Source organism: Flammeovirga agarivorans, assembly GCF_012641475.1.
In the GTDB taxonomy this organism is placed as follows: Bacteria; Bacteroidota; Bacteroidia; order Cytophagales; family Flammeovirgaceae; genus Flammeovirga; species Flammeovirga agarivorans.
This window is the reverse complement of sequence record NZ_JABAIL010000004.1, coordinates 230,686-288,356: the sequence shown is the minus strand read 5'-3', so window position 1 is coordinate 288,356 and position 57,671 is coordinate 230,686. Positions and strand designations below refer to the sequence as shown.

The 57,671-nt window shown below is 33.2% G+C and carries 48 protein-coding genes and 3 tRNA genes (2 of these 51 only partly in view); 23 read left to right on the top strand and 28 right to left on the bottom strand.

The window, feature by feature from the left end:
- Positions 1 to 647, bottom strand: partial view of a magnesium transporter gene (mgtE, locus tag HGP29_RS14145; RefSeq protein ID WP_168883069.1) — the start only. Its footprint begins 700 nt before the window's first position; 647 of the gene's 1,347 nt are visible here — the first part of the coding sequence; the start codon lies at positions 645 to 647; its stop codon lies off the left edge, out of view.
- A gap of 15 nt (positions 648 to 662) precedes the next feature.
- Positions 663 to 1,055, bottom strand: coding sequence for an START-like domain-containing protein (locus HGP29_RS14140; protein ID WP_168883068.1), 393 nt, complete (start codon positions 1,053 to 1,055; stop codon positions 663 to 665).
- Positions 1,056 to 1,428: 373 nt separating this feature from the next.
- Here HGP29_RS14140 and HGP29_RS14135 point away from each other — a divergent pair.
- From HGP29_RS14135 to HGP29_RS14125, 3 genes are all read left to right on the top strand, one after another.
- Positions 1,429 to 1,502, top strand: a tRNA-Met gene (locus HGP29_RS14135).
- Between the two features lie 35 nt (positions 1,503 to 1,537).
- Positions 1,538 to 1,611 (top strand) — tRNA-Met (locus HGP29_RS14130).
- Positions 1,612 to 1,646: 35 nt separating this feature from the next.
- Positions 1,647 to 1,720: transfer RNA gene (locus HGP29_RS14125), tRNA-Met, on the top strand.
- A gap of 120 nt (positions 1,721 to 1,840) precedes the next feature.
- Here the strand turns inward: HGP29_RS14125 and HGP29_RS14120 are convergent.
- The gene (locus tag HGP29_RS14120; RefSeq protein WP_168883067.1) at positions 1,841 to 3,967 is read right to left on the bottom strand and encodes a carboxy terminal-processing peptidase; all 2,127 of its coding nucleotides are present in this window, start codon (positions 3,965 to 3,967) and stop codon (positions 1,841 to 1,843) included.
- Between the two features lie 66 nt (positions 3,968 to 4,033).
- The gene (locus tag HGP29_RS14115; protein ID WP_168883066.1) at positions 4,034 to 4,471 is read right to left on the bottom strand and encodes a thioredoxin family protein; all 438 of its coding nucleotides are present in this window, start codon (positions 4,469 to 4,471) and stop codon (positions 4,034 to 4,036) included.
- Positions 4,472 to 4,896: 425 nt separating this feature from the next.
- Here HGP29_RS14115 and HGP29_RS14110 point away from each other — a divergent pair, with 425 nt between their 5' ends.
- Entirely contained in the window at positions 4,897 to 5,829 is a 933-nt protein-coding gene (locus HGP29_RS14110; protein ID WP_168883065.1) for a DUF3078 domain-containing protein, read from the top strand.
- A gap of 37 nt (positions 5,830 to 5,866) precedes the next feature.
- Here the strand turns inward: HGP29_RS14110 and HGP29_RS14105 are convergent, their stop codons facing one another.
- The gene (locus HGP29_RS14105; protein ID WP_168883064.1) at positions 5,867 to 6,037 is read right to left on the bottom strand and encodes a hypothetical protein; all 171 of its coding nucleotides are present in this window, start codon (positions 6,035 to 6,037) and stop codon (positions 5,867 to 5,869) included.
- 70 nt (positions 6,038 to 6,107) lie between these two features.
- Entirely contained in the window at positions 6,108 to 7,037 is a 930-nt protein-coding gene (locus tag HGP29_RS14100; RefSeq protein WP_168883063.1) for a hypothetical protein, read from the bottom strand.
- Between the two features lie 402 nt (positions 7,038 to 7,439).
- Between HGP29_RS14100 and HGP29_RS14095 the strand changes: the two genes are divergently transcribed.
- Positions 7,440 to 7,787, top strand: coding sequence for a 4Fe-4S dicluster domain-containing protein (locus HGP29_RS14095; RefSeq protein ID WP_168883062.1), 348 nt, complete (start codon positions 7,440 to 7,442; stop codon positions 7,785 to 7,787).
- Between the two features lie 61 nt (positions 7,788 to 7,848).
- On the opposite strand, the gene HGP29_RS14090 is transcribed toward HGP29_RS14095, so the two are convergent.
- Entirely contained in the window at positions 7,849 to 8,373 is a 525-nt protein-coding gene (locus HGP29_RS14090) for a gamma carbonic anhydrase family protein (RefSeq protein WP_168883061.1), read from the bottom strand.
- Positions 8,374 to 8,583: 210 nt separating this feature from the next.
- Here HGP29_RS14090 and trpS point away from each other — a divergent pair, with 210 nt between their 5' ends.
- Together trpS and dnaN are read left to right on the top strand one after the other, a co-directional pair.
- On the top strand, positions 8,584 to 9,558 hold the full coding sequence (gene trpS, locus HGP29_RS14085; protein WP_168883060.1) for a tryptophan--tRNA ligase: 975 nt from the start codon (positions 8,584 to 8,586) through the stop codon (positions 9,556 to 9,558).
- A gap of 12 nt (positions 9,559 to 9,570) precedes the next feature.
- Positions 9,571 to 10,701: a DNA polymerase III subunit beta gene (gene dnaN, locus HGP29_RS14080; protein WP_168883059.1), complete on the top strand. Its 1,131-nt coding sequence runs from the start codon at positions 9,571 to 9,573 to the stop codon at positions 10,699 to 10,701.
- 71 nt (positions 10,702 to 10,772) lie between these two features.
- Here the strand turns inward: dnaN and HGP29_RS14075 are convergent, their stop codons facing one another.
- The 3 genes from HGP29_RS14075 to HGP29_RS14065 all read right to left on the bottom strand — a co-directional run bounded on the left by HGP29_RS14075 (position 10,773) and on the right by HGP29_RS14065 (position 15,638).
- Entirely contained in the window at positions 10,773 to 13,451 is a 2,679-nt protein-coding gene (locus HGP29_RS14075) for a GAF domain-containing SpoIIE family protein phosphatase (protein ID WP_168883058.1), read from the bottom strand.
- 106 nt (positions 13,452 to 13,557) lie between these two features.
- On the bottom strand, positions 13,558 to 14,607 hold the full coding sequence (locus HGP29_RS14070; protein ID WP_168883057.1) for an ABC transporter ATP-binding protein: 1,050 nt from the start codon (positions 14,605 to 14,607) through the stop codon (positions 13,558 to 13,560).
- On the bottom strand, positions 14,607 to 15,638 hold the full coding sequence (locus HGP29_RS14065) for a FecCD family ABC transporter permease (RefSeq protein WP_168883056.1): 1,032 nt from the start codon (positions 15,636 to 15,638) through the stop codon (positions 14,607 to 14,609). The genes HGP29_RS14070 and HGP29_RS14065 overlap by 1 nt, the downstream gene beginning before the upstream one ends.
- Before the next feature lie 27 nt (positions 15,639 to 15,665).
- Here HGP29_RS14065 and HGP29_RS14060 point away from each other — a divergent pair, with 27 nt between their 5' ends.
- The 4 genes from HGP29_RS14060 (at position 15,666) to purB (ending at position 20,680) form a co-directional block, all read left to right on the top strand.
- Positions 15,666 to 16,319 (top strand): HAD hydrolase-like protein, encoded by a 654-nt coding sequence (locus tag HGP29_RS14060; protein WP_168883055.1) that lies wholly within the window; start codon positions 15,666 to 15,668, stop codon positions 16,317 to 16,319.
- A gap of 33 nt (positions 16,320 to 16,352) precedes the next feature.
- Positions 16,353 to 18,791, top strand: a complete 2,439-nt coding sequence (locus HGP29_RS14055; RefSeq protein WP_168883054.1) for a penicillin acylase family protein — start codon at positions 16,353 to 16,355, stop codon at positions 18,789 to 18,791.
- Positions 18,791 to 19,186, top strand: coding sequence for a hypothetical protein (locus HGP29_RS14050; RefSeq protein ID WP_168883053.1), 396 nt, complete (start codon positions 18,791 to 18,793; stop codon positions 19,184 to 19,186). The genes HGP29_RS14055 and HGP29_RS14050 overlap by 1 nt, the downstream gene beginning before the upstream one ends.
- Before the next feature lie 150 nt (positions 19,187 to 19,336).
- A complete protein-coding gene (purB, locus tag HGP29_RS14045; protein WP_168883052.1) occupies positions 19,337 to 20,680 on the top strand; it encodes an adenylosuccinate lyase in 1,344 nt (447 codons plus the stop codon).
- A 59-nt stretch (positions 20,681 to 20,739) separates the two neighbouring features.
- Here the strand turns inward: purB and HGP29_RS14040 are convergent, their stop codons facing one another.
- The 11 genes from HGP29_RS14040 to tilS form a co-directional block, all read right to left on the bottom strand.
- Positions 20,740 to 24,474: an ATP-binding protein gene (locus tag HGP29_RS14040; protein WP_168883051.1), complete on the bottom strand. Its 3,735-nt coding sequence runs from the start codon at positions 24,472 to 24,474 to the stop codon at positions 20,740 to 20,742.
- A 108-nt stretch (positions 24,475 to 24,582) separates the two neighbouring features.
- Entirely contained in the window at positions 24,583 to 24,822 is a 240-nt protein-coding gene (locus HGP29_RS14035) for a hypothetical protein (protein WP_168883050.1), read from the bottom strand.
- A gap of 11 nt (positions 24,823 to 24,833) precedes the next feature.
- Positions 24,834 to 25,421: a DUF420 domain-containing protein gene (locus HGP29_RS14030; protein WP_168883049.1), complete on the bottom strand. Its 588-nt coding sequence runs from the start codon at positions 25,419 to 25,421 to the stop codon at positions 24,834 to 24,836.
- A gap of 25 nt (positions 25,422 to 25,446) precedes the next feature.
- Positions 25,447 to 26,124, bottom strand: a complete 678-nt coding sequence (locus HGP29_RS14025; protein ID WP_168883048.1) for an SCO family protein — start codon at positions 26,122 to 26,124, stop codon at positions 25,447 to 25,449.
- An 86-nt stretch (positions 26,125 to 26,210) separates the two neighbouring features.
- Positions 26,211 to 26,549, bottom strand: a complete 339-nt coding sequence (locus HGP29_RS14020; RefSeq protein WP_168883047.1) for a cytochrome C oxidase subunit IV family protein — start codon at positions 26,547 to 26,549, stop codon at positions 26,211 to 26,213.
- 36 nt (positions 26,550 to 26,585) lie between these two features.
- Positions 26,586 to 27,341, bottom strand: coding sequence for a cytochrome c oxidase subunit 3 (locus HGP29_RS14015; protein WP_168883046.1), 756 nt, complete (start codon positions 27,339 to 27,341; stop codon positions 26,586 to 26,588).
- A gap of 128 nt (positions 27,342 to 27,469) precedes the next feature.
- A complete protein-coding gene (locus HGP29_RS14010) occupies positions 27,470 to 28,051 on the bottom strand; it encodes a cytochrome c oxidase subunit 3 (RefSeq protein WP_168883045.1) in 582 nt (193 codons plus the stop codon).
- Positions 28,051 to 28,992, bottom strand: a complete 942-nt coding sequence (cyoE, locus tag HGP29_RS14005) for a heme o synthase (RefSeq protein ID WP_235958301.1) — start codon at positions 28,990 to 28,992, stop codon at positions 28,051 to 28,053. Before cyoE ends, HGP29_RS14010 begins: the two co-directional genes overlap by 1 nt.
- A complete protein-coding gene (locus tag HGP29_RS14000) occupies positions 28,958 to 29,977 on the bottom strand; it encodes a COX15/CtaA family protein (protein WP_168883044.1) in 1,020 nt (339 codons plus the stop codon). Before HGP29_RS14000 ends, cyoE begins: the two co-directional genes overlap by 35 nt.
- Positions 29,978 to 30,118: 141 nt before the next feature.
- The gene (locus HGP29_RS13995) at positions 30,119 to 30,640 is read right to left on the bottom strand and encodes a Crp/Fnr family transcriptional regulator (protein WP_168883043.1); all 522 of its coding nucleotides are present in this window, start codon (positions 30,638 to 30,640) and stop codon (positions 30,119 to 30,121) included.
- A gap of 8 nt (positions 30,641 to 30,648) precedes the next feature.
- Positions 30,649 to 31,992, bottom strand: a complete 1,344-nt coding sequence (gene tilS / locus HGP29_RS13990) for a tRNA lysidine(34) synthetase TilS (RefSeq protein ID WP_168883042.1) — start codon at positions 31,990 to 31,992, stop codon at positions 30,649 to 30,651.
- Between the two features lie 168 nt (positions 31,993 to 32,160).
- Here tilS and HGP29_RS13985 point away from each other — a divergent pair, with 168 nt between their 5' ends.
- Entirely contained in the window at positions 32,161 to 33,855 is a 1,695-nt protein-coding gene (locus HGP29_RS13985; RefSeq protein WP_168883041.1) for an OstA-like protein, read from the top strand.
- 77 nt (positions 33,856 to 33,932) lie between these two features.
- Here the strand turns inward: HGP29_RS13985 and HGP29_RS13980 are convergent, their stop codons facing one another.
- From HGP29_RS13980 to HGP29_RS13965, 4 genes are all read right to left on the bottom strand, one after another.
- Positions 33,933 to 35,507, bottom strand: coding sequence for a M28 family peptidase (locus HGP29_RS13980; protein ID WP_168883040.1), 1,575 nt, complete (start codon positions 35,505 to 35,507; stop codon positions 33,933 to 33,935).
- Positions 35,508 to 35,617: 110 nt separating this feature from the next.
- Entirely contained in the window at positions 35,618 to 36,094 is a 477-nt protein-coding gene (locus HGP29_RS13975; protein WP_168883039.1) for an Lrp/AsnC family transcriptional regulator, read from the bottom strand.
- Positions 36,095 to 36,309: 215 nt separating this feature from the next.
- A complete protein-coding gene (locus HGP29_RS13970) occupies positions 36,310 to 37,635 on the bottom strand; it encodes an N-acetylmuramoyl-L-alanine amidase (RefSeq protein WP_168883038.1) in 1,326 nt (441 codons plus the stop codon).
- Positions 37,636 to 37,839: 204 nt separating this feature from the next.
- Positions 37,840 to 39,165, bottom strand: coding sequence for an aspartate kinase (locus HGP29_RS13965; protein ID WP_168883037.1), 1,326 nt, complete (start codon positions 39,163 to 39,165; stop codon positions 37,840 to 37,842).
- Positions 39,166 to 39,461: 296 nt separating this feature from the next.
- Between HGP29_RS13965 and HGP29_RS13960 the strand changes: the two genes are divergently transcribed.
- The 6 genes from HGP29_RS13960 to HGP29_RS13935 all read left to right on the top strand — a co-directional run bounded on the left by HGP29_RS13960 (position 39,462) and on the right by HGP29_RS13935 (position 46,031).
- Positions 39,462 to 40,250 (top strand): carbonic anhydrase family protein, encoded by a 789-nt coding sequence (locus HGP29_RS13960; RefSeq protein ID WP_168883036.1) that lies wholly within the window; start codon positions 39,462 to 39,464, stop codon positions 40,248 to 40,250.
- Between the two features lie 132 nt (positions 40,251 to 40,382).
- The gene (locus HGP29_RS13955; protein ID WP_168883035.1) at positions 40,383 to 41,690 is read left to right on the top strand and encodes a sigma 54-interacting transcriptional regulator; all 1,308 of its coding nucleotides are present in this window, start codon (positions 40,383 to 40,385) and stop codon (positions 41,688 to 41,690) included.
- Positions 41,691 to 41,711: 21 nt separating this feature from the next.
- Positions 41,712 to 42,074 (top strand): hypothetical protein, encoded by a 363-nt coding sequence (locus HGP29_RS13950; RefSeq protein ID WP_168883034.1) that lies wholly within the window; start codon positions 41,712 to 41,714, stop codon positions 42,072 to 42,074.
- A gap of 81 nt (positions 42,075 to 42,155) precedes the next feature.
- Positions 42,156 to 42,536 carry a RidA family protein gene (locus HGP29_RS13945; protein ID WP_168883033.1) on the top strand — a complete coding sequence of 127 codons (381 nt, stop codon included), beginning with the start codon at positions 42,156 to 42,158 and terminating at the stop codon, positions 42,534 to 42,536.
- Positions 42,537 to 42,592: 56 nt separating this feature from the next.
- Positions 42,593 to 44,686 (top strand): phosphate acetyltransferase, encoded by a 2,094-nt coding sequence (gene pta, locus HGP29_RS13940; RefSeq protein ID WP_168883032.1) that lies wholly within the window; start codon positions 42,593 to 42,595, stop codon positions 44,684 to 44,686.
- 136 nt (positions 44,687 to 44,822) lie between these two features.
- Positions 44,823 to 46,031, top strand: coding sequence for an acetate/propionate family kinase (locus HGP29_RS13935; RefSeq protein ID WP_168883031.1), 1,209 nt, complete (start codon positions 44,823 to 44,825; stop codon positions 46,029 to 46,031).
- 58 nt (positions 46,032 to 46,089) lie between these two features.
- Here the strand turns inward: HGP29_RS13935 and HGP29_RS13930 are convergent, their stop codons facing one another.
- Positions 46,090 to 46,506, bottom strand: a complete 417-nt coding sequence (locus HGP29_RS13930; protein WP_168883030.1) for a hypothetical protein — start codon at positions 46,504 to 46,506, stop codon at positions 46,090 to 46,092.
- 216 nt (positions 46,507 to 46,722) lie between these two features.
- Between HGP29_RS13930 and HGP29_RS13925 the strand changes: the two genes are divergently transcribed.
- Genes HGP29_RS13925 through HGP29_RS28730 form a run of 3 tightly spaced genes read left to right on the top strand, consistent with a single transcriptional unit; the run spans position 46,723 to position 49,990 of the window.
- Positions 46,723 to 47,010 (top strand): TIGR03643 family protein, encoded by a 288-nt coding sequence (locus HGP29_RS13925; RefSeq protein WP_168883029.1) that lies wholly within the window; start codon positions 46,723 to 46,725, stop codon positions 47,008 to 47,010.
- A 1-nt stretch (position 47,011) separates the two neighbouring features.
- Entirely contained in the window at positions 47,012 to 48,481 is a 1,470-nt protein-coding gene (locus HGP29_RS28735; protein ID WP_211093295.1) for a cryptochrome/deoxyribodipyrimidine photo-lyase family protein, read from the top strand.
- Positions 48,482 to 49,990, top strand: coding sequence for a cryptochrome/photolyase family protein (locus tag HGP29_RS28730; protein ID WP_211093294.1), 1,509 nt, complete (start codon positions 48,482 to 48,484; stop codon positions 49,988 to 49,990). It abuts the gene before it with no gap.
- Between the two features lie 83 nt (positions 49,991 to 50,073).
- Here HGP29_RS28730 and HGP29_RS13915 read toward each other — a convergent pair whose 3' ends face one another.
- Both HGP29_RS13915 and HGP29_RS13910 read right to left on the bottom strand, forming a co-directional pair.
- Positions 50,074 to 52,407 (bottom strand): TonB-dependent receptor, encoded by a 2,334-nt coding sequence (locus HGP29_RS13915; RefSeq protein ID WP_168883028.1) that lies wholly within the window; start codon positions 52,405 to 52,407, stop codon positions 50,074 to 50,076.
- A 177-nt stretch (positions 52,408 to 52,584) separates the two neighbouring features.
- Positions 52,585 to 54,648, bottom strand: coding sequence for a DEAD/DEAH box helicase (locus tag HGP29_RS13910; RefSeq protein ID WP_317169945.1), 2,064 nt, complete (start codon positions 54,646 to 54,648; stop codon positions 52,585 to 52,587).
- A gap of 233 nt (positions 54,649 to 54,881) precedes the next feature.
- On the opposite strand from HGP29_RS13910, the gene HGP29_RS13905 reads away from it, so the two are divergent.
- Both HGP29_RS13905 and HGP29_RS13900 read left to right on the top strand, forming a co-directional pair.
- The gene (locus tag HGP29_RS13905; RefSeq protein WP_168883027.1) at positions 54,882 to 56,843 is read left to right on the top strand and encodes an OmpA family protein; all 1,962 of its coding nucleotides are present in this window, start codon (positions 54,882 to 54,884) and stop codon (positions 56,841 to 56,843) included.
- Positions 56,844 to 56,920: 77 nt separating this feature from the next.
- Positions 56,921 to 57,671 carry the 5' end (the start) of a CHAT domain-containing protein gene (locus tag HGP29_RS13900; protein ID WP_168883026.1) on the top strand. 2,708 nt of this gene lie beyond the right edge of the window, so the window shows 751 of its 3,459 coding nt (coding positions 1-751); it begins with the start codon at positions 56,921 to 56,923; its stop codon lies off the right edge, out of view.

Here is a 57,671-nt window from a genome sequence, read left to right as displayed (position 1 = left end):
TCTTGATAAGAGTATACTTTTGCAATCTGAGGCTCATATAAGTCTGATACTTTTATATCATCAGTAGCCATAAGAAGCTTCTTCATGGATATTCTACCCAACAAAACATTGTAATCGTCTACTACATAAACCGTATACAATTTATCGACATCTCTCCCTTGCCTTCTTACCTCGTCTATACATTGTTTAACATTCCAATTGATATTGGCTTTCACCAATTCTTTGGCCATTAAACCACCTGCACAGTCCTCTTCATAATGAAGTAGATCAATAATGTATTGAACTTTCTCATGATTGTTCATACTCGCCAGGACTTCCTCTTTGCTTTTCACAGGGAATTCATTTAGAATATCTGCGGCATCATCAGAATCAGTCTGGTCCATATATTTAGCCAACTCTTGAGGAGTGAATAACTCTAGAAAATTCTTTCTAGTATCTTCATCAATCTCACTGATTACATTGGCTCCCACCTCAGGGTTTAACAGTTCCAGTATGTATTTACATTCTTCAGCATTTAACCCTTCCATTACAGATGAGATATCCGCCGAGTGCATACCATCAAATTCGTTGATTAAGTATGTATCCTCTTGCTGTTCGACAGCACGAGATAGTTGTTTTATATATTTTGCTGAATATTCGAATGACATACTTTCTATTTTATACTAGCCGCCAATTATTTCATGTAAACGGCCAAAAAATTCGTCCCACAATTCCTTTAACTCATCGATATCGTCCATATCTGAATAGTCAGTAACAGTTACGAAAGAAGATTGAGCTAATTCACTGAAATCAAATTTGAAATCTAAATAAGCTGACTTCTCTTCATTTAATTCCTTATCAAAAACATATTTTACATGTTGGTTCTGACGTTTAACAGAAACATTTCCTGTTTTCACATCATTGCCCCATGCAAATGTAATTTTTTTATGTTCAACATCCTCTTTTACTGTATCAGCAAACCAATCTTTTAATAAATTGGGCATGATAAAATAAGGATATAGCTTTTGTAATGGTACCCTAAACTCGTATTCTGCTTCAAATTTAAATCTACTCATGACATTTGTATTATTAGTGCTTATATATTTTCATATTCTGTGGTACACAATAATCCGAAATTACTCTATAAGTGACAATAAAATAAATTTAAATAATCATTATTTTTTTAGTTTGATCTGCTCATACGCTCATAAAAACCTATGTTTAAGTACCCTAATCATAACTTTTAACAAAAAAATAAATTGTGTATGCTGATCTAAAAAACATCCCACAAAGTCATCTACTGGTAGATGTAAGAAATTTTGTAATGCATGAGTAATTTTATTTCATTCAATTTAAATGACTTATAATGGGCTTCACATTAATTTAAAAATATATAAGTTTAAAATATTGGATTTTTAGATATTACCCCCCATATTTGCACACCGAAATGGCGAGGTAGCTCAGTTGGTTAGAGCGTCGGATTCATAACCCGGAGGTCACGAGTTCAACTCTCGTTCTCGCTACAACGACTTAATTCAGTGCATTTGTCCGCACACATGGCGAGGTAGCTCAGTTGGTTAGAGCGTCGGATTCATAACCCGGAGGTCACGAGTTCAACTCTCGTTCTCGCTACAACGACTTAATTCAGTGCATTTGTCCGCACATATGGCGAGGTAGCTCAGTTGGTTAGAGCGTCGGATTCATAACCCGGAGGTCACGAGTTCAACTCTCGTTCTCGCTACAAACAAGACCATTATTCTATTGGGTAATGGTCTTTTTATTTTAAATGAAAAAATAATCCAATAAAAAAAGCACTACAAAACTGAATTTGTAGTGCTTTTTTATGACGAAGGAAAGCTAATTATTGAACCATCATATCTGAGATAATCATAGTCGCTTCCTTAATATATTCATCTTTCTTGATCGCTTCTGACCACTTCTCAGCTGATTTCTCTATTACTGAATCAGGTTTCGAAGTAGGATAGTGATCTTTCATTACTGTAATATCGAACTCGTCATGAGTTTTTTCAGCTTCGCGTAATTTCTTAGACTCTTCATCTAATTTTTTCTGCTCTGCTCTAAATTCATCTAAGTTTAAAGTATAATACTTCTTATCCTCCTGTTTTTTCAAACGTAAAGCATTATCCTCTACGATATTGAAGACTTGGTTTGTTGCAACTCTATTTTCAGATTTTGCTTTTAAGTCTGCGATTGGCAATTGCTCATGCCACATAGCATATTTTGCTGGTTGGATCTTATCATAAGGCAATACAAAAGGAAGATCTTCTTCACCTACTTCTAAGTAAGCATAAGTATCAGGAAGTTTAATATCTGGTGTAACACCCTCAACTTGCGTCGCTCCACCATTAATTCTGTAGAATTTCTGAATGGTTAATTTCAATGAACCTAATGGTTTAAACTCATTACTTCTAGACATTCTATCAAGATCAATAAATCTTTGAACTGTACCTTTACCAAATGACTTAGAACCCAAGATAATAGCACGACCATGATCTTGTAAAGCTGCCGATACAATCTCTGATGCTGATGCACTCATTCTGTTGATCATTACTACTAAAGGACCATCATATTGTCTATTGTTAGTTTCTGGTTTTAAAGTCTTAGAACCTGCACCTTTACTTTTCACCTGAACTACTGGGCTTCTACCAACAAAATGACCCACGATTTCTACAGCATCACCAAGTGATCCACCGCCATTGTTTCTTAAGTCAAGAACAATACCGTCTACCCCTTGACCTTTAAGTTTAATGATTTCTTGCTTAATGTCATCACCACAACTTCTACCATTTCTGTCTTGGAAATCTACGTAGAAACTTGGCAAATCAATCAAACCAATCTTCTTTCCAGAATTTTTATCTTCAATAACAGCTGATTTTGCATATGATTCTTCAATCACTACAACATCTCTGATAATAGGAATAACAACGATTCTTCCATCGGGCTTTCTTACTGTTAATCGAACTTCAGTACCTTTTGGCCCTTTGATCAATTTGATAGCATTTTTTAATGACATACCACCAATATCAACTGGATCTTCTTCAGCTTGGGCTACTTTTAAAATAATATCATTTGCTTCTAAGTCACCTTGCTTCCATGAAGCAGAACCTGTAATAATGCTTACTACTTTTACTTCTCCACCTGTTTGTTGTAGACGAGCACCGATACCTTCAAAATGACCTGAAATCTCTGTGTCAAATTGTTCTTTTTTCTCTGGTGGGAAATATTCAGTATGCGGACCATAAATTGAGATCAATGAATTTAAGTACAAAGCATAGTGATCTTCTTCATCTTGCTTCTTGATGAAATCAAAAACGTCTTTGTAGTTAGTTTGAACTTTTTCTCTAACATCTGCCTCCATCTCTTCATATGAAATGGGTTCGAAGGACTCTCCCTTTTCTTCAGCTGCTTTCTTCTTATTTTCTTGGTCTTTTAGCTTAGTGTTCATTCTAAGCAATGCCGCATATTTAAGTGTCTTTCTCCAACGGTCGTAACGATCTTTCTCATTTTTAGGAAATTTCATTTCATCACGATCGAATAGAATTGTCTCTTTCTTAGTAAAGTCAAAAGGTTTAGAAAGAATTTCCTCAGTAATTGCTTCTACTTCACCTCTTCTTTGCTCAAAAATCTTTACAGATAATTCATACAAATCAGTACTTACAGTATTCTTTACTTCATCATCTAATTTATCTTCAGACTTATTGAATTTACTGATATCTGATTTTAAAAAATATCTTTTATTTGGGTCTAAATTTTTAAGGTATTGATGATATGCATTTTCACTAAATTCATCATCAATTTCTACTGTATTATAATGTATTTGTTTTAGAGCAGTAAAGATTAAACTTCTCTTGATAATATTTTTATTGCTATTCTCTGGGGCCTCAATTTTTGCTAAAATTGAAAATCCGAATAACCCTAACCCCACTAACAACACCGGTAAAAAAAGTGCTTTTTTTCTTTTAGACATATTCTAATATTGTGATTTTGAGCTTAATACTATTTTTGTACTTATTTGATCTTTCTAAAATACAAATTAATTAACTTGACGCTTGTATTTTTTTAAAATTTCAAGGAAACTTTTAGTGTCTTTATACCCCATAAAAACTTTCTCTTTCCCATTAGGATGTAATACGATAATTGCGGGATAACTGTTTATTTCATGTTGGTCCGTATACGATTCGTTCGTAAATGTCTTTCCCTTAAAAGTAAAACTTCCATCTTTCTCTGGGTTCAATTTCACTGCATGATAATTCTCTTTTACATATTGAACGACTTCATCATCTTGGAATGTTTTCTTATCTAATATTTTACACCATCCACACCAATCGGTATAAACATCTACAAAAATTGGTTTATCATCTGATGTAGAAGCTTCGATGGCACTTTCCATAGACTTCCATTCTATTTCTCCTTTACCAGAAAAGTTATATGAAGTAGAAAATAATAGTAAAAGTAAGAGAATGCTTTTCATTGTATTTCAGAAAAAGGTGAATGTATATCACACATAAACAACATACAGGCTTATTGATATATTAGGTAGATAATTTTTTCTTTACAAACAGTAGAAATCTGATCTATCTATTTACAAAATGGACTATATAAAATGATTAAAAGTTCTGAGTGATAAACTTTAACGTGTTATCAAAAATAGTAAAATAACCATACAGTTTACATTAGAAAACCCTAATTCTTATAGTTTTTAGCATCTTTTTTATAAAAACCTCAGATTATAGACACGACTTTTATATAAATACTAACAATGCACTGTTTTTTATTCATCTTATTCCGTTTCACTTCGAAATAATAGTAAAATTAAGTTTAAACAAAATTTAATATTTGAAACTAATTTTACATTTTTGTAGCTACAATTTTTAATTTTTTTAATCCTAAGCTAAAATGAAATTCTATAAGAATTTAACCTTCTGTCTGCTTTTTGCTGTTTTCACTCCTCTATTTACAGCTAATGCTCAAACAACGACCGCCGACTCAACAAAAAATTGGAGTTCTGAAGGTCAAGTTGGTCTTAATTTTTCAAACGTTGGTCTTGTCAATTGGTCAGGTGGTGGTACCAGTTCATATTCTTTTGGTGCAGTATTAAATTATAAAGCCAAAAGAGAAACTGAAAAAGCAATCACAAGGTTATACACTGAGATGGCTTACGGAATGATCTACCAAGATGGCACTGCTTTCCCTTTAAAGAAAACAGATGACCAGTTAGTAATTGGAGGTGATTATAGTTATAAAATAAGTCCTAAATTTTTAGCTACAATATCAGGAGATTTCAGATCTCAATTTGACGACGGTTATGAATACACTGTAGATGATGCGACGAAAATTGAGACAAAAAATCAAATTTCTGCTTTCTTTGCTCCAGCCTACTTAAATGTAAATGCCGGTCTTACTTACACTCCTTTTGATTGGATGTATGGAACATTATCTCCTGTAGGTAATCGTATGACTTTCGTTACTGACACAGTTTTTTCTGAAAAATATGGTCTTGAACCTGGTGAAACTTTTAGAAATCAAAATGGTGTTAATTTCAAATTGGGAATCAAAAAAGAAATCGTAAAAAATGTCACTTTACAAAGTACTTACAATATGTTTGCTGAATACTCAAGACTTGGCGAATGGGTTGTAAACTGGGACTTTTTATTAGATATGAAAGTAAACGACTGGTTAAGCTGTAACTTTGCTACACAATTAATTTATGATCCTGATGTAGCTGTAGAAAAATCAGATGGAACAGTTGGTCAAGCTATTCAGTTTAAACACGCATTAAATATAGGTATTGTCTATCGCCTTCATCAAAAGAAAGATAAAAGCGAATAAAAAGACGAACTTCTAAAACAGAAAAAAACGATTGCAATTATCCTGCAATCGTTTTTTTTATTTCAAATTGTTGCTCTTTATCAACGTCTTTTTTCTCCACTTTAAGCACTTCTTTTTGAGGCTTTGGACCAGACATCATAAATGCTAACAATCCCATAGCAAATAATATTGGCATTGCTATTAACACAATACCGATGAGTAATTCCATAAAAGCGTATAGTTTAAGTGTATTTGTAAATATAACACTTAAACTATACGTTTACAAGCATTAACTATAACTACTGACAATTCGTGTATCCGAACGTCTCACTGATCGCTACTGAAGTACCTTCACTGATATTGTAATTATAAACACCACTTGTTGGGTAATTATTTTCATTTTTATCATAATCCATGTCTTCGCTATAATCACCTTCAATGTAAGATGATCTTTCGTAAGCTTCAGAGTTGATATTATAGATACTTACTCTATAGAATTTAGTAATACTTGAGCTAAATCTTGATGCATCACCAAAGAAAAATCCATCATTTTGGAAAGAAGTTTCGAAAATAGAAATGATATAAAAAACCAGACCTTGCATTGGGTTTCTCATTGTATTTTCATATTGGTAGTCGTTAATTAAAACGGCTAATCCATCTTCGATATAGCTAAATTCTAATACATCACTATCACCATTGTAAGAGAATTCATAGTGATCTACTTCTTCAATGTCAGAATTTTCGTCTTCTCTGTTATAGATGTATTTGATTCTATTTTGTTCATCATAACCAAATACAAATTCAAGAACACTACCATCAACTGCTTCAGCTGAAAGCATATGAGGCTTACCATCAAGATAAGTAACAGACAAAATTTCGTCACTCCCAATAAGTACCCTAGTTAACTCATTACCAGAATACTCAAACGAATACTCTACTTCTTGCTCAATACTTTGTGTGTTACCTGTTGTATCAAGGAAACTGTAGTTAATTTGGTCAGAGTAAGAGACAAGTTGCTCTTCTTGGTAAGTATAAGTTTTACGATTTACAAAATCCTGAAAGTTTACATCAGAACTATCTACAGAAGCCGAATAAACATAAGATGAAAGTTTACAATCTGCAGCTACTGGCGAAGTGTTGTAATTTGGTCCCGAATCTTCATCGTCAGAACAAGAGAACACAAATACTGCGATGAATAGAATAAATAAGGTGTTTTTCAGTTTAAGCATACAACAAAGGTTTGAATAGGTTTTTTGAATAGTTCAACTAATTAATATTAGTTAATAATTTTAACTTTTCATAAATAAGTTTTAATAAAAAGTTCCCAAATGAGCATATTTCACAAATTGATCCCTAAAAAGTACTAACGCAAATTGTATTTCGCCAAGACGAACAGTTATAACTAAAAGTTATGAATCTATAATAAATGATAATATAATGGTTCTAAACTGCACTTTTTTACCCCTTAAATTTAGTAGACTATTGCATTTGAAAATTTGAGTTAGCAACTTTGTGTAACAGTAAGCTAAACAATTGGCTTATTTTTAAGTTGTGTATCAAACAAGACGTCAACAAGAAATGTTAGCGAACCACTAACCGAACTGACGCTTTTTAAACATAGAATATAGGATATGGCGATTATTATCACCGACGAATGTATCAACTGTGGGGCATGTGAACCAGAATGCCCAAACACTGCAATCTATGAAGGCGGTGTTGAATGGACTTGGGGTGGAGGAACTGAATTACAATCAGTTGAATTAGAGGATGGATCTTCTATTCCAGGCGATGAAGAGCAAGAACCTGTTTCTGATGAGTTCTACTATATCGTCCCTGATAAATGTACTGAATGTATTGGTTTCCATGAAGAGCCACAATGTGCTGCTGTATGTCCAGTTGATTGTTGTGTAGACGATCCGGATTACAGAGAAACTGAAGAAGAACTTACTGCCAAGAAAGAATGGCTACATGACGAATAAGAAATTATTCTCAGATATATTAAAACGGTAAGTAGTTTCCCCTACTTACCGTTTTTTTATATTATTTAGTTTCTTCTTCATCAAACCAGCTACTATACATCACATAATTGTTGGCAGTTCTTTCAAATACAGCTTTCAATTTATCATCTAGTGGTTTAATTTTTTTTGCTGGGATACCTGCATATAAATAACCAGATTCTAATCTAGCGTTTTGTAAAACAACTGCTCCTGCTGCTATTAACACATTTTCTTCAACGACAGCATCATCCATTACAATCGCTCCCATTCCAACTAATACATTGTCATGTATTGTACAACCATGTACCAAGGCATTATGTCCAATAGAAACATTATTACCTAAAATAGTAGCAGAGGTCTGATAGGTACAATGAATTACTGCACCATCTTGAATATTACATTTATCTCCAATTGTAATTTTATTTACATCACCTCTTACAACCGCACTAAACCAAACGCTACAATCTTTACCCATTGTTACGTCCCCTACTACAGTTGCATTGTCAGCTAAAAAACAATTCTCTCCAATTATTGGTGAAACACCCTTTACTGGTTTTATAAGTGCCATAATATTAATGTCTTATGTTTTGATATATTTCCCCTTTATTTCCTAGTCCGAATTTAGCTGAATTCTACATTGTTGAACAATGCTTAATATCACCATTTTTTTGTATTTCTTGCATTTTAATATCATCAAATAAGTGTCTTTAGATACAATTTTTTACTATTTTTGAAGCTTGATTATTAATCTTAAAAGATACGTCACTAATATTAGAGAATGGCAAGAATTTTAACAGGAGTACAAAGCTCAGGAAGACAACATTTAGGAAATGTTTTGGGTGCAATCCAACCTGCTATTGAAATGGGTAATGCTGACGAAAAAGAATCTTTCTTATTTATAGCAGACCTACATTCAATGACTACAATCAAGGATGGAGATGAAAGAAGAAATAATGTGTATGCTACTGCTGCTGTATGGCTTGCCCTAGGTCTAGACACAGATAAAAATATCTTCTACAGACAGTCAAGAATTCCAGAAGTTTGTGAGTTAACTTGGTACTTAAGCTGTTTAACTCCATATCCAATGTTGGCGAATGCTCACTCTTTTAAGGATAAAGCAGACAAATTGAGTGATGTCAATGCTGGTTTATTTACTTACCCTGTACTTATGGCCTGTGATATCATTTTATATGATGCAGAAAAGGTACCTGTAGGAAAAGACCAAAAACAGCATTTGGAAATCACAAGAGATATTTGTGCAGCATTTAACAGACAATATGGCGATACATTTGTAATGCCTGAAGCTGTTATTAACGAACAATTGATGACAATTCCTGGTACAGACGGATCAAAAATGAGTAAGTCATACGGTAATGTCATCGATATTTTCTTACCAAAAAAGCAATTAAAGAAACAAGTAATGGGAATTCAGACAGACTCTACTCCACTAGAAGAGCCTAAAAACCCTGATACTTGTAACGTATTTGCTCTTTACAAGCTATTAGCTACAGAAGAACAAATCGCTGAGATGAGAGGAAATTATGAAGGTGGAAATTATGGTTATGGCCATGCAAAAACTGCCTTATTAAACTTAATCTTAGAAAAATATGCTACTGCAAGAGAAAAGTTTGATTTCTACATGGAAAACACCGACGAAATCGAAAAAGAACTTGTAAAAGGTGAAGAAAAAGTAAAAGAATTGGCCAAAGCAAAAATGGCAATTGTTAGACAAAAATTAGGATTCTCTAAATAAAGAAATAATAGAATGAAATTCACTGCATCAACGTCAACTATTCTGAAACAGATTCAGATGTTAAATGGCGTAATTCCAAATAATCCAACAATGCCAATCTTGGAGAATTTCTTATTTGAAATCCAAGGTGGCCTTTTAAGAATCACAGCTTCAGATATGCATACAACCATTATATCTGAAGTAAATGTTGAAGCTGATTCCGATGGAAACGTAGCAATCCCAGCAAAAATGCTAACGGATACGCTTAAAAATTTACCAGAACAACCTGTTACTTTTTCAATTGATTTTGATACATATACAATTGAAATTGCATCAGATAATGGTAGATATAAATTAGCGGGTGAAAATGCAGAAGACTACCCTGCAAACCCTAACTTAAATATGTCAAATGCCTTAACAATGAGTAGTGATGCTCTTGTTGATGCAATCGGATATACTCTATTCGCTACTAGTAATGATGACATGAAGCCAAACATGAATGGTGTTTTCTTCAACCTTACTGAAGACCATTCTGACTTTGTCGCTACAGACTCACACAGACTTGTACGTTATAGAAGAAACGATATTCAAGTTGAGGGTATGATGGAACCAATCATCATGGGTAAGAAAGCACTTACTCAGTTGAAGAACATCCTTCCTTCTGACGAAAAAACGGTATCATTAGAGTTTAACGACCAATATGCTGTATTCACATTTGAATCTATGCGTTTGATCTCTCGTTTAATTGATGAACGTTTCCCAGATTATGAGAACGTAATTCCATTAAACAACTCTAACCTTGTTACTCTTGACAGACAAGCTTTATTAGGTTGCTTGAAGCGTATCGTTATCTATGCTAACAAAACAACTAACCAAGTTCGTTTCAAGATTCAAGACAATGAATTGTTTGTTTCTGCTGAGGATTTAGACTTCTCAAACGAAGCAAAAGAACGTTTATTCTGTGAGCATGATGGTGAAGATTTAGAGATTGGATTCAATGCTAAGTTTCTAATCGAGATCTTAAATAACATCTCATCAGACAGAATCACTTTACGTCTTTCTGAGCCAGGTATGGCAGGTCTGATCGTTCCAGAAGATCAACCAGAAAACGAGGATGTTTTGATGCTAGTAATGCCAATTATGTTGCATAACTTCTCTTACTAAATACTAAACCAAGTCTGTAAGAGACTATATATAAAAAAGGCCTTTCCATTTATTTGGAAAGGCCTTTTTATTTATACTTTAATACCCATTATGGTAATATCATCTCTTTGTTCAATACCTCCTTTTCTGTGATCTTTCAGGAAGTTTAATAGATATTCTTTCTGCTCTGTCATTGCCATAGTAGCATTTTGCTCTAGAATCTCTTTTAGTTTAATTGAACCAATCTTTCTTCTTGATAAGTTATTTTGATCAACGTAACCATCTGAAGTCAGATAAATAATATCATTCTTATTTAATGAAATCTGATGGTTAGAGAAGTTCTTTTCTTTTCTAGTAGAATAACCTATAGACTTAGAATCACCATTAACTACATTAAGTTTTTTCTCTAGGTGATCAAAGATCATAATTGGTCTTTTTGCACCAGTAAATTGAATATTTACTTTATCTTCTGTTTCAGATTCGATACAGATTAAAGCGATATCCATACCATCATCATTTAATGATTCTTCTTGACGTAATGATTCTTTCACACCTTCATTTAGCATGTTCAAGATTTCATCAGTTTGTGTAACGGTTTTGGTAGAGACAATATCATTTAACAATGCACTACCAATCATTGACATGAATGCACCCGGAACACCATGACCAGTACAGTCAACAACGGCAATATATTTTCTTAATTTACCGTCAATCATTTTTTCTTTATACCAGTAGAAATCACCTGATACGATCTCTTTAGATCTATAAAGCAAGAAATAATCTTTAAATGATTCTGATAATAATTTTCTTGATGGTAAGATCGCACTCTGAATAGTCTTTGCATAACGCATACTATCAGTGATACTCTTATTCTTTTCTTTCAACTCCTTGTATGCAGTATAATTTGAAACCGCAATTGAAGCATAAGAAGCTAATGATTTTAATATCGAAATATTTAATTCTTGATATTGATTTACCTCTGGAGCTTGAATAGTGATAACACCAACAACACTCATATCAATCATTAATGGCATATAGATTAATGATTTATTTGGAGATACTACATTCGTCTTCTTTTGAGGAATATATAATGTATTTTCCTTATCGTAGTCGTTTATGATCAACTCGATCTCATTGTTAAAACACCATGCCGCTAAGCTGTATGCATTATCAATTGATTCTGTATAATAAGGATCTGTACCATTATCAGAAATTTGATTTCTGAATTCCAATCTTCTTTGAAGTTTATTAAAGACACCAATACCAAAGGTAGGTGCAGGAACTAGTTCATTGACACTTTCTTGAAGTTCAATCATGTGGTTTTCAAAATCCAATGTAGATGTAAACTTCTGACCAATATCTTTTACAGAAAGCATCTCTTCATGTGATTTAACTACCTCATCATTAGCTTTTGCTAAACGTTCAGAAATCTCTTTTAAATCATCTCTTTGCTCCTTCATCTTTTGAAGGTTCTTATAGAAAATGAAAATTAAGATTAAAGAAATTGCTGCAATGATGAAATATAACATACGTTCTGTTTCCACCTCTTCCTTCTCTCCTTCGATTTGCTCGATGGTAGAAGTTTGTTGGCTAATCTGAGAACGCATTCTCTCCATCATTTGATTTGTCTTATATTGAGCATCCTCATAGGCCAATTCGTTTTCAATTAATGAATTCTGAAGTCTCATTAAATAAGACTCTAACGCCTTTTGGCTCTTTACATCATGGTCTTTCTCTAATTTGGCAGCAATTTTTTGAATTTCTTTTCTTAAAGAGACACCTGTTTCTTGAAGGATTTGTTTTTCTGCTTCAAGCGTATTGAAAACAGTTTGGAAGTTTTCAGAATACTCAATATTTGTTTCTCCTTGGCTTTCTAAACCTTCGTCACTTGATATATAAACAAACATATAATTATCCTCATAATCATATTTTGTTTTTACGATATCATAATCGTTAATCAATAAACTATTCTCATTCAAAGAATCGGCGTAGACTTCAAATTCACCATTCTGATCTGTAAGAAATTCTTGTTCATTGATGTTGACCAATAGACTATCTGCAGGAGAAATATCTTCATCATATACCACTACAACCAAGATTGGAGAAATCTCTATATCTTCTACAACAACTGTAGAATTAGGGTCCGGAGTAGGCTCATCCTTTTGAACATTTGTCTTTTCATTCTTAGCTAATGCTGGCTTTTCCTTAATCTTACCAGGAAGATTAATTGTTACAATATTTAACTGCTTAGAATAATGGTATTGATTTGACTTTACAGGATCTCCATCAACTAAGAATACTGTTGATGTTTTCACCTTAAAGTCTTTGTTTACTCTTAGTTGGAACTTACCACTTTTATTCGTTTTAACGGCTGGAAATGGTTGCCCACCAATCTTAATTAATTTCTCTCCAATTGGAATACCACCTTGTTTTACTGTACCATTAATAAAAACAGGAGCATTAGAAAGTAATACTTGAATTTTACCCGGACCATTTGTTGCCCAAGTTTGCATCTTGTATCCTCTCTTAATCACATTAAGAGTATTGATTTTTTTATTTTTATCTATGGCAAAAGAAAATTGCCCTTTAGCATTTGTAGTGGCTACTTTTTCACCATCAACATAAACAACAGCAGCGGAAACGAAAGTATGTTCTTCATTAAGAACAACCCCTTGAATTTCTACATTCTGTGCAAATATTAAAGGTTGTACTATTAAAAGTAGTAGTACACAAATCAATGAAATCTGTTGAAGTCTTTTTAGAATCCCCATTATGAGATCTTGGTTATAATTAAAAAAATTGATGTTTAACCCAAGTAGTTAAGCAAATATAAGTATATAGAAGAGAAATATTAAAAAAAATTCAAAATATCCTTAGTTAAATTATAAAATTGGAAACTACTTCTTTATAAAGGTCTGTTTTGTTATGGTCGTGAATCTTTATTACTTTACCAAACCCTTCAATTTCCCACTCTAATATGTCGTTTTTATAACTGAGTGATATCTTTATTTCTGGAGTTTCATTGGTTAGAAAACAACCTTCTGATTGGAACTTTCTTTTCAACCATAAAACTCTATTTTCTATATTAAGATCACCGTTGTAATCATTAATACTAGGCTCTAATTCTATGCCAAAAGAGAAACTTTTGTGAGTAGCACAAAAATTAAAAACTCCATTTTGAGTATCAAAACCAACGGTCTCAGTATTGAAAACATTCCCAATATCATTTTTGGAAATGATCATATCTGGCGTCCCCACTATGCATTTATTTTCTGACAAAATCCATAATTTATCAGCGACTTGAAGAGACATTTCAACTTCATGCGTAGATAGTAATATTGCTTTATTTCGTGTTCTAGCAATCTTTTTCAATAATTGGAATATTTCAATTCTATTGATTAAGTCAAGATGTGCCGTTGATTCATCTAAAAGTATTAATGATGTATCTTGAGCTATTGCTCTAGCAATCATCACTTTTTGTCGTTCGCCATCTGATAATGTATTTACATCTCTATCAATAAAATCTATCGCTCCTACATCTTCTAACGCTTGTAAAACAATATCATTATCAGATTTAGAGAGCTTCCCCCACCAATTCACATAAGGGTATCTTCCTAGAGTCACCACATCTTTAACGGACAACTTTCCAGTAAAATGTACCTGAGATAAAACAAAACTAATTTGCTTGGACTTATCTAAAGAGGATAATTCATCTACCTTTTTATTCAAAATCTTTACTTCACCTTTTAATGGTGATATATCACCTGATAGTGTTTTTAGTAATGTTGATTTACCTACCCCGTTCTTTCCAATTAACGCTACAAAATCTCCTTTCTCTAACTGTAATGAAGGATATTGTCCAATAACTTTATCTCCATTTTTAGAAGAATAACCAGTAGTTAAATCTTGAACCTCTACGATATTCATTATTTACGTCCTTTAATCATGGCAATTATTACAATAGGAGCTCCAATCAATGATGTGATTGAATTAATAGGTAGTACTACTCCTGATTGACTAATGTGAGAGAAAACATCACAGATCAACATTCCTCCTGCTCCAATAAAAGCACTTATGGGTAAGAGTTTAAAATGATCAGAAGATTTGATAAAAACTCGGGCAAGATGTGGTGCAGCTATACCAATAAAACCTATGGGCCCGCAAAAACCCGTAACACTTCCTGCTAAAAGGCTTGCTGCGACTATACTTAGAATTCTATATTTCTGAATAGACAACCCCATACTTACTGCATAGGTCTCTCCCAATAACATCAAATTCATTGATTTACAAAGATATAAACTAACCAAAACACCCAATAACACTATGATCGAAAGAACAAAAATTTGTTCATAAACAATCCCCCCTAAACTACCAAAAGTCCAAAGTAAGTACTCTTGCAATTGATCCGGATGACTAAAATACTGAGCCACTCCAACTAAGGCAGAAGCTAATGCTCCAACCATAATTCCAACAATCAAAAGGGCTACATTATCTTTCACTTTATGAGCAATAACTAATATAACCAACATTACAAGTGACGCTCCTAATGATGAAGCAAAAATTGTCATCCAAGCACCAAACCCACTCATATATTTTACAGTATCGATACCGACACCCATTCCAGATGCTAAAGAAATAAATGCAACACCCAAAGATGCACCAGAATTAATTCCTAATACAGATGGTCCTGCCATTGGGTTTCTAAACAAAGCTTGCATCAATAATCCAGCAATGCTTAAAGCAACTCCTGATAAAATTGCTACAATTGCCTTCGGAATTCTAATTAAAGAAAGTATGTTCTCTATACCCTTAGATGTTTCATTACCTATTAAATAATTAATGATATGATGTAATGAAATATCGGATGACCCTACACTTATATTGATAAAAAAAAGAGGAATCAAAAACGTCCCAAGCAACCCAATCTTAATATGAATTGGCAAATTTATTTTGATCATATTGCGAACTTAAATTATTTTATCAACATGAGGAATAAAATTACAATAGTTTTTGATTTTGATGGAACAATCGCAGATTCGTTGACTTTAGTTACTAAAATTGTCACTCAATTATCATCAAAATATCGACTAAAAAATGATCAATTAGAACTTAGTGATTTTCAAAACCTACCTGCTAAAGAAATCATCAAACTTCTTGGATTAAAATGGTGGAACCTTCCCTTATTTATTTTTGAGGTAAAACAAAAAATGAATAAAGATTTAAATGAAGTAAAACTATTTGATCAAATAGAAGAAACTGTACAAACTCTAAACAATATTGATGTAGAATTAAATATTATGAGTTCAAACTCTAAGAAAAATATTAATTCCTTTCTTAAACAGAAAAACCTCTCTCATTACTTTTCAAAGATTTATACTTCTTCTAAGCTATTCAATAAAGATAAATCAATCTTAAAAATAAAAAATGCTTACCCTAACAGTACACTTATATATGTAGGTGATGAGATCAGAGACATAGAAGCTTGTCAAAAAATAAACATTCCAGTCATAGCAGTTAGCTGGGGATATAATTCATATCAAGCCTTAAAGAAATCAACTCCTAATTATTTAGTAAAAAAACCTTCTGAAATAGTAGACATTGTCAAGAATCATATTGATTACAACCCTAAGGTTAACTAATTTGCAGTACTTTTTAATATTCAATATAAATATATGAGGTCATCAATTGCTGGAATAATCTGTGCTTTTACTTTCTTTTGTATTGTAGCTTTAGATTCCAACATAAATAACTTTCCCCCTTTAGGACGATTTCTTGATCCTTTTCAAGGTTTTTGGCAAAATGAGGTAAAGAATACTAATATACCCGAAGTTATCCAGCTAACAGGAATGACTGCTGAAGGGAAAATATATTATGATTCTATGCTGATCCCTCATATTTATGCCACTAATGAACATGACTTATACTTACTTCAAGGATATATTACGGCAAGACATCGCTTGTGGCAAATGGACTTTCAGTCTTTAGCTGCTTCAGGTCGATTATCTGAAATATTTGGAGAAATCACTGTCAAATATGATAAAAACATGAGACGACAGGGTTTACAATTTGGTGCCGAAAAGTTTGTCAAAGAACTTAAGCATGATAAAAAAGTATTTGGGTTAATTGAAGCCTATACTGAAGGTGTCAATGCATATATTCAACAACTAGAATTTAAAGAATTACCCGTAGAATATAAGTTCTTCAATTATAAGCCTGAAAATTGGACTCCACTTAAAACAGCATTGTTGTTTAAATTTATCCAATACTCTTTAAGTGGTCCTGATTATGATTTTGAAAACTCTAATGCACTTCAACTGTTAGGAAAAAAGAATTTTGATTTACTCTTCCCTGATTATCTAGATATACAAAAACCTATTGCAGATCATGATAGCATTTGGAAAGACTTTGATTACACACTACCCAAAAGACCAAAAAATTACCATGCACTTTCTGGTTTAAGAAAGCATGCAGTTGAAAAAGAAGACCCAGATAATGGAAGTAATAACTGGGCTGTTTCTGGTAAAATGACAAAAAGTGGCAATCCTATTTTATGTAATGATCCACACTTAAACCTTACTCTTCCTTCTATTTGGTTCTCTTGTCAGTTAACAACCCCTCAGATGAATGTTATGGGTATGTCTATCCCAGGTATTCCAACAATTGTTTCAGGTTTCAATGAAAATATTGCCTGGGGTGTAACTAGTGCTAGAAGAGATGACCGAGATTGGTATAAGATTTTATTTCAAGATAAATCTCAAACGCATTATCTAATAGATAACTATTGGGATAAAGCCGATTTAAGAATTGAGGAAATCAAGGTAAGAGATAAAGAAACCATTATCGATACTGTTCGATATACTATCTGGGGACCTGTAGTTTATGACAAAACCTTTGGAAAATCTTCTGAAAAAGCTGGTTATGCATTAAGATGGACTGCTCATGACCCTTCCAAAGAACTAAAGACTTTATATCAAATCAATAAAGCTTCCAATTACACTGAATTTAATGATGCTTTAAAATACTTCGATGGGCCAGCATTGAATTTTGCCTTCATCTCAAAAGATGATGACATTGCTATGAATATCCAAGGTAAATTTCCAAAACACTGGGAGGAACAAGGAAAGTTTGTGATGGACGGCACACGATCTGACACAAGATGGACGGGATATATCCCACAGGAACATAACATCAGAATTGTCAATCCAAAAAGAGGTTATGTAAGCTCAGCAAATGAACACCCTGTAAATCCTAATTATCCTTATTATACTTACGGCCAATATTATGAGTATTACAGGAATAGAAGAATCCATACTTTATTAGACTCAGCAAAAGATCTAACAATAAAAGACATGGAGAAAATGTTAAATGACAATTACAGTCTTTTTGCAGAAGAAAACCTTCATTTTTTATTGTCGCATTTAAATCAGATTAACCTTACTTCTGAAGAAAAAGAGATCTATTTATTACTAAAAGCCTGGAACTTTGAATATAACGCTACAGAGACTGCATCAATTTACTTAGAAGAATGGGTAGAAGCATTAATGAATGACATATGGGATGAAATCAACGTTCATCCAAATAAAGCTTATAGAATGCCGACGAGAGCAAATACATTCTATTTACTAAAGCATAAACCTGATTTTATTTTCGCTGATGAATTAGAAACAAAGAAGCTTGAAAATATTGATGATGTCATCAATCAAGCTTATCATGAAGCCATTGCGAAAGTAAAAAAATGGCAGACAGAGCATCCAGAAGAATCTCTTTCTTGGACCAATTTCAAGAAAACTAAAATTATGCATATGGGTAGGTTGCCAGGCTTTCATGTGGATCATTTAAAAAATGGTGGCCATAAAGGCATCCTTAATGCAACAAAAAAGCAACATGGACCTAGTTATAGGATGATAGTCGAAATGACTCAAGATGGACCAATTGCCTATCAAGTAATCCCAGGCGGACAATCAGGAAACCCGGGCAGTCCATATTATGATAATATGGTTCCCTATTTTGAAGCCGGTGATTTGATACCAACTCACTTCTTTAAAAAGAATGATTTTGTAATAAGTGATGCTCCAGAACATCTATTAAAAATTGAAACCATCTCTAAGTAATGAATAAAAACGATTTTATATATTCTTTTACCATCATTATTACGAGTAGTCTTTTACAGGTACTTTTTCCATGGTGGATCATCTTTTTACCTTGTTTTGTCTATGGTATTTTTGCCGGTAAAAACAACTTCCTAAAGAGCTTCCTAATTGGGTTTATTTGTATTGCTTTCCTTTGGGGGAGTTATGCAGCGATAATTCAATTGTATACTCATTCAGAACTAAGTAGTCGTATTGCCACCATGTTCACCGTCCCTACCAATGATTTTATTGGTATGATTACAGCAATTGTAGGTGGTGTTGTGGGAGGACTTTCTTCGCTTTGTGGTGATCTAGTCAAATGGGCTAGTGTTGATCTCAAACCTGTAAAAAGGCACAGTGATGACGATGATGACTAATAATTGATATTGAAGAAGATGCTAGATTAAGATTTAGCATCTTTTTTTATTCTTTTTTTTGAAGGTATAGATCAAATAATTTTTGATATGGAATGTCGGACAGTATATTTGCGACTTGATTAGTTTTTAAACACAAATTCCTATTACAAAATGGAGCTAAACCAACTGACTGCAGTATCTCCTATCGATGGCCGCTATAGAAACAAGGCGGAATCTCTGTCAAACTACTTTTCAGAATTTGCATTAATCAGATTTAGAGTATGGGTTGAGATTGAGTATTTCATTGCTTTATGTGAGAAACCTCTACCTCAATTAGAAGATTTTGATACTTCGTTATTTCCAGCAATGCGTAAAATCTATGAAGATTTTACAATGGAAGATGCTTTAAAAGTGAAGGAATTTGAAAGTGTTACCAATCACGACGTTAAGTCTGTAGAATATTTCATTAAAGAAAAATTCGAAGCTTTAGGTATCAAAGACCAAAAAGAGTTTGTTCACTTTGGACTTACTTCTCAAGATGTAAATAACACATCAATTCCTTTATCATTAAAGAAGGCTAATGAAGAAGTGATGTTCCCAATGATCGAGGAAGTAATCAGTTTAATAGATACGTTAGCTGACGAATGGGAAAAACAACCTATTCTTGCTTTAACTCACGGACAACCTGCTTCACCTTCGCGTTTAGGTAAAGAATTTAGAGTATTTACTTACCGTTTGAAAAAACAACTTCAAACATTAAAGTCAGTTCCATATTCAGCAAAATTCGGTGGTGCTACAGGTAACTTCAATGCACACCATGTTGCATACCCTAATCACAACTGGGTAGAATTTGGTAACGATTTCGTAAATAATGCTTTAGGTCTTGATAGATCTCAATTCACAACTCAAATTGAGAATTACGACAACCTTGCAGCATTATTCGATGCTTACAAGCGAGTAAATACGATTTTAATTGATATGGCGAGAGACGTATGGCAATATGTTTCAATGCGTTACTTCAAACAAAAAATCAATAAAAATGAAGTAGGTTCTTCAGCAATGCCACATAAAGTGAATCCTATTGACTTTGAAAATGCTGAAGGTAACTTAGGTATTGCAAGTGCTGTGTTAGAACACTTATCTGTAAAACTTCCTATTTCAAGATTACAACGTGACTTAACGGACTCAACAGTATTAAGAAATATTGGTGTGCCTTTAGGACATATCGTGATTGCATTACAATCATTGAAAAAAGGATTAAACAAACTTGAGTTGAACTCAGCTCAATTAGATGCTGATCTTGAAGATAACTGGGCTGTAGTTGCTGAAGCAATTCAGACTGTTTTAAGAAGAGAAGGTATTCCTAATCCTTATGAGATGTTGAAAGATTTAACTCGTAAGAACGAAAAAATCACAGAAACTTCTATCAAAGTATTTATTGAAGGTCTAGAGGTATCTGATGCAATAAAAGAGGAATTAAAAGTAATCACACCTTATAACTATACTGGTGTATAATTTCTAATTCTTTAATAAAAAAGTCGTTTATCATTTCATTTGATAAGCGGCTTTTTTATTTATGCTTCTGCCATAATAAATTCGACAAAGAAAGATGTCCCTTCACTTTCTTTAGTTTCAAACCAAATGCTTCCTCCCATTTGCTCTACTCCTCTTTTGGCTACAGCCAAACCAATACCTGATCCTGTTGCCTTTGTTGTAAAGTTTGGTACGAACACTTTATTCTGAACATCTTCCGGAATTCCTTTTCCATTATCGATCACGGTCACAATGGCTTTTTCTCCATTCTCATAAAGATCTATGATAATGGTTGATGGAGCCCCTTCTTCAACTGCCTGTATACCATTAAGTACTAAATTGGCTAATATTCTGGATGTCAACTTCTCATCACCATCTACCATTACATCATGACCGATTTGTGTGTTTGAGAATTGTATATCTGCCTTACTAGAATGTAGCATAATCACATCCTTTATCACTTTTGATAAGTTGAAAACTTCTTTTTTAGGTACTGGCATTTGTGCAAATGCAGAGAATGATGTTACAATTCCACTTAAAGTATCTACTTGATTTATAAGCATTTTAGTTGCTCTCAATAATTTAGGGTTTTCATCTGAAGTTGCCACTCTTTCTAACTGTTGCAGATATAGCTTCATTGGTGTAAGAGGATTCTTAATTTCATGGGCTACTTGTTTTGCAACATCCTTCCAAGCACTTTCTCTCTGACTTCTTTCCAGTTCTTTCTTACTCTCTTCCAGCTTTGAAATCATCTTATTATACTCTCCTACTAATCGTCCAAATTCATCGTTAGAGTTATATAAAATAGGTTCATTCTTCTTACTTAATGTAATTCTATTCAGCTCTGGAATAATTAATTTGATAGGATTTAGAAGAGATAATGCAGCATAGTGGACAATAGGAAGTAAAGTCATGAATAGAATCGTGAAAATCATCATAATGGTAGTAATTACTTCTACTGACCTATCGTCAAATCTATTTAACGATTTAAAGAACGGTATACTTACTACACCCATTACATCACCTGTATTGAACGCTTTTACACCAATATAAGATGTATTATATTCTAAGTTTCCTATTTTCTCCTTGACAACCATTCTCGTCTTTTTCTCCTCCATAATCCCAACAAATGCTTTTGGGTTTAATTGGGAACTCAAAAGGCCAGATTCAAATATTTCACTATCAGAGGCTGACTTCAACTGACCATTACGATCATAGAATCGAATATCGGCTTGCATTACATTGGATAATTCTTGAATTAGATTATCTAATCGAATCTCCTCTTTTGATGAATATTCTTTCGATAACTCATTATTCTGGAATAAGTTGGTCGCTACTGTCTGTGCTTTTTCCAAATACTGCCTCTGCACTTCATTTCTTGATGAGTTGACCATCACTGAACCCATCACAATAGCTAGACAGAATATAGGGAAGAAAATGGCTGCATTAAGGTATATCTGTACTTTCGACGAGAAAGAACGATTGTATTCTTTAGGATTTGATAAGTAGTTGTATGAACTATAAACGGTAAAAATAAAGAAGACAATTATTGTAAAATAAGTAGAGAAAGACCTAAAGAAATCTAACAAGGTAAACTCTTTAGATGAAATCACTACAATTCTATTATTAGCATTCGGTAATAATAAGTGTTCATAACCACCATAATCAAAATTAGAGGCTAAAGAAGAGTTTTCTTCAATATTGAAGTCCTTTAAAAAAGAGTTGCTATAGTTATAATCACCCGAACTAAAGATCAATTCTTTTTTGAAGAAAATAGCATAAGAGTAATCCTCTTGTTTATAATGAACATTATAATTTTCATCCAAAATGGACGATTGTAAATACTTACCATCTAATGATTTTGTATTTAATTCAATCAAACAATATCCAATTGTATCTGTACTTTCAAAACGGTCGACTATCGGAATATTACATAAATAACTGTAAGTACCTTTTTGAGGGTCCATTTTGCTATTCAAACCAAAAGTTTTCGAATAATTGATATCTTTTCTTTCAAAGAAATTTTCCATCAACTGCTCGTAGGTATATTCATTATTTACGTTTTCTCCGTTATCAAATGAAATGTTCACCTTAATGTCGTAACGATGACCAAACCAATCTACAATATCATTCTTAATACCTTTCGCTGCTTCAATAGCTCTTGGCTTATTTAGGTAAGCCATTGCATCTATAACAAGATCACTTTCTTTTACATCTGAGATCGTTTCTTCTAGAAATGCCTTGAGAGTAGCATCGTTTGTAATTAATTTATAGGCAAACTTCTGCTTAAATTCTTCATCTTTTCTGGTCTCATTTTTTTCAACAATCACTGCCGCCAAAATAGAAAAGAAAATGATCATAGACATTAAGTACATAATGGCTTTAAACTTTCCTACCGACAGATATTTTGGCGTATCAAACATTAATGAAACCCCTGTAAAGATGGCTAATACGTTAATGATGACAATATCTGAGGTTCCAGAGAAAAAGTGAAAAGAGAAAATTAAGATGATACTTAATAACATAGCAACAGACTTACCATAAAAGTCTAACCACCACCCAATAATTCTATAAACTAGATGTAAGTATAAACTTGATAAAAGGAAACCAAACAGTATGTTGGTCTGACCTAATAAATAAGGCATACTAATATCAAATACAGAAAATTGAATTGTTAGCTCAGAAGCTGATTCTATGATCTCCAAATAGACTTTCTCCAGCGTATTAATCACTAAAAATATCGCAATGATCATCAATGTACTTATACCAATACGTACTTTGTAATTGAGTATATACATTGAATGAATGGAGAAAAGATCTTTAAAGTTTTTGGTAATCCATCTAAAAATCAATAGCAAGAACACCATATCAATAAAAATCACCCCAAGTGAGTCCCACTGAGATAAAACAGGGTTATCGATGGTCGTTAAAACATTATACTCATTCTTTATTATAGGATTATTTACAATACTCAATACAATTTCATGTAAACTGATCACACCTATCATAAAGACAGACAGATTGATAAATATATTACCTCCCTTCCTAACCGATTCAGTGATATATGTACTTAGTGCTGATAGAAGAAAGAATGTTGCTATTAGAACCGTAAAAATGAATATATGCCATGGTATTAACTCTACAGATACTTTCTTGGAGATATCAATAGAGAAAAGGTACTTATTTAGTTTTGTGTAAATCGATTTATAATTATCGTTTACTTTAAACTTTTCTATTGTAGGGATTTCTTTAGAACCAAAGACGAATTCATTTACATTATGGGATAAAATATTGGTAGGGTTCTCACGAATTTCTACTAAGGGAATGATCACAAAAATCTCATAATCTTGGTTATATACCATGATATTTGATTTTCTGACATAATAATAGGAAGAACCTTTCTTGATAACATCTTCTACGAAATAACTAAATAGTTTATCATCAATATATTTCAACTGTAATTTGTCATTGGACCAGAATTTCAACTCCCCTTTTTTATAAATATAAACCGGGTAATTAGTCACACTCAGTAATGTCTGAAAATTGAGTGTGTTTTCTGTTTCTCCTTTGATATTGGATTTAATATCATAAATGATATCGTCAGCATTTTTTGATAATTGCTGAATTCTGTTTTGAACAAAAACATCATATTCTTCAACACTATAATATTCAACGTTGATTAAAAATATGACGATAGATAATACCGAAAAGACAAGGCCCACAATGGCCTTATTATTACTATTTATTAGTTGTTTAAAAAACAGTCTTGCTTGCATAAAGCAGTATTGATAAAAAAATCGAGTAATTTCAGACTTTTACAAATTACAAAAAAACTCCAATAAGAAGTACTTATTGGAGCTTAAGATATGGGATGGTATATATTTCTATGAAAATCCTTGAATTTTCTTTTCTCTTGTTTTCTTCACCCATAAATATACGATTGAAGAAATTAAGACGTAAGGCATTACCATAAGGTAAATAATACCTGTATTTAAACCTGCTCCCACTGCACTTTCACCTGAGCTGATGTTGTTTTCAACAGTTGCTCTACACATGGCACATTGACCAAATGTCACTGCAAAGCTCACAAAAGTGAATAGTGTTGTTAAAAGTAATTTTTTCATATTTATCTAGCTTATGCGTAAAAAGGACTAATCATTAGATAAACCAACACACCACTTACAGCAACATATTGCCAGATTGGGTAGGTCCATTTTACAATTTTCTTATGTCTTGTTACTTGCTTTGTAATTGCGAAGTAGATCGCTATTAATACCAATGGCACAACCACTGCTGAAAGCAAAATATGTGAAAGTAACAAAACTATATATACTGTTCTAGAAGTAGCAACTGCTGCAGCCTCTTCAGCAGATAATACTCCATCATGATTAACATCTCCAAAAATAGTATGACCACCTTGGAAATGGTAAATAACATATGAAACAAGGAATATAGAACCTAAAGCAAATGCGATATACATCATTAGCCTATGTAACTCTACATTACCTCTTTTAACAAAGATAAAACCTAATAATAATGCAAAAGCACTTGCTGCATTAATTACTGCATTTAAATGAGGTAAGAAGGAAACATCCAAATCACCTAATTTACCAGTTTGAGGTATAAACAGTAATAGTGCAACAACAATTGGAATAAGAACAGATACAACCCCAATAATAATTAAAGGCAGCTTATCTTCTCTCTTTTGTTCTAATGTGTTCATTTTATATTGAATTCAATAGTAGATTTTATTCTTCTTTTAACAGTAAAGATATTTCAGTAAGTAACCTCTTTACATCATCTTGGTCTGTTCCGCTGTAGAAACCTCTAATTCTACTGTGTTTATCCACCAAAATTAATTTATCGCTATGTGATAATGAAGGTTGACCTCCTAGCGCTACTTCTTTTGCCGTGATATAGTAACCACATTGACCTAAATCCATGATGGTTTTCTTATCTCCAGTAAGTAGTGTCCACATATCTTTATTGATATTATTCTTTTCCGCATACTCTGATAACACTTTTGGTGTATCATATGTTGGATCAATAGAAAAAGAAACTAGTTTTAATTGATCTTCATCTTTGAATCTTTCTTGCACTCTAAGAAGGCTTGATGTCATCGCCTTACAAATATCAGGGCAAGTTGTAAAGAAGAAGTCTGCCACATAGATGTGACCTTCTAAATTTTTATTGGTAAAAGTTTGATCGTCTTGATTGGTAAATGAGAAATCTGGAATTCTATGAACACCATCCACTTCATTGGGAGTGCAGTTCACTGATTTCAGGTTATAAACTTCTAAAGTTTCTTCTGAATTCTGTAAACTATATTCATTCGTTCCAAAGTTTTTAAGGAAGAAGAAAATAACTAAAGGTATTCCAATTAAGGTGAACAAGAATACCCACTTCTTAATATTAGGTTTGTTCATTATATGATATTATAAAAAATGGTTTGATCTCTACAAAGTTGAAGAAATCAAACCATTATATTTCAATAATTCTCAAAAATTTGAGATTACCAATTTAGAAATGCATCTAAGATGGCTTGACCTTCTACGAAAAGTGCTACACAAAGCCACACTAGGAAAAGCATTGGGAATAAAATCACAAACTTTAATAAGCTTGTTTCATGTCCTAAGTGCATAAATTCCATAATGATGTAACCCGCCTTAACGATAGTAAGGGCAACAAATAATATGTTTAATATAAATCTTGACGAACCGTCAGGCCATGCAAATGCCAAAGCAAATTCTACAAGAGTTACAGCTGCAAGAATGATAGTTACTTTTAAAACCGTCTTCATTTTTGCTGCCTTGATTTCTTCTGGTGTCATTGAAGCATCAAAATGTGCCATAATAGTAATGTTTTGAAGTTATGGAATGAAAAAGTACTAAACTAAGTAGAAGAATGTAAATACGAATACCCACACTAAATCTACAAAGTGCCAGTATAATCCACCTTTCTCAATCATTTCATACGTACCTCTTTTTTCGTAAGTACCCATCACAACGTTATAGAAAATAACGATGTTTAGAATTACACCTGAAGTTACGTGAAGACCGTGGAAACCTGTAATAAAGAAGAAGAAATCAGCAAATAACTGAGGTCCATATTGATTCTCATGCAAGTTAGCACCGAAAATACGAACACCGTCACGTAAAACTCCTTCGTCAGTACCGTGAATAAAGTGAGACCATTCCCAAGCTTGACAACCTAAGAAAGTAACACCACCAACGATAGTCCAAAGCATCCATTTCTCTACTTCTTTCTGAGACTTTCTCTCTCCTGCTTCAACGGCTAATACCATTGTTACCGAAGATAAGATAAGAATGAAGGTCATTAAACCAACAAAACCTAGTGGCACATCTACTCCATGTAAACCAGGGAAAGCATTAAATACTTTTTCTGGAATTGGCCAATAGAAATTTTCAGAACTTGTTGCGAAAGTGAATTCAGAGTAAGCTCCTTCGTAAGCTGGGTGCATGTAACGAACCACGCCGTATGCAATCAATAGTGATGCAAATGTAAATGCATCCGAAACTAAGAAAAACCACATCATCAGCTTTCCATAGCTTGCCTTCATTGGTCTCTCAGCGCCGTCCCAAATACTTCTTTTGGGTGTTGTCAATGTTGTAGATGACGACATAAAGATTGGATGTTATAAAAATTATAGTGTCTGTTTGAACTTTATTTTACACAAATTAATAGTCGATTATTAACAAAAACAACTATTTGGTGACTTTTGTGCTATTTTTTTATGACGAATATCACTATTTATCTATTAAGTAACATAAAGACAAATAGATAGATCCATAGTGCATCTAAGAAGTGCCAGTAGTTTGCTACCATCTCCATTCTAACAATAGTCCCAGAATGAATCTTACCTCTTAGAGAAGCTCCAAGAATAATAAATACATATATCACCGCACTGACAATGTGAACCCCATGTAGTCCAGTTAATACATATACAAATGAACCAGAAGGATTACCCACAAAATAGACATTCATTTCTACAAGGTGTTCCCATCCTACGAATTGAAGTACTAAGAAGATAAAACCTAGAACTGATGTTATGATCATACCTTTCTTTAGTTGTCCCATATCATCTTTCTTGGCACCTAAATAAGCCCAATGCATTGTACCACTACTCAACAGGATAACAACTGTACTTACATATAAAATATTAGGCAAAGCAAACTGAGTCCAGTTACCTTCTGCTTGTCTTACGATATATGCACTTGTTAATGCAGCGAAAATCATCACAACACTAACAATAAACAACCACATCGCAAATTTCTTTGGATGCATACTTGTTGGTTTCTTTGGAGCATTGCTCACTGACATATTCGTTCTCATTATATTTTATCGAATAAATAAACTAATTGTACAATGGGTAGATAAATAAAAGAAGTAAACATAATCTTCAATGCTGATTTATCTGTTTTATCCTTCATCAAACCAAATGTTTGAAATAAGAATGCTGCACCTGCTAATGCTGCTATTAAACCAGACCACATCCCTGTCATGCCATACTGAGTAGGTAAAAAGCCAATAGGGATTAAAAACATTGTATAAATTGAAATCTGAACAGCAGTGTTCACATCTTTTTTTCCGTTAAAAGGCAACATTTTGAAGCCTGCTTTTTTGTAGTCTGTATCTGCCACCCATGCAATTGCCCAGAAGTGAGGGAATTGCCACATAAATTGTAAGGCAAATAGAACCAAACCTTCAATACCGATTTCACCAGTAGCGGCCACCCATCCAATTAACGGAGGAAAACCACCCGGAAATGCTCCTACTAATACAGATAACGGAGTAATTCTTTTTAAAGGTGTATAAACAAAAGCATATAGTACTAGCGATAGCACTGATAAAAGTGCTGCATAGACATTCACATAATATACCAAGAATGTAGCACCAACAACAGCTAAAAGTAAAGCATATAAACCCGCTTCTTTTCTGGAGATTATACCCAATGGAAGTGGCCTACCTTTAGTCCTTTTCATCATCTTATCGTGTTCCTTCTCGATAATTTGATTGATTGTATTAGCTGCACCTGTAATCATAAAACTACCTATAGCTAATGCTAAAATAGCAGTGATAGATATCTCATCAGTACCTAATAAATAACCAAAAATTCCAGAGAACACCACCACAGCTGTAAGTCTAACTTTTAGTAAATCATAAAAGTCTTTAGCTCGTGATTTTTTCTTTGAAGCTTGTAAAGATGACGTTGCTGAGTTCGAATCTGCTACTATCATATTATGCGGTTGCTTTTTGAAGTTTCGAAATGTCATTTTCTGAGTTTCCTAATACCCTTGAGTGATTGACTAATAAAGCAATGTAGAATTGACAACCTACTATTAGGGATCCTAATAATAAATGTACAGGTTGTAGAAATGCTGGAATACCAAAGTGTCCCATCACTGCACCTGAAACAACTACCGTAAATAATAATCCAAATAAAACTTTAGACCATAATCTAGCAGGGTGCTTCGCTTCTGTACCTTTAAATACATTTTGTATAAAAATGATGTTTAAGATTCCTACAAGAATTGAGAAAGATCTATGGAAATAGAAAGTAAATCCTAATTGATCAATCCAGATACCTCTATTCTCTTCACCAAGTTCTCTAGCCACAAGATCAATACTTTCTCGTACTTGAGTACCCATTATGATTTGAACAAAAGACAATCCTAAAATCACATACAACCACTTGTTGATGGCCTTTAGGTTCGTAGGTTCTTTATATGTAAGAGTTTGTTTTCTAGACCTAGCTACAGCATAAATTAATATCCCGACAATTACCAAAGCAATAAGCATATGTACAGTAATTAGGACTGGATGTAAATCTGTAGAGACGACTTTAGATCCTAACCAGCCTTCGAAGCCAACTAGAATAAAAGCTAAAAATGAAAATAAGGTAACTTGTGGATCGTCTTTTCTATAAGGAAGTGAAAAGACAACGGTAAGAAAAATAAAGAATCCGATGAGTACACCAACTAATCTATTGACATACTCTGTCCAAGTTTTAAATACAGAAAAGTCTGCAATTTCTTTTCCTTGAACTGCAAAAATCGTTTTATAATCGTCTGGCAGTTGGCTAACATCTGTTGGAGGAACCCAAGTTCCAAAGCATTTTGGCCAGTCTGGACATCCCATTCCTGAACCTGTACTTCTTACAATCCCTCCTACCAAAATCAGGAAAAACACTGCAAAAACAGTGATGACACCAAATTTTCTATAGATGCTTCCCTTGTTTGTTGTATTGTTGCTATTCATAAGTATTATTGCGTTACCTAGTTAAAAATTCCTTTTGTTTAGTAGGATATAAATATCAACTAGGACTCTACAAAGGCAAAAATACAAAAAACATCTAATTTACATGACATTCGTCATGTTTTATTTATGATATTATTACAATTAAAATGGCATAAAGGCTCTTCCAAGGTCAAAAAAGCCAAATGATTCCTTGTATGCTCTAAATAAATGGCTCGTAAATCGATCATATATCTCTGCCATACTCACCATCATTTTTGCTTGAATTTTAATATTTTCTTCAAAAATATCATGTATCACAGCACTTGGAATAACGTAAACGTCAGCATGTTCCGAAAAGCAAACTGCGTTATAAGGTCTATTCGTACCTTCGAGAATTGCATTATCTCCAAAGGTTTCCGTCGCCTTCAGGTGTACTAAATCCTCAAACTTATCTTCAATATCAATGTTAAGAGTAATAATTCCACTATTTACTAAATATAAAGCCTGACTTGGATCATCTCTAAAGAAAATTACCTCACCTTTAGTATAATGACGCAAATGAAGATGAGGAGCAAATTTAGCAAGTTCTTCATCAGATAGTTTCGAAAAAAGAATACCCTTTCTCATAAAATCAAAAAGTGTTCTTTCTTCAGTAGTATATGTTTTCTTAAAAATATTTAGCATAACCAAATCTACGATTTTAAAGTGATCTCAAATAGTTTTGCAGGAAATTTTTTAATTCTCAACTTTTCGGAATTTCTATATCCAACTACTGATAATACTTCACCTGAATTAGCTTGTATTACAAAAACGTTATCTCTTAAATAAGCTGGTACTCCCTCATCTTGTAGTAAATCTTTCACCGTTTTTGATTTTCCTTTCATTCCAAAGGGTTTAATTCTATCTCCATCTTCTACATTTCTCAGAATTAGTGGAAAGAACTCTTCTTGGATATATATTGAATTTTCAGATAGATCCGTTAAAGCTACAACTTCTACAACTTTAACATCAATAGAGGTAGAAGCAATGGTATATCTCCCTTCATTATTAATTTCTAATTTATTTGAAGAATGATTCACTGTGACCTTTCTTAATATCAATTGATCAGTAGTTGTCATCAAAACATATGAACTATCATTATTATAAAAAGTCAGCCCTGCCTTGGAATGTTTCTCATAGATATTCACTACCGTCACCCAATCAAAATGATATTCTTTTAATTGGTAGAATAGAATAATTAAGGCATCATCTTTATTAAAATATTGACGATAGTTGATATATATTTCATCTTGAGTAACCTCCCAATTGTATTTCTTGATTCCTTCTACCTTCTTAAGAAACACATTTTCTATTTGACTTATTTTATGTGATGTATTCGCTATTGCCTTTTCTACCTGTGGATTAATTTCTGACATCAAAGGAATAATCTTATTACGAATTAAATTCCTGGCGTATTTATTAATACTATTTGAGCTATCTTCTCTCCAACCTTCCTTTGAAAATTGCACAAATTCTTTCAATTCAGTCTTTGACGCAAATAGTAAAGGTCTGATCACATCTCTATTCTGAAATTTAATCCCATGTAATCCTTCAATGCCTGTTCCTTTTATTAAATTAAATAATACCGTTTCAACACTATCAGATTTATGATGTGCCGTAGCTATGTAATCGAAACCTTCTTCCTTTTTTAATTCATCAAACCAAGTATATCGAATATCTCTAGCAATCATTTGTGTTGACTGATTACTTTCTTGAACTAGCTTTGAGGTATTAACATTCTTTATGTGAATATTTACTTTCTTCTTTTTCGCAAATTCACGCACAAACTCCTCATCTTCATTACTTTCTTCCCCTCTAAGGTTAAAGTTCATATGAGCCAGCGTAACATTATAACCATGTTTCACGAATAAAAGACATAGTGCAACAGAATCAACGCCACCACTAAATGCAAGAAGAATTCTATCTGATTTTCTCAACCCTTTGTTTTTAATAAAAGTTAAAAATTGGACAGATAAATTATTTTGATTGTCATACATGTGTGTCAAGTTTAAATATTCATGAAAGTTTAACCTTGAAAATCATATGAATTCATAAATATTTCAATGGTAATTCATAATATTCATGGAAAATTGGTTTAACAAGGATAAATTTGCAAGCTAGCAAAATTAAAAAAATTGCTCGATCTCTTAAGTAGTTAAAAGATAATGAAGAAAAAATTTTTTTTAGGTCTAATTGTATTTCTCACGATGGTAATGTCCATCAATGTCAATGCTCAAAATCAAGATAAAGTTAGAATTAGTGCTGCTAGATCTAAAGGTATATCTGGATGGAGAGTATTCTACAGTTCACCAACAAAGAGGGTAAAATTAGATCAGAAGACCACCACAATTTATTGTGACGAGGCAAGACAAGAAATCAAAACTGAAAGAGTAATCGCTACTGGTAATGTTATCGTCATCGATAAAAAGACAAAAATTACTGGTGACAAAATGGATTACGACAAACGCAACGGTCAAGTAATCATCACAGGTAAAATCGTTAAATTAATTGACGAAGATGTAGTATTAGTTACTGACAAACTTTATTACAATACAACTACTAAAGATGCCAAATACCTTACAGGTGGTACTGTTACTCAAGAAACAATGGTACTTACTTCTATTGAAGGTTACTTGAAAAAGAAAGAATTAATTTTCGTAAAAGATGTTGTAATGGATGATACTGTCAAAGTACAACACCTGGTTACGGAGAAATTGATTTACGATAGAGATACTAAAATTGCCATTTTCAATACTAGAACAAGAATTGAAAGTAAAGATGGTGATGTAGAGGCGAATGCAGGTACATATAACACTGAAAGTGGTAAGGTACATTTCGAGGGATCTGCTGTTGTTGAAAATGAAAAATACATTTTAATTGGCGACAAAGTTGATACAGATAAAAATTCTGGTAATTCAACGGCTATTGGCAATGTGATTTTCTACAGTAAGCTCGATACAGCCATGATTTACGCCGACTATGTTGTAAGAGAAGATAGTTCTACTTTTGCCTATGGAAACGCATTAATGAGTAAACCAATCAATGGTAATTGGATGGATATGTATTACCTAGCGGCTGATACTCTCCACTCTATTAATGATACGACTACCAAAGAAAATACTCTTTATGCGTATCATAATGTAGCTATGTGGAACAAGGACATGAAATCAAGGTGTGATTCATTAGTCTACTACTATAACGACTCAATGATTTATTTCTATGATGATCCTCGTATCTGGGCTCAGAAGTCTCAAATGACAGGCGAAACCATCAGAACAGATATCACTTCTAAAGGTGTTGAAAGATTATACTTGAATCGCAACGGTTTTATTATCTCTGAAGATACTATCCAAAACTTTAACCAAGTGAAGGGTAAAAAAATCATTGCACACTTTGAAGAGAATCAGCTAAACAAAGTAGATGTAAAGGGTAATGGTATGACTCGATTCTTCCAACTAACAGACGATAAGAAGAACATTTATGCCTTAAATAAATCTTCATGCCCAAGTATGACGATCTATTTTGAAGTTGGTAATGAGGTGGAAAATATTGAGTACAATGCTAAAGCAAATTCAACAGTATTACCTCCAAGTAAAATTCAAGGCCCTGATAAGTATCTACCTGGTTTTAAAAATAGATTTGATGAGATTCCACCAAAATCTGAATTGCTAACCAGAGTTCGTACTAGAAGAGACTTACCTGATAATATGCCAAGAGACCCTGTTATTGGACAAAGTGAGATTAAAATCCTTTGGGATGGATCACAAGTTCTAAACAAGAATTACAAGGGAGAACCTCTTTTTAAGGATCGTCCAAAAAGACCATCGTCAGGACAAGCGGAAGCAAAAAATGAAGATTAACCTTCTTCCATAGATATATAAAAGAAAGGCCTACATTCATAATTGAATGTAGGCCTTTCTTTTATTGGAAATTAATATTATTTACTTCCATTGTCTTCTTTGTCAACAACAGGAGCTTTATCTCTATTCGCTAATTCCCATGCTGTGGCAAAAATCAATTGAGCTCTATTTTGCATTGGCCCAAAAGCGATTTTATCTACTGTATCTGTCGGTTGATGATAATCTTCATGAGTACCATTAAAATAGAAGATTACAGGAACACCATGCTTAGCAAAGTTATAATGATCAGATCTATAGTAATATCTATTTGGATCGTTCTTCTCATTATAAGTATAATCTAAAGCTAAATCCGATTTATAAGTTTGAGATACTTGTGTATGAATGCTATGTAAATCTGAGGACAACATATCAGAACCAATCACATAAACGAAGTTAGGCTGATCTTTATGAGCATCATCTCCTCTACCAATCATATCTACGTTTAAATCTGCAATTGTTTTTTCCATTGGGAAAATTGGGTGCTCCGAATAGTATTCTGATCCTAACAAACCTTTCTCTTCACCTGTTACAGTCATAAATAGAATAGATCTACGAGGACCTTTACCATCTTTCTTGGCTTGAGCAAAAGCATCTACAATTTCTAATACACCAGTTGTACCAGAACCATCATCATCGGCACCATTATGAATTTTTCCATCAATAATACCTACATGATCATAGTGTGAAGTAACAACTAATACCTCATCCTTTAGATCAGTACCTTCCATAAAACCTAAAACATTTTCAGTTGGAACCCTCATTGTAGAAAATTCCGCATCGATAGATACTTTAAATGTAGTATGCTTAGGAGACTCCTGCTTCTTAAGAGATTTTGCAATAGCTTTATTAAATTTAGACTCATCAAGTCCTAACACTTCCATAAATGTAGAAGGCTTACCTAATACTAAACCAAAGCTATTTTGCTCATTAGATTTTTGAGGTTTATTAAACGTTAATCTACCTTTCTTTAAGTAACTAGCATAACGACTAGTTTGTGTATTAAATTTCTCATCCGATTCAGGAAGAATAATTGCAAAGGCTGCACCTTTCTCAGCTGCATATTTTGCTTTTCTTCTTAATCCGTTCACTTTTGCTTCTGGACCATATTCATCTGGTGAATCTTGGAAGAAGATTACCCCCTTTCCTTTTACATCTACTCCTGCATAATCATCAAATGTTTTTGTTGAATCTCCAAATCCAACAAAAATTAATTCAACGTCCTCTTTAAATGTAAAATTACCATATGGGAAGATATCATCGAATAATTTTGCTGATTTACCATTTGCTGAAATGGTAAAGTTGGTATACTTCTGATTATATAAATCAAACTGCTGAAAATAAGGATTTGGATTGTCTTTTACAGGACCAACCAATCCTTTATTCATAAAATGTTTTGCAATGTAATCTGCAGCCATTTTCTGACCTCGCTCACCCGTTTCTCTACCTTCGTACTCGTCTGAAGCAAGAATTGATAAATGTCCTTTCAATTCTTCTTGGGTAATGGTGTTCATGTACTTCTGTACATCCTCTGCATTTGATTCAAGCTTAATATCCTGTGCATTCATAGAAGTAAACGCAAAGGTTAAAGCTGCTAATAGATTTGTTTTTTTCATTAAATAATATCGATGAAATGAACTTAGTTTGAATGTAAGTATTGAATTGGGAAAATAATACAGTGCTATTATTTATTCTTAGATAGCACTGTATTATTAATTGTTGTTCTCTAAGGAACTGGAATAGTATGAGCATCTTTTGGAGACGATAAAACAATCATTGATTGTAAATCATCAACTTCTTTGATCTCACTTAACTTATTCAACAGTACTCTTTGATATTCTTCAATATCAGTTGTAATCACTTTTAAAAGATAGTGACTATTCCCTGTTACGTGATGGCATTCAATCACTTCTGGAATTTGATCCACTTGTCTTAAAAACGATGTATGATTTTCTTGATTATGTTTTTCAATTTTCACATTTACAAACGTCGTTACTCCCAAGCCTAAAGCCTTAGTATTCAATTTAGCATGATAGCTTTCAATGATACCGGAATTCTCGAGTTTCTTTACTCTTTCTAATGTTGGAGCAGGTGAAAGGTCGATTTCTTTAGACAATTGAGCGTTAGTGATTTTTGCTTGTTTCTGAAGAATATCCAGTATTCTTCTATCGGTATGGTCCAACCTTAATGCAGCCTTTTTCATTTTATGCTATAATGTGGTGTTTTAAAAAAATATGGAATTGGTATTTATGTATGCTGGTCGATTATTTAGCATAGACAGCATCCACTATTTAATTTGTGGGCAATTTATAATAATATTTTGTGATATACCAATACTACCAACTAAAATTCTGCTACGTGTAATATAGTTTAACTTCTTTGGAATTTTATAGCTTAAAATAGCTTCTATTGGTACATTTAAGGGGTATGCTGGCTTTTTATATAATTGACATAATTCAAGATTCCATAAAAATAACTATTAGCTACTTCTATTACTCTTGGTGAAATGTTTCCATTTTTTCTATCATTATCATTTAATGCTCTTAGCTCCTTTTCGTTGTCTTGTAATAACGGTTCACCATAACACATTGGTGAATTTAAAAGTCTACACAATCTTAAATTTCTTGCATAGATTCCATTTCCTAATGGTAATGCTACATTTTTAAGGTATCTAGGTTCAGTAGTAGGATCTACAGCAGGAACATCTAGGTAATCTTCAAACTGTTCCATAACAAACTTACTTAGGTAATAAGAGTTTTTAGTATAGTCGCTTATCAAGATACGTAGGAAATCATATCGGTCTCTTTTTGTTGCCAACTCTTTAGAAAGAAAGGAACCCGGAATAAAGCTCATACTAAAGTTCCTTTTTGATGGTTTATTCCAACCGACATTTAATTCATCAGCATTGTAATGTAATACTACTGTTACATCAGGTTTGAAGTAATTTATTTTTTGTGCTCTTACTTCTAAATCATCTTGCAAGTAATACTGTCTATAAATTCTAGATTCTGGAGTATGATACAAGATGTGCATCATCTCTTTTTTAGTAAGCTTATGTTGGTGTAGCTTCCCTTGCAGGTGTCTCTTTTTCCATAAATTATATGATTCTTTTGAGGCTCCTGAATTTCCAGCTGTTTCTCTAGTTAAAAAGACTTTTGCCCCATACTTTTCAAGACTATCTTTTAGGATATAGGCTGTGGTTAATGTTAAGTCTCCTTCTTTTAATTGAATATGAGTACCATCTTTCAATTTCATATCGACAAACCTCCCCTCTACTTTAGCCATTTTCATGTCCTCCGCAATATGTCCAGGGTCAATGGCAACACGAATTCCTGATAAGGGTTTCATGATAGACGAAGGAGTAAAAGTCGTCATGCTTTTCAATATTTGAACGGATTGAATCACATCTGGAGTAAAGGGCTTCACTCCTTTATTACAATACACTTGATATTGGTAACTTCTATCGGAATATTCAAAAACATCTTTTAATGTGGATAATTCATCCCATCGGACATAGAACTCCGCTCTATTTTGTTTTCTATGAGCAGGTGAAGCATAAACTATAATTCCCCTTTGATCAATAGAGAAATATTCATAAAGTTTAGGGCTCTTGACCAAATATTTCTTCGCTCTCCTTTTATAGTAATGGGCTAATTGCTGATTTATTTGAGCATATATGTCCCCACTACTACATAAAGTACATAGTATTATGGCTACACATTTATATATGCTGCTAATCTTCATTTAGGAATACACTACAGTTATTTATTTACGACTTTAAAGGAAATGAAAGATTTTATATTACGAGTAACAATGAATCATCACATCATAGGATGAACAAAGTTGAGAATATCTGATGTAATTACATAAAAATTAGCAAAAAAAATGCTCTAACCGCAATAGTTAGAGCACTTTAAATTGAAATATAAATAATCCTTCTAGTTATTCTTAAACCAAAGAAGTAGTATATAATTCTGAATGAAGTAGGTTTAATGCCTCATTTTTATTTTCCGAAGGAATTAAAATAGAGATATTATTTGCACTACCGCCGTATGAAATCATACGAACTTTTAATGAATTTAATGCTGTTGTCACTCTAGAAACAATTGTTGAATCTTCAATTAATCCTTGACCAACAACACAAACGATTGACTGATCTTCGTCTACCTCAACTTGACCCAATTCTCTTAAGTCAGCTAAGATTGATTGAAGATTGTCTGTTTTATCAATAGTTAATGATACGGCAACCTCTGAAGTAGTAATCATATCAATTGGTGTTTGATAATCTTCAAAGATTTGGAATACATTTTTCAAGAAACCATAGGCCATTAACATTCTAGAAGATCTAATCTTAATAGCAACAATACCATTCTTAGCTGCAATAGATTTTACAGGTAAGCTTGTATCGCAATTTGGTCCAATTACAGTACCTAATGCTTCAGGTTGCATTGTATTTTTTAAACGAACAGGAATATTTTTCTTCTTCGCTGGTAATACTGTAAGTGGGTGTAGAATTTTTGCACCAAAGTAAGCTAACTCGGCTGCCTCATCGTATGTTAAACACTCAACAGCTTTGGTTCCTTCAACAAAACGAGGGTCGTTGTTGTGCATACCATCGATATCCGTCCAGATTTGAACCTCTTTAGCATTAGCACAAGCTCCAATAATTGATGCTGTGTAATCACTACCTCCTCTCTTAAGGTTATCTACTTGCTCAAATTCGTTTGTACAGATATATCCTTGTGTGATAAATAAATCTACACCTTTATGTTGAGCTAAAACTTCTGCTAATCTTTTCTCGATCTCATCGTACAATGGCTCTCCATTTTCTGTACGCATAAAGTCTAATGCTGGGATTAAAGCAGAATTTACTCCTTGCTCTTCTAAATACAACTGCATTAACTTTGTTGAGATCAACTCTCCCTGTGCATGAATTTGTCTTTCTTCTATTTCTGAGAATCCTTCAACGCTAAATGACTTTAGTAAAGCATATTTTTCTTCCATTAAATCATTTGCTTGATCTCTTGAAGATTGTTCTTGAAGTAGTTCAAAAATATGTTTATCGTATTTCGGACGGAAATCTTCAACTAATTTTTCAGCTAATTGCTTATCACCTGCAAAATATGCATCACAAATACCTACTAAAGAGTTTGTTGTACCTGAAACTGCTGATAAAACAACGATTTTAGACTCGCCACCTACGATTAGGTTGCTTACCTGTATCATATTTTCTGCTGAACCAACTGAAGTACCACCGAACTTATAAACTAACATCGCACTAGAAATTTTTTGTGTTTAATTTTTGATAGTACAAATATGATTGTCTCAAGATCGATCAAGAAAAAAAAAGACAATAAATACCCAAATAACACATGATGTTATAAATAAAACAACGCTAGTTATGAGAAATAACAAAGTCTATGTTTTTTTAATAAAATATCTTAATTTTGGAAGGTGACAATAATTACTTATTCTATCTATTCTTCATCATCTATAACAACTAATTATTTTTTGACCTTGCGTTCTCATTATTTCATTTCAAAGCAAGTCAATATTATTCTCTCATAGTTATGAAACAAATTTTACTACAACTAAGTATTTTCTGTGCATTACTTATATCTTGTGAAAATACAAAACAGTCCGTAAAAGAACATGATGACCATGTGGCTATATCAGAAACTCCTTATGCAGTACCTAATGGAGAATTTGGTGACATTCAATCTCCAATTAATATTTTAACAGGGAAAGTTGACGATGTGATCCATTCAAAATTAAATATTGAAGCACATTGTAATGCCGTTGAAAATAAAGGACATACTGTACAATTAGATTTTGATAGTACATCTCAATTATATTTTGATGATGTAAAATACAATTTCAAACAATTACACTTCCACACTCCCTCAGAACATCAAATTGATGGTATCACTTATCCAATGGAATTACATATGGTAAATGTGTTGGATCATGATCAATCAGAAAAGCCTCATTATTTAGTAATTGGTGTACTATTCAAAATGGGTAAAGAAAATCCATTTATCAATGAGTTCATCAACAAGATTCCTAAAGATGAGAATGGTATTGCCAATGTTACTGATCAGGAAGTGAGATTGGAAGACTTATTTGGTAAATATGGATGTGAGGAAATGAAGCATTATTATCATTACAATGGTTCGTTAACAACTCCTCCATATACAGAGACCGTTTCTTGGCATATTAACCAAGTTATTTTTGAAGCTAGTGCTGATCAAATTCAGTTCTTAAATAAATTGGAAGGCAATAATGCCAGACATATCCAAGATCTAAAAGGTAGACATGTTGAAAAAGAAGACCTTTTAGTGACGGCGAAACATATTTAATCACAACATTATATTGTCATTAAGAAAAGCTACCTATTATATAAGGTGGCTTTTTTTATTAGCTACTTTTTTCAAGAAGTTATTATTTTTGTTCTTTGTATTACTATACTCCAACCCTAATTCAAAGATTGAATGAATATCTGTATCATAACAAAAAACGATAATATTTTACTTCCTTTTTATGAGCCTGAAATTTTACAGAACCATACAATCATTCATTTAAATCAAGAAGACAGAATTCATACTATTGAAAAAAATATTGATCTGTTATTCTGGGATGAAAACATTAGTGATAGTAGTATCAAACAAATAGGCAAATTTCTTAAAGCATTTCATCAGATACATCAGTTTATACTTATCTCTACCTCTAACAACATCTATAATTATAAACTAGCTATAGAAAACAAGTTTCAAGATTTTCTCCTTTTCGATGAAAATTTCGAGAAAAGTGTAACCTCAACTTTACAAAATGCACAAGTAGAAAACTTTGACAATTTAGAAGATCCAGATTACTCTTATTTAATTAAAGGTGAATCGAAAGCCATAGAAAAGGTTTTTGAAGTGATGAAAAAAGCCTCAGGTACCAATATCAATGTCAATATCACTGGAGAAACGGGAACCGGTAAAGAATTAATTGCACAAGGCATCCATGATCAGTCTTTAAGAAAACAATTTCCATTTGTTGCAGTAAATGTTGGTGCTATTCCAAAAGACCTTATTGAGAGTGAACTTTTCGGACATGAAGTGGGAGCATTTACCGGAGCGACAAAAAAGAGAATAGGAAAGTTTGAAGAAGCCGAAAAAGGTACATTGTTTCTCGATGAGATAGGAGAATTACCCTTAGAGCTACAAACGAAACTATTAAGAGTATTACAAGAAAGAGAAATAACAAGAATTGGTGGGAATGATGTAATACCTGTTGATGTACGGTTAATTACTGCCACACATAGAAACCTTCGAAATGAAGTGGCTGAAAATAAATTTAGAGAGGATTTATACTACAGGTTATTGGGTTTACCCCTACAACTACCACCATTAAGGGAAAGAATGGAAGATATTCATGTACTCTCGTCTCACTTTTTACAAGAAGCATCTCTTGAATTTGGGCAAACTCAAGCAAAATATTTATCCAAAGGTGCTTTCAATAAAATCAATGCATATAGCTTCCCAGGAAATGTCCGACAATTAAAAGCGATTATTGACTTAGCAGTAGTTTTATCCGATGATAATGAGATAAAATCGAAAGATATTCACTTAGAAAAAGAGGAAATTTCTACAGATTTACTCAAAAAAGAACGAACAATAGAAGAATATAACATCGAAATTATCGAGTTCTTTTTGAAAAAATACAAAGGAAAGGTAAATTATGTAGCTGATAAACTTGATATCAGTAAATCTAAAATCTACCAATTGATTAAAGATGGTAAGATAACCAAGTAATAACACCAAATTATTAACCACATGAGTACAACCCAAAACATGAGAATGTTCGATACTACCCAGCTAGAAGCATTATCAAGAGGTGATAATTCTTTTGTTATTAAAATGATAGAATCCTTTAAAACCAACCTTGTAGAGGGTATTGATGAAATAAATGATGCTAAAAGCTATAACGACTGGCTAACTATAGGTAAAGTTGCCCACCGTTTAAAACCTTCGTTTCAAATACTAAATGTTACTTCAATGGCTGACATTGTATTGAGTTTAGAGAAGGATTTCAAAAAAACTGATTTCAGTGAAGAGGAACATGAACAACTTATTGCTAAGTTTTTAGCCGATAGCAAAATATTATTGGGTCAAATTCAAACTTTTTTGCATAATTAATGTAAAAACTGACATGTGTCACTATGAGCGCAATTCTATCTGTCTATTTTTGTGAATTATTATGAAAATTATCACACTCTCATGAAAACAATAATTTACAGCGAATTAGCTCCTAGTCCTCTAGGCCCTTACTCTCAAGCAGTTTTATCCAACGACACTTTGTATGTATCTGGACAAATTGCTATCGACCAATCTACAGGAAATTTCGTTTCTGACGGAATTGAAAATGAGACTCATCAAGTAATGAAAAACATCGGTTATGTTCTGGAAGCAGCAGGCATGACGTACGAGAACGTAGTAAAATGTAGCATCTTTGTGAGAGACATGAATGATTTTGCTAATATTAATGGAGTATATGCTACTTACTTCAATGAAGAAACAGCACCTGCAAGAGAAACTGTACAGGTAGCTCGCCTTCCAAAAGACGTAGGAATAGAAATTTCGTGTGTTGCAGTAAAATAAATTATTTGCAGTAACCCATAGATCAAAATACAGACAACAATCACTTATTAAATTAAATGACTAATTCGATTTACATCAGCACAGCTGAACCGAATAGCGGAAAAGCCTTAGTTGCTTTAGGGATCCTTGAAAGTTCTTTACGTAAAAGTTCTAAGGTTGGATTCTTTAAACCAGTTATTGGCGATTTCCAATCTGCCAAAGACGATGAGCATATTTCTTTAGTTATCGACCATTTTAATCTTGATCTTAACTATGAAGAGGCTTATGGTTTAACATTAAAAAGAGCTAACGAATTAATTTCTCAGGGCAAAAAAGATGAAATGTTAGAAATCGTGATCAGCAAGTACAAGAGACTTGAAGACCGTTTCGATTTTATCTTAATTGAAAGTAGTGATTACAAAAATAGTATCACTCTTGAGCATAGCTTAAATATTGAATTTGCTAAAAACTTAGCTGCTCCGGTATTAGTACTTACTAATGCAAACAACAAGTCTACAGATGACTGTGTAGATGCATTAAGAGTAGCTATCGATGATTTCGAATCAAGTGATTGTGAGGTAATTGGTGCTATTGTAAACCGAACTAACAGTGATATCATTAACGACTTAAACGTTAAACTTGCTGATCAGTTTAAGAATAAAAAAATGCTTTTATCGACAATTCCTGCCGATGAAAGAATTTCTTCTCCAACTGTAAGAGATATCGCAGAGCACTTGGATGCAAAAGTATTATATGGTGTTAGAAACATGGATGTATTAGTGGATAACATCACTATTGCAGCCATGCAAATGCAAAACTTCTTACCAAAAATTAAAGAAAACTCTTTAGTTATTACTCCTGGTGATAGAGGCGATATCGTGTTAGGTACTTTATCTGCACATAGAGCACAATCTTATCCAAACATCTCTGGTATGTTATTAACAACTGGTTTGGAGCCTGATGAGTCTATTAAGAAGGTAATTGAAGGTATGAAGGACATGTTCCCTATTCTTTCTGTTCCTGCAAACACATATCTTACAGCCAACTTCGCTAATGAAGTTTCTGCATCGATGCGTCCGAATGATTTATCTAGAATTGCTTACGCAAAAGAATTATTCGACAAGCATGTAGATTCTAAAATGTTGTCTGAATTGCTTGCCACTGTTAAGGTGAAAGGTATGACACCTAAGATGTTCCAATACCAATTAACTGAAAGAGCAAGACAGAAGAAAGCTAGAATCGTTCTTCCAGAAGGTAACGATCCTCGTATTTTGGAAGCATCTGCAATTCTTTCTTCACAAGATATTGTAGATATTATCTTATTGGGTAATAAAGAAGAAATCGTAGATGTTGCTCGTAAGAACGCTATCAATATCGATTTTGATCTATTAGAAATTATCAACCCAGTAGAGTACCATAAATTCAGTGAATATGTAAATACTTTATATGAATTAAGAAAACATAAAGGTATGAACTTGGATATGGCTACCGATGCAATGTCTGATGTTTCTTACTTTGGTACAATGATGGTACAAATGGGTGATGCTAACGGTATGGTATCTGGTGCAGTTCATACTACAGCAGCAACAATTCGTCCAGCATTACAGGTCATTAAAACGAAGCCAGGTACTTCTGTAGTTTCTTCTGTATTCTTTATGAGTTTACCAGATAGAGTTTTAGTTTATGGTGACTGTGCTGTAAACCCTAACCCTAATTCTGAGCAGTTAGCAGAAATTGCATTATCGTCTGCAGAAACAGCTATTGCTTTTGGTATCGAGCCTAAAATTGCAATGCTATCTTACTCTTCTGGTTCATCAGGATCTGGTGAGCAAGTTGAAAAAGTACGTAAAGCAACAGAAATTGCTCAAGAAAAGCGTCCTGACTTAAAAATCGAAGGTCCTATCCAATACGATGCGGCCGTAGATCCTAAAGTTGGTGCTCAAAAAATGCCAGGTTCAGAAGTTGCAGGTCAAGCTAATGTATTGATTTTCCCTGACTTGAATACAGGTAACAATACTTATAAGGCAGTACAAAGAGAAACAGGTGCTATCGCTATTGGTCCTGTTCTTCAAGGTTTAAATAAACCAGTGAATGACCTTTCTAGAGGTTGTTTAGTAGAAGACATCTTGAACACAGTGATTATCACTGCTATCCAAGGTAACCAAGCATAATTTGATCTATAATACTTATCATTAAATAAGTATCACTTAAAATATATTAAGATTACCCCTTACATTGTATGGGGTAATCTTTCTAGTTTTGCATTTCGAAAAAATTTATATCAACTCAACTCCATAATTATCAAAAATGAAAATTCTTGTAATTAACGCAGGTAGTTCATCATTGAAGTATCAACTATTTGAGATGGACGGTACTCAAGTGTTATGTTCAGGTATCGTTGAACGTATCGGATTAGAATCGGGTATCATCACTCATAAAACATTTGATGCTGAAGGCAACGAAACTAAAACCAAGAAGGAATTACCGATTCCAAATCACAATGTTGGTTTAACAGAAGTAGTAGCTTTATTGACTGATGCTGAAAATGGAGTAATCCAAAATACAGATGACATCCAAGCTGTAGGCCACAGAGTTGTACATGGTGGTGAATTCTTTAATGAGACTACTGTTATCACTGCAGAAGTTGAAGAAAAAATTAGAGAGTGTTTCCAATTGGCTCCACTTCACAATCCAGCAAACCTTCAAGGTATCCTAGATTGTACTAAGATATTCCAAAAAGCTACTCAAGTAGCTGTATTCGATACTGCTTTCCACCAAACAATGCCTGGTAAAGCTTATCGTTATGCGATTCCTACAGAATTGTACAAAGAACATGGTGTTCGTGTATATGGTATGCATGGTACATCACACAAATATGTATCTAAAGCTGCTATCGATCACTTAGGTTTAGAAGGTAAAGATTCTAAAATCATTACTGTCCACTTAGGTAATGGTTGTTCAATGGCTGCTGTTAGAAACGGTCAGTGTATTGATACATCAATGGGCTTCTCTCCTCTTGACGGTTTAATGATGGGTACAAGATCTGGTGACATTGATCCAGCTGTTGTATTCTTCCTAATGGATAAATTAAACATGAAATCTGAGGAAGTTTATGACTTATTGAACAAAAAATCAGGTATGTTAGGTGTAACTGGTGATTCAGATATGCGTGACATTGAAGCTCGTTACAATGAAGGTGATGAAGTAGCGATCCTTGCCACTCATATGTATACTTACCGTATTAAGAAATATATCGGAGCATATATGGCTGCAATGAACGGAGCTGATGCTATTGTATTTACTGCAGGTGTTGGTGAAAACGATCACGGTATCCGTAAATATGCTGCTAATGAATTAGAAGGATTAGGAGTTTATCTTGATGAAGCGAAAAACAACAAGTTAAGAGCTTCTGATATTGAAACAATTTCTACTTCTGATTCTAATGTAAAAGTACTTATTGTACCTACAAATGAAGAATTAGAAATCGCTCAACAAACTTTAGCTGTTTTAGGATAGTTATTGTTAGAGATAAATACAAAAGGCAGATCAGTTAATGATCTGCCTTTTTTTTAGATTAAAATCTTTCTTCCCCAATAGAGTTGATCTTATGGGAATAAGCAAATGTTCTTAGTTCTGAAAATTCTTCTGAGATTGAGTTTTCAATCATGTTTGTTTCATTTAGCTTTTCAAACCCAATCACTTCTGCTTGCTTAATAAAGCTTGAGTAGAAATCATTCAACTTCTTATAGTTGTTCTCAATACTGTCTAGTACAGGAATCTGCTTTTCAATTGTTTTTTCTTCTTTTTCATTAAAGATCTTTTCATGAAACTTTACTTTAGCATAGTATCCCTGTACTGTGCTTAAATAGTTCATTAGTTCGATAAAAGAAGGATCAGAAGTATCCGTTTTCAGGGTAGAAATAATCAAATTTGATACTTCTTGTAGCTCATTTAGTATGCTTATTTCAGCATCTTGTTTAAATACTCTCATAGTTATAAGTCTGCTTTATATGATTGATGTGGATAATTACTTGTCACAAGTATATGATTTTTTTTTTGGAAAGCATATATACATGTGCGTTATGTTATGAGATTAAAAGAATGCATCTTCTCCTTTTACATTTTTTAGGATCAATCACAATATCATTTAGTTAAATAAATTCAGAAGCACTTCTAAACAAAATTCTATGAATGATGTTTTCCATATATGTATAATCAACTGAGTGATGAAGAATTGGACAGAGTGATTGAGATGGCTTGGGAAGATAGAACACCATTCGCGGCAATTGAAGTTCAATTTGGATTGAATGAAAGCAATGTAATCAAAATAATGAGATTACATCTTAAAGAAAGTAGCTTCAAAAGGTGGAGAAAAAGAGTCCATTCTGGAGCAAGTAGTAAACATCTTAAGAAAAGATCAGATGCTATCACAAGATTCAAATGTAACCGTCAAAGGTTGATTACTGGAAATAAAATTAGTAAGAAGATGTACTAACATGTCTACTCAAGAAATAAATATTGTTTGGCTTAAAAGGGATTTAAGGACACAGGATCATTTACCACTTTTCCATGCGAATAAGAGTAACCTACCCTACCTTATCATTTACATTTTTGAACCAAGGATGATCTCATATGATGATACATCACAAAGGCATTTACAATTTATTTATCATTCAATCTTACAAATGAACCAACAGTTAAAAAGTTCACATCATAGGGTTGAATTATTTTACGGGGAATCTTTCAATGTCTTTCAATATTTATCTCAGTTATTTACGATAAGAAATGTATTTAGCTATCAAGAATCTGGAATACAAATCACTTACGAAAGAGATATTGAAGTTCATCAATTACTAAAAAAAAATAATTCGAAATGGTCAGAATATCAGAGAGACGGTATTATTAGAGGGATTAAAAATCGGAATGGTTGGGACAAGGCTTGGAAACAGGAGATGACCATGCCTACAATTCAAAATAATTATACGAATTGTCAATCTGTTGAAGTGAAGCATTCTTTTTCCCTTCCTACTTCATTAATAAAAGTACTAAAAGATTACAATACTTTATATCAACCTGCAGGAGAACTTTATGCATGGAAGTACCTATCTTCTTTCACCGAGGAAAGAGGAAAAAGCTACCATAGATACATATCCAAGCCTTTAGAAAGTAGAAAGAGTTGTGGAAGAATATCACCTTATCTTGCTTGGGGTAATTTATCAATACGACAAGCTTATCAACATATCTTACACCACCCAAGTTTCGATAAAAATAAAAGAGCTTTCAACGGAATTATTACCAGATTAAAATGGCATTGTCATTTTATACAAAAGTTTGAAGCTGAATGTACTTATGAGACCAATTGTGTCAACCCTGCATTTGAAAACCTTACACATAAAAATAATCGCATACTCCTATCAGCTTGGAAGGTGGGTAAGACAGGCTACCCAATGATTGATGCCTGTATGCGTTGTCTAAAAGCTACAGGTTGGATTAATTTTAGAATGAGAGCCATGCTGGTTAGTTTTTTATGCCATCACTTGGATCAGGATTGGAGAAACGGAGTTTACCACCTTGCACAATTATTTTTAGACTACGAACCTGGCATTCATTATACTCAATTTCAAATGCAAGCAGGAACGACAGGAATCAATACAATACGTATTTACAATCCAGTTAAACAATCTGAAGATCATGATCCTGAAGGTAAATTTATAAAACAATGGGTTCCCGAATTAAAAGATGTCCCCATTCGATATATTCATGAACCATGGACCATGACAAGGTTAGATTTGGCATTTAATGGTCTTAGTGATTACGAATACCCCGATCCCATTGTTGATTTAAAAGCTAGTGCTAAAAAAGCTAGAGATAAAATCTATTCTTTCAAAAAATCGGACATTGTAAAACGGGAAGTCGAACGCATTTTAGTTTTACATACCCGAAATCAACCCTCAAAAGCTATATAAATGATTGCAATAGTCTTTCCTCACCAATTATTTGAAAAATCACCTTTATTTGAAACACACTGTGAAACCTACCTCTTAATAGAAGAATATTTATTTTTCCACCAATATAAATTTCATAAACAAAAGATTTTATTCCATAAGTTAACTATGGAATATTATGCTGAATATCTTAAGAATAAAGGTTATAAAGTGATTCATTGGAAAGGAAAATCTAAAGAGGAATCAGATATACGACATGTGATAGAAACCTATATTTCTATAGATCACAAAGAAATTTTCATGATCGACCCAACGGACAATTGGCTCGAACAAAGGGTAAAATCAAGTGCCAAGAAAAATAAATTAATTCTACATCAGTTAAAATCTCCTCTTTTTTTAAACTCAAAAGAAGATAATCTCATTTTTTTCAAGAAGGACAAAAAGAAGTTTTTTCATGCTACATTTTATAAGCAGCAAAGACTTAAATATCAGATTCTCATTAACGAGAAAAATGAGCCTGTCGGCGATAAATGGTCTTTTGATGATGCAAACAGAAAGAAATATCCGAAAGGAAAAACACCTCCTGTTACAGGTTTCCATACAATAAATAGTGATCATCAAACGGTAATAGAAGTAGAAAATCAATTCACTGATCATTACGGAGTTATTGACCCTACTTCGGTTTATCCAACGACCTTTCATGAAGCAAAAACGTGGTTGGATTGTTTTTTAAAAGAACGTTTTAAAGATTTTGGAGAATTTGAGGATGCCATCGTTCAAACTGAATTGGTACTAAACCATAGTTTACTTTCTCCATTGTTAAACATTGGATTACTTACCCCCGACTATGTGATTTCACAAATCTTATCGTTCTCAAATCAGAATCAATCAATTCCTATTAATTCTACTGAGGGACTGATCCGGCAGATAATAGGTTGGAGAGAATTTATTAGAGGTATTTATGAGGTAAAAGGAAGTGAAGAACGTACAAAAAACTTCTTTGGGTTTCATAAAAAAATACCACCTTCATTTTATGATGGAACAACGGGTATTCCACCAGTAGATAGTACCATTAAGAAAATATTAAAAACTGGCTACTGTCATCATATTGAACGGCTAATGGTAATGGGTAACTTTATGCTTTTATGTGAATTTAATCCTGATGAAGTCTATAAGTGGTTTATGGAATTATTTATAGATGCTTATGATTGGGTGATGGTTACCAATGTATATGGTATGAGTCAGTTTGCGGATGGTGGGCTTATGGCAACAAAACCTTATATAAGTAGTAGTAACTATATCATTAAAATGAGTAATTACAAAAGAGGTGATTGGCAAAAAACATGGGATGGTTTATTTTGGAGATTCATGGATAAACATAGAAATATCATCAATAAAAATCCAAGGCTCAGAATGCTCATTAGTAGTTTTGATAAAATGTCAGAAGATAAAAAAAATGATCATTTAGCTTATGCAGAACATTTTTGTATCCATTTTCAACTCCCCACTAGACAAGAAAATTTGTTTTAATAGAACTACTAAATCATTAAAGAAAAGCCTATGAACATCAACTTCATAAGCTTTTCTTTTATAGAACTATATATGTTTTGTTGTTAGAACCAAGATGAAATACTAACAGAGAAGTTCCTCCCTGGCTCTGCCAAGTTCAGTATTCTGTAACGAGATAAATGACGCATATATTCATTGTTGGTCAGGTTATCTACTCTAAAAATTAAGTTGCCATAAAACTTATTTAGGCTAAAACCTGTACCTAATTTTAATCCCATCACATAATAACCATCTGTTGGTAACTCGTTAATATCAACTCTATTTTGAGCTTGTACTAATTCCACATTAGCACTTATAAATGGTTTTGTAAAGAATTTACTAATTACTGTATGGGTATATGTTAATTCATTATGTGTAGCTAATGGAGGAATAAAAGAAAAAGATCTTCCTCTTTCAGTATTTTCAGAATATACATATTCAATAGAGTTATTAAACTTTAACCCTCTTGTGATATTCCAATTGAAAGAAAACTCATATCCCCAGAAAAAGCCTTCTGCCTCTATGTATTTATAAATCTGCCCTGCATCTGGCAAAGGCGATGGTTGTCCACTGGCAGTAAGATAGATATAGTTAGTATAATAGTTAAAGTAGGGATTTAGACTAACTGATACCTTTTTGGAACCATATCCCAGATTGACATCCCATTGGTACCCTTGTTCTGGAGATAAATCTGGGTTACCTTCTTCATGTCTAAATGTACCATGATGTACTCCATTTGAAGCCAATTCGTTGGCCTTTGGTGCTCTGAATGTCTTTGCTATGTTAGTATTAGCATCGATGACTTTAAACATCTTCCACTGATAACCTAATGACGCTGAAAAAGCACCATAGTCATTATTAATATCATCTACTCTTTGCCATGGATTTCCAGAATTTGGTGGATCTTGGAAGAATGGGTCTGTATAAGCTTCAGATGTAAAGAAGATATGATCATATCGAACACCTCCTATAATACTTGATTTTTCAGATAAAGGAATACCAAACATACCGTACGCACCTATACTGTTTTGCTGATAATTTGGAATCAAGAAATCAAAGCCACTTCTTTCGTTCTTTTGGAATTCATACGAAATACCAGTTTCCCAATTTATCCAGTCACTCTCTTTATCAAAATGTATATTAGAAGTAATCGTATTTAATACTAGGCCATTCGCAACAAATCCATCTTCGCCAAATGGTCGACCATGTCGAACGGGATCTGACAATTCTTTTCTATTGTTATTTTGATATCCGATATCAAACCAAATATTTCCGCCCCAGATATCCACATGAGAATTATACGTCAGCATTTGATGTAGAATATCTTGCTTTGGCACTTCTGGTCTTCGTTTATCATTAAAAGAATCTAACCATCCACTTGTAGGAATACCTGTTGCTCCAGGAAAAAGACCTACTACCTCATCAAACATACTGTAAGAAATACTGTGCACCCAGCGAGTTCCTTCCCAACCAAAGGCTGTTTTAAAAGAACCAATTGTTCCTCCTGTATTGACTAAAATTCCATCGTTAAGAGGAAAGACATATCCTAAATAAGCAAAATTATCTGAAGGGACTCTATAGTTACCAAAATCTTCATATCCTCCAGAAAATTGAAAGAAGAAGTTATCTTTTTGACCATTTACCTTAAAATCTCCACTGATATATTGATTGTTGTTTTTATAGTTTACGCCAACTTTACCTTCGACCCCATCTACACCAAGAGGTTCTGGTGATTTCATTTTTATCACCCCTCCTAAACCATCTGAACCATATTTAAGAGTGGCTGCACCTTTGGCTATTTCTACTTCATCAACATTAGACTGTCCTACTGATAATCCATGGTCCATGCCCCATTGTTGGTCTTCCAGTTTTATACCATCTACACTTACAATAACTCTCGACCCTGCCATACCTCTCACTGTAGGTTTAGAAATACCCACACCAGTTGATATATATGACACTCCAGGAGTTTTAGCTAAGGTTTCTGCTATTGTTGTCCCTTTTTCAGCTTCTAATGTATATGCATTTATAGATGAAATATTAAGCCCTGATAGGGAGAGTTCATCATGACCATGTTCGTGAATTTCTACCTCATCTAACTCTTCCCAAATTTCTGTGAGAAATACTTTTTTATTTCTTCCTTCTTTTAAATTGATAACAAGATCTTGAAATCCTAAGAAGTGTACATGTATAGAGACCACTTCTTCATTATATGTAAAAGAAAACCTACCAGATTTATCTGTAAGTACTACTTTTTCCTTGACTTGAATTTGTACGCCTTCTAAAGGTTGTTCTGATGATTCATCAAGTACTACACCTCTAAAATTATAATCTTGGGCGTAAAGTGTATTGAGAGATAAAATAAAAAATACACTAATAAAAAAAGACTTCTGCAACATACTTGCAAAATAAAGAATTATGCAGGATGTTTTCTATTTATTGATCAATAAATTAGTTCCTTTGAGTCAATTTCTGAAGTATTATTTCACAAACATCTGATGAGTAATACTAAAAAAAAGGGCTAAACTCTATTTCAAGTTTAACCCTCCTTATGTTCATTCTATAATAAGAATAAATTACTTTTTTTTCTTTCTTCCTGAGCCCATATAAGCAGAAATTTTACCACTTGCTCTTTGCTTCTCCATCGATGACTTATTCTTCAAACGACGGTTTTTATCTACTTTATCCTTGTTTTTCTTTTTCTCATGGAAAGCCCCTTGATAGTTAGGATCTTCAATCTTCTTCTGGCGGTCGATTTCTCTGGCCATATCTTGATGTTCGTCCTTTGGAGTTTCCTCAAATTCAAGATCTAAAGGATGGTCTAATACAGGAATATCCTTATTGATCAATTTTTCAATTTTTCTCAAATGATATTTCTCAGCATCGTTACAGAAAGTATATGCCGTACCAGTATTATTTGCTCTACCTGTTCTACCTACTCTGTGTACGTAGTCTTCATACATCACAGGAACATCAAAGTTGATCACATGTGAAACCATACTTACATCCAATCCTCTAGCAGCAACATCAGTAGCTACTAAAACACGAATATTTCCTTCTTTAAAAGCTTGAATACTATTAATCCTAGCATTTTGCCCTTTGTTAGCATGGATTACCTTAACATCACCTTCAATTTTTCTTTCCAGGTAGCGGAAAATGCCATTAGCATGATCTTTCTTTTTACAAAAAACAATAATTCTTGTTAGTTCACTATCCTCTTCATTGAGCATGTATTCTAACATTTTGAGTTTTGTCATAAAGTTAGGTAGATAATATACATATTGATCTACCATCTCCGCGGTGGTTGATTGAGGAGTAATTTCAACACGCTGAGGGAATTCCAGAAACTCTTCACTTAATCTTACAACAATATCAGGCATTGTTGCTGAGAAAAGTAAATTTTGACGTTTTCTTGGAATGATCTCCAACATTTGTCTGATCTGAGGCATGAATCCCATATCCATAATTCTATCGGCCTCATCCAATACCATGTATTTGATAGATTTCATCTTTAGTTTACCTCTTGAGTAAATATCCATTACTCTACCAGGTGTTCCTACTAAGATATCAATCCCTTTTTCTATTTCTTCAATTTGTGTTTTAGGGCCAATTCCACCATAAACTACTGCATGTCTTAACCCTGTATACTTGGCTAATTTTTCAATTTCTTTACCTACCTGTATTGACAATTCCCTTGTTGGCACTAAAATTAATACTCTAGGATCATTACCTTGAGCATATTTCGCTTTAAATAGCAACGGTAGTAAATATGCAGCTGTTTTTCCTGTTCCTGTTTGGGCAATACCGAATAGATCATGTCCTGCCAAAACAAGTGGAATAGCTTTTTCCTGGATGGGTGTTGGCTCAGAATAGCCCATCTCATCACAAACAGTATATAATTGCTTGTTTAATTTAAATCTTCTGAAACCCTCTTCTTCATTTTCATTTAGGGATGGAGATTCAGGAACCTCCACACCAGGCTTAGTTGGCAAAAATGTAAGTGCAGGATCATCACCTAAGTGATCGATATTATTAAATTCAATTAGTTTAAATTCACCAGTAAATTCATTGTATTCGATAGTTGTAACACCTGTATTCTTAGGAGCGAAGTTTTTCATTTCATCGAAGTCCATGTCCAAAAGCAAGCAAAGAAAGACGCGGATCGAGCGAGAGTGCATACAAATCATTACATTTCTCTCCTCTTCATTCTTCATGATTTTTTCTAAGCCTTCTGCCTCTCTCTGAAGAACTTCAATTAATTGTTCTCCCCCTTTTGGAAAAACCTCAAAGTTACCTTTCTCCCATTCATCAGAAATGTCTTGAACAGTTTTTCCATCAATCACACAATCATCGATAGAGTTACCTTCATAATCTCCGTAATTCATTTCATCAAACTCAGGCATAATTTCATAGGATAACCCATTATCAATAAAGCCCTTTGCTGTTTGATGTGTTCTCTTTAATGAAGTAACATATAACTTATCTAAAGAAAAGTTTTTGTAAGCATCATATAGTAACTCTGCTTGCTTCTGACCATTTTCGTTAAGATCAGCATCAATCTTTCTTCCTTGTACTATCCTTTTTGTGTTATATGCCGTTTGTCCGTGACGAACAATATAAAGTCTTTTCGAATTACTCATAAATGAATTTAATGTTTGCTGCAAAGTTAAGGGCTTCTCTTAGATTTTAAATCAGATTTGAAGATTAAATGAAAATGTTAACGATTAGATAATCATATTCTTTCTATCAGAGAGATTGATTCTCAATAAATTCAAGAAAAGTAATAAATTATGTATTATTGTAATGAGGTCAACATTTGTTGAATTGTTTCCATCAACATAATTTTTTTCTATTGATACGGTTAATTTTTACTTTGATACTGGCTCTTACAACGCCCTACTTATATGCACAAACTATTTACTGGGCAGATCATGTAATCGGTTATTCGTCTCAATACGATCATTTTCAGAATAGTGCCGAGCAAGCATTAGGAAGTCCAAATGTATCCTATAACCAGCAAAGTAGTCCTTTAGCTTGGATGTCGAATGAAGATAGTCTGGCTACTATTACTATTGGTTTTGCCGTACCTATTGAGGGTGTAAATCAAATATTGATCTCAGAAGCGTTTTATCATAATACTATTGCTCAAGTGAGCATTTTTGATGGTAATGGAAACGAAAAAGTGATTTACACTCAAAAACCTTCCTACATTAAAAGTGGAGGTGAATTATCTAGTTTTTTTATCAATAAAAAATGGGGTCCTGTACAGCAGATTAAAGTTATACAGCATGGTTTAACCTCAACTAGGATGTCGGGTATTGATGCTATTGGAGTGTCAACATCTTCATCAACTATAAGTATTCAACCTAAAGTAAGCAATCATCTTTCTCCTGGGATTGTTACCAATAAAATAAGTTCTCCTCTTAATACTTCAGCCGACGAATTATCACCAACACTAGATATTAGAGGAGATAAACTACTTTTTACCCGAGTAGATGGAGGAATACCTCTTCTCTATGAGGCTCAAAAAGATAGTCTCGGACAATGGGTTGCTAGTAAAGTTGAAATTGACTCCGCTTCAAATCTTTTAAATAAATATATTACCGCATTATCACCAGACGGTATTACTGCCTTATCAGTAATTGATCAGGATTCTGAATCCTTCCATCTTTCCACCTTAGAGCTAAAAGATTCTATTTGGATTGAACAAGAGCAGATTATCATACCTAACATTCAACTTTTGAAACAGAAATCAGACTTTTTTCTTTCGAACAGTAGAAAAATAATGCTAATGTCCCTCACGGATAACAGAACAGAATATACTTCGAATCTGTATGTTAGTTTTAAAGAAAAAGATGGGCATTGGACCACTCCAAAATCGTTAGGTAAAAAGATTAATACTTTAGGTAAGGAAACTTCTCCTTTTCTTTCTGTTGATGGTAAAACACTCTATTTTGCATCAACAGGTCATCAAGGCTTTGGAGGAAGTGACCTCTTTGCTGCTAGAAGGTTGGATGACACTTGGCTAAATTGGAGTACTCCCGAAAATCTAGGTTCTACAGTTAATACAAAAGAAGATGAAACGGATCTTTGTATTCCGATTAGTGGTGATATAGGGTATTTTAGTAGAAGGAATGCTGAAGGGAATATGGATATCTACAGTATCAAACTTCCTATTTTACTTCCACCGGAACCTGTTGCTTTAGTATCAGGTATTGCTTTGAATAAAACTAGTCAACAACCTATTCATGCAAGAATTATCTATACAGACCTTGAAACACAAGAAGAAATAGGTACTGTATTTTCTAATGCTACTACCGGTAAGTACTTTATCACACTACCGCTAGGAAAAAAATATAGTTATCTCGCTCAAGCAACGGGGTACCTTTCTCAATCCGAAAATATTGATCTAAGTACTCAAAAGAAAGATGTAAAGGCACAGCAAAACCTTTTCCTATTACCCATTGAAGAAACTTCTACTTTAACTCTTAAGAATATCTTCTACGCAACCAACAGTAGCTATCTAGAAAAGTCATCTTATGATGAATTAGACAGAGTGGTTGCTCTTCTTAAGAATGAACCTAGTATTTTAGAAGTAGAAATTGCTGGTTATACAGATTCTCAAGGAAAAGAAAGCTATAACCAATGGTTAAGTGAAAAAAGAGCCAAGTCGGTGAAAGAATACTTAATAAAAAAAGGTATTGAGGAACATAAACTTGTAGCAGTAGGTAGAGGTGAAACCTTCCCTGTAGCTCCCAATGAAACAGTAGAAGGCAGAAAACTTAACCGAAGAGTTGAATTTAAAATATTAAAATTAGAACAGATTAATAAATAAAAATACGTCTTATAAATATATATCCTTGAAGAAATCTCAATATTAATTCCTTTTCTGACGATCATTTAACCCGCCCTATGAAAGTGAGATTCATTTTTCTTTTTATATCGTTTTTCATCATAAAGCAACATACCTTCGCTGACGGTCCATGGCTGTTTTCGAATTTACATACCAACGATAATTCGGCAGGGATATCAGATTTTATTTATCAATTGGTTCATCAGGGCAAAATACTTAAAGCACAAAATGAGTGTCTTCAATGGATTGAGGAATCAAAAAAGAAATTTGGAGATGATAATATACAGTTAGTCATTCCATATACCGTAACTTCCGAAATATTTATATCTGCTAGATATTACAATCACGCCTTGGACTTTCTAGATGAAGCCTTACGTATCATAGAAATTTCCTCCGGTTGGATGTACCCTGATTATGGAATCGTTTTAAATTATAAAGTCTTCGCCTTAATACAGTTAGGAGAATATGAAAAAGCTGAAAGCCTTCTTAATGAAGTAGAGATTATCTACACAAAAACGTTGGGAGAAAATCATCCGGATTATAATGCCACTAACATCAATTGGGCTTTATTGTATCAAGGTTTAATGAGATATGATGTCAGTTTATCTTATTTCAAAAGAGCCATGACTTTTAATAAAGATATGGCATTTGATAAGAGGAATCATATGGCAGTCAATAATCAATGGATCAATGTGTTGTTGGCTAAGCTTTATCTAGACAGACATGAATATGAAAATGCTCAAAAACTACTAAAAGATACTGAAGCGTTTTTTGATAAAAATAATCGTACTACAGGTGTTTTGTATGCAG

Excerpts from the sequence above, each read along its gene's own strand:
- HGP29_RS14140 (WP_168883068.1), bottom strand. The coding sequence starts at position 1,055 with ATGAGTAGATTTAAATTTGAAGCAGAATACGAGTTTAGGGTACCATTA.
- HGP29_RS14120 (WP_168883067.1), bottom strand. The coding sequence starts at position 3,967 with ATGTCTAAAAGAAAAAAAGCACTTTTTTTACCGGTGTTGTTAGTGGGG.
- HGP29_RS14115 (WP_168883066.1), bottom strand. The coding sequence starts at position 4,471 with ATGAAAAGCATTCTCTTACTTTTACTATTATTTTCTACTTCATATAAC.
- HGP29_RS14110 (WP_168883065.1), top strand. The coding sequence starts at position 4,897 with ATGAAATTCTATAAGAATTTAACCTTCTGTCTGCTTTTTGCTGTTTTC.
- HGP29_RS14105 (WP_168883064.1), bottom strand. The coding sequence starts at position 6,037 with ATGGAATTACTCATCGGTATTGTGTTAATAGCAATGCCAATATTATTT.
- HGP29_RS14100 (WP_168883063.1), bottom strand. The coding sequence starts at position 7,037 with ATGCTTAAACTGAAAAACACCTTATTTATTCTATTCATCGCAGTATTT.
- HGP29_RS14095 (WP_168883062.1), top strand. The coding sequence starts at position 7,440 with ATGGCGATTATTATCACCGACGAATGTATCAACTGTGGGGCATGTGAA.
- HGP29_RS14090 (WP_168883061.1), bottom strand. The coding sequence starts at position 8,373 with ATGGCACTTATAAAACCAGTAAAGGGTGTTTCACCAATAATTGGAGAG.
- trpS (WP_168883060.1), top strand. The coding sequence starts at position 8,584 with ATGGCAAGAATTTTAACAGGAGTACAAAGCTCAGGAAGACAACATTTA.
- dnaN (WP_168883059.1), top strand. The coding sequence starts at position 9,571 with ATGAAATTCACTGCATCAACGTCAACTATTCTGAAACAGATTCAGATG.
- HGP29_RS14075 (WP_168883058.1), bottom strand. The coding sequence starts at position 13,451 with ATGGGGATTCTAAAAAGACTTCAACAGATTTCATTGATTTGTGTACTA.
- HGP29_RS14070 (WP_168883057.1), bottom strand. The coding sequence starts at position 14,607 with ATGAATATCGTAGAGGTTCAAGATTTAACTACTGGTTATTCTTCTAAA.
- HGP29_RS14065 (WP_168883056.1), bottom strand. The coding sequence starts at position 15,638 with ATGATCAAAATAAATTTGCCAATTCATATTAAGATTGGGTTGCTTGGG.
- HGP29_RS14060 (WP_168883055.1), top strand. The coding sequence starts at position 15,666 with ATGAGGAATAAAATTACAATAGTTTTTGATTTTGATGGAACAATCGCA.
- HGP29_RS14055 (WP_168883054.1), top strand. The coding sequence starts at position 16,353 with ATGAGGTCATCAATTGCTGGAATAATCTGTGCTTTTACTTTCTTTTGT.
- HGP29_RS14050 (WP_168883053.1), top strand. The coding sequence starts at position 18,791 with ATGAATAAAAACGATTTTATATATTCTTTTACCATCATTATTACGAGT.
- purB (WP_168883052.1), top strand. The coding sequence starts at position 19,337 with ATGGAGCTAAACCAACTGACTGCAGTATCTCCTATCGATGGCCGCTAT.
- HGP29_RS14040 (WP_168883051.1), bottom strand. The coding sequence starts at position 24,474 with ATGCAAGCAAGACTGTTTTTTAAACAACTAATAAATAGTAATAATAAG.
- HGP29_RS14035 (WP_168883050.1), bottom strand. The coding sequence starts at position 24,822 with ATGAAAAAATTACTTTTAACAACACTATTCACTTTTGTGAGCTTTGCA.
- HGP29_RS14030 (WP_168883049.1), bottom strand. The coding sequence starts at position 25,421 with ATGAACACATTAGAACAAAAGAGAGAAGATAAGCTGCCTTTAATTATT.
- HGP29_RS14025 (WP_168883048.1), bottom strand. The coding sequence starts at position 26,124 with ATGAACAAACCTAATATTAAGAAGTGGGTATTCTTGTTCACCTTAATT.
- HGP29_RS14020 (WP_168883047.1), bottom strand. The coding sequence starts at position 26,549 with ATGGCACATTTTGATGCTTCAATGACACCAGAAGAAATCAAGGCAGCA.
- HGP29_RS14015 (WP_168883046.1), bottom strand. The coding sequence starts at position 27,341 with ATGTCGTCATCTACAACATTGACAACACCCAAAAGAAGTATTTGGGAC.
- HGP29_RS14010 (WP_168883045.1), bottom strand. The coding sequence starts at position 28,051 with ATGAGAACGAATATGTCAGTGAGCAATGCTCCAAAGAAACCAACAAGT.
- cyoE (WP_235958301.1), bottom strand. The coding sequence starts at position 28,992 with ATGACATTTCGAAACTTCAAAAAGCAACCGCATAATATGATAGTAGCA.
- HGP29_RS14000 (WP_168883044.1), bottom strand. The coding sequence starts at position 29,977 with ATGAATAGCAACAATACAACAAACAAGGGAAGCATCTATAGAAAATTT.
- HGP29_RS13995 (WP_168883043.1), bottom strand. The coding sequence starts at position 30,640 with ATGCTAAATATTTTTAAGAAAACATATACTACTGAAGAAAGAACACTT.
- tilS (WP_168883042.1), bottom strand. The coding sequence starts at position 31,992 with ATGTATGACAATCAAAATAATTTATCTGTCCAATTTTTAACTTTTATT.
- HGP29_RS13985 (WP_168883041.1), top strand. The coding sequence starts at position 32,161 with ATGAAGAAAAAATTTTTTTTAGGTCTAATTGTATTTCTCACGATGGTA.
- HGP29_RS13980 (WP_168883040.1), bottom strand. The coding sequence starts at position 35,507 with ATGAAAAAAACAAATCTATTAGCAGCTTTAACCTTTGCGTTTACTTCT.
- HGP29_RS13975 (WP_168883039.1), bottom strand. The coding sequence starts at position 36,094 with ATGAAAAAGGCTGCATTAAGGTTGGACCATACCGATAGAAGAATACTG.
- HGP29_RS13970 (WP_168883038.1), bottom strand. The coding sequence starts at position 37,635 with ATGAAGATTAGCAGCATATATAAATGTGTAGCCATAATACTATGTACT.
- HGP29_RS13965 (WP_168883037.1), bottom strand. The coding sequence starts at position 39,165 with ATGTTAGTTTATAAGTTCGGTGGTACTTCAGTTGGTTCAGCAGAAAAT.
- HGP29_RS13960 (WP_168883036.1), top strand. The coding sequence starts at position 39,462 with ATGAAACAAATTTTACTACAACTAAGTATTTTCTGTGCATTACTTATA.
- HGP29_RS13955 (WP_168883035.1), top strand. The coding sequence starts at position 40,383 with ATGAATATCTGTATCATAACAAAAAACGATAATATTTTACTTCCTTTT.
- HGP29_RS13950 (WP_168883034.1), top strand. The coding sequence starts at position 41,712 with ATGAGTACAACCCAAAACATGAGAATGTTCGATACTACCCAGCTAGAA.
- HGP29_RS13945 (WP_168883033.1), top strand. The coding sequence starts at position 42,156 with ATGAAAACAATAATTTACAGCGAATTAGCTCCTAGTCCTCTAGGCCCT.
- pta (WP_168883032.1), top strand. The coding sequence starts at position 42,593 with ATGACTAATTCGATTTACATCAGCACAGCTGAACCGAATAGCGGAAAA.
- HGP29_RS13935 (WP_168883031.1), top strand. The coding sequence starts at position 44,823 with ATGAAAATTCTTGTAATTAACGCAGGTAGTTCATCATTGAAGTATCAA.
- HGP29_RS13930 (WP_168883030.1), bottom strand. The coding sequence starts at position 46,506 with ATGAGAGTATTTAAACAAGATGCTGAAATAAGCATACTAAATGAGCTA.
- HGP29_RS13925 (WP_168883029.1), top strand. The coding sequence starts at position 46,723 with ATGTATAATCAACTGAGTGATGAAGAATTGGACAGAGTGATTGAGATG.
- HGP29_RS28735 (WP_211093295.1), top strand. The coding sequence starts at position 47,012 with ATGTCTACTCAAGAAATAAATATTGTTTGGCTTAAAAGGGATTTAAGG.
- HGP29_RS28730 (WP_211093294.1), top strand. The coding sequence starts at position 48,482 with ATGATTGCAATAGTCTTTCCTCACCAATTATTTGAAAAATCACCTTTA.
- HGP29_RS13915 (WP_168883028.1), bottom strand. The coding sequence starts at position 52,407 with ATGTTGCAGAAGTCTTTTTTTATTAGTGTATTTTTTATTTTATCTCTC.
- HGP29_RS13910 (WP_317169945.1), bottom strand. The coding sequence starts at position 54,648 with ATGAGTAATTCGAAAAGACTTTATATTGTTCGTCACGGACAAACGGCA.